Source organism: Pseudomonas sp. LF-5, assembly GCF_037626295.1.
GTDB lineage: Bacteria > Pseudomonadota > Gammaproteobacteria > Pseudomonadales > Pseudomonadaceae > Aquipseudomonas > Aquipseudomonas monsensis.
Window position 1 is genome coordinate 1,479,413 of sequence record NZ_JARKMT010000001.1, and the last position, 56,995, is coordinate 1,536,407.

The 56,995-nt window shown below is 60.5% G+C and carries 51 protein-coding genes and 1 pseudogene (1 of these 52 only partly in view); 31 read left to right on the forward strand and 21 right to left on the reverse strand.

What is annotated here, in order from left to right; translation table 11 throughout:
* Positions 1-748: the 5' portion of an iron-containing redox enzyme family protein gene (locus PseuLF5_RS06605; RefSeq protein WP_340133215.1), read on the reverse strand. The gene continues 629 nt to the left of window position 1, outside the view; 748 of the gene's 1,377 nt are visible here — the first part of the coding sequence; it begins with the start codon at positions 746-748; its stop codon lies off the left edge, out of view.
* 184 nt (positions 749-932) lie between these two features.
* A pseudogene (locus tag PseuLF5_RS06610) lies at positions 933-1,674 on the reverse strand (tellurite resistance TerB family protein).
* 259 nt (positions 1,675-1,933) lie between these two features.
* Here PseuLF5_RS06610 and pcsA point away from each other — a divergent pair.
* On the forward strand, positions 1,934-2,656 hold the full coding sequence (gene pcsA / locus PseuLF5_RS06615) for a phosphatidylcholine synthase (RefSeq protein ID WP_123467635.1): 723 nt from the start codon (positions 1,934-1,936) through the stop codon (positions 2,654-2,656).
* Positions 2,657-2,721: 65 nt separating this feature from the next.
* Here pcsA and PseuLF5_RS06620 read toward each other — a convergent pair whose 3' ends face one another.
* The 5 genes from PseuLF5_RS06620 to PseuLF5_RS06640 form a co-directional block, all read right to left on the reverse strand.
* Positions 2,722-3,534, reverse strand: a complete 813-nt coding sequence (locus PseuLF5_RS06620) for a class I SAM-dependent methyltransferase (protein ID WP_123467633.1) — start codon at positions 3,532-3,534, stop codon at positions 2,722-2,724.
* A 33-nt stretch (positions 3,535-3,567) separates the two neighbouring features.
* Positions 3,568-3,840: a DUF4242 domain-containing protein gene (locus PseuLF5_RS06625; RefSeq protein WP_123467631.1), complete on the reverse strand. Its 273-nt coding sequence runs from the start codon at positions 3,838-3,840 to the stop codon at positions 3,568-3,570.
* 166 nt (positions 3,841-4,006) lie between these two features.
* Positions 4,007-5,218: a cytochrome c biogenesis protein DipZ gene (locus PseuLF5_RS06630; RefSeq protein ID WP_340133216.1), complete on the reverse strand. Its 1,212-nt coding sequence runs from the start codon at positions 5,216-5,218 to the stop codon at positions 4,007-4,009.
* Positions 5,219-5,266: 48 nt separating this feature from the next.
* On the reverse strand, positions 5,267-5,512 hold the full coding sequence (locus tag PseuLF5_RS06635) for a hypothetical protein (RefSeq protein WP_123467627.1): 246 nt from the start codon (positions 5,510-5,512) through the stop codon (positions 5,267-5,269).
* A gap of 27 nt (positions 5,513-5,539) precedes the next feature.
* The gene (locus PseuLF5_RS06640; protein WP_123467625.1) at positions 5,540-5,803 is read right to left on the reverse strand and encodes a DUF2790 domain-containing protein; all 264 of its coding nucleotides are present in this window, start codon (positions 5,801-5,803) and stop codon (positions 5,540-5,542) included.
* 296 nt (positions 5,804-6,099) lie between these two features.
* Between PseuLF5_RS06640 and PseuLF5_RS06645 the strand changes: the two genes are divergently transcribed.
* Both PseuLF5_RS06645 and PseuLF5_RS06650 read left to right on the forward strand, forming a co-directional pair.
* Positions 6,100-6,840 carry a response regulator gene (locus tag PseuLF5_RS06645; protein WP_123467623.1) on the forward strand — a complete coding sequence of 247 codons (741 nt, stop codon included), beginning with the start codon at positions 6,100-6,102 and terminating at the stop codon, positions 6,838-6,840.
* Positions 6,837-8,138 (forward strand): sensor histidine kinase, encoded by a 1,302-nt coding sequence (locus PseuLF5_RS06650; RefSeq protein ID WP_340133217.1) that lies wholly within the window; start codon positions 6,837-6,839, stop codon positions 8,136-8,138. The genes PseuLF5_RS06645 and PseuLF5_RS06650 overlap by 4 nt, the downstream gene beginning before the upstream one ends.
* A 51-nt stretch (positions 8,139-8,189) precedes the next feature.
* On the opposite strand, the gene PseuLF5_RS06655 is transcribed toward PseuLF5_RS06650, so the two are convergent.
* The gene (locus PseuLF5_RS06655; protein ID WP_123467619.1) at positions 8,190-8,942 is read right to left on the reverse strand and encodes an HvfC family RiPP maturation protein; all 753 of its coding nucleotides are present in this window, start codon (positions 8,940-8,942) and stop codon (positions 8,190-8,192) included.
* Entirely contained in the window at positions 8,935-9,774 is an 840-nt protein-coding gene (locus PseuLF5_RS06660) for an HvfB family MNIO-type RiPP peptide maturase (RefSeq protein WP_340133218.1), read from the reverse strand. The genes PseuLF5_RS06655 and PseuLF5_RS06660 overlap by 8 nt, the downstream gene beginning before the upstream one ends.
* A 301-nt stretch (positions 9,775-10,075) precedes the next feature.
* On the opposite strand from PseuLF5_RS06660, the gene PseuLF5_RS06665 reads away from it, so the two are divergent.
* From PseuLF5_RS06665 to PseuLF5_RS06675, 3 genes are all read left to right on the forward strand, one after another.
* On the forward strand, positions 10,076-10,954 hold the full coding sequence (locus tag PseuLF5_RS06665) for a hypothetical protein (protein WP_222833196.1): 879 nt from the start codon (positions 10,076-10,078) through the stop codon (positions 10,952-10,954).
* Between the two features lie 185 nt (positions 10,955-11,139).
* The gene (locus tag PseuLF5_RS06670) at positions 11,140-12,186 is read left to right on the forward strand and encodes a class I SAM-dependent methyltransferase (RefSeq protein ID WP_123467613.1); all 1,047 of its coding nucleotides are present in this window, start codon (positions 11,140-11,142) and stop codon (positions 12,184-12,186) included.
* 215 nt (positions 12,187-12,401) lie between these two features.
* On the forward strand, positions 12,402-13,244 hold the full coding sequence (locus PseuLF5_RS06675; RefSeq protein WP_340133219.1) for an NAD-dependent protein deacetylase: 843 nt from the start codon (positions 12,402-12,404) through the stop codon (positions 13,242-13,244).
* A gap of 19 nt (positions 13,245-13,263) precedes the next feature.
* On the opposite strand, the gene PseuLF5_RS06680 is transcribed toward PseuLF5_RS06675, so the two are convergent.
* Positions 13,264-14,139, reverse strand: a complete 876-nt coding sequence (locus tag PseuLF5_RS06680) for a LysR family transcriptional regulator (protein ID WP_123467609.1) — start codon at positions 14,137-14,139, stop codon at positions 13,264-13,266.
* A gap of 174 nt (positions 14,140-14,313) precedes the next feature.
* Between PseuLF5_RS06680 and PseuLF5_RS06685 the strand changes: the two genes are divergently transcribed.
* Genes PseuLF5_RS06685 through PseuLF5_RS06695 form a run of 3 tightly spaced genes read left to right on the forward strand, consistent with a single transcriptional unit; the run spans position 14,314 to position 16,897 of the window.
* A complete protein-coding gene (locus PseuLF5_RS06685) occupies positions 14,314-15,012 on the forward strand; it encodes a CoA transferase subunit A (protein ID WP_103306907.1) in 699 nt (232 codons plus the stop codon).
* 26 nt (positions 15,013-15,038) lie between these two features.
* Positions 15,039-15,704 (forward strand): CoA transferase subunit B, encoded by a 666-nt coding sequence (locus PseuLF5_RS06690; protein WP_025111273.1) that lies wholly within the window; start codon positions 15,039-15,041, stop codon positions 15,702-15,704.
* An 11-nt stretch (positions 15,705-15,715) separates the two neighbouring features.
* Positions 15,716-16,897, forward strand: coding sequence for an acetyl-CoA C-acetyltransferase (locus tag PseuLF5_RS06695; RefSeq protein WP_186747384.1), 1,182 nt, complete (start codon positions 15,716-15,718; stop codon positions 16,895-16,897).
* Between the two features lie 248 nt (positions 16,898-17,145).
* Here PseuLF5_RS06695 and PseuLF5_RS06700 read toward each other — a convergent pair whose 3' ends face one another.
* A complete protein-coding gene (locus tag PseuLF5_RS06700) occupies positions 17,146-18,465 on the reverse strand; it encodes an Nramp family divalent metal transporter (protein WP_128613957.1) in 1,320 nt (439 codons plus the stop codon).
* Positions 18,466-18,544: 79 nt separating this feature from the next.
* Positions 18,545-19,081: a chalcone isomerase family protein gene (locus tag PseuLF5_RS06705; RefSeq protein ID WP_123467603.1), complete on the reverse strand. Its 537-nt coding sequence runs from the start codon at positions 19,079-19,081 to the stop codon at positions 18,545-18,547.
* Between the two features lie 147 nt (positions 19,082-19,228).
* Here PseuLF5_RS06705 and PseuLF5_RS06710 point away from each other — a divergent pair, with 147 nt between their 5' ends.
* Positions 19,229-20,011 carry a hypothetical protein gene (locus tag PseuLF5_RS06710; RefSeq protein WP_340133220.1) on the forward strand — a complete coding sequence of 261 codons (783 nt, stop codon included), beginning with the start codon at positions 19,229-19,231 and terminating at the stop codon, positions 20,009-20,011.
* 109 nt (positions 20,012-20,120) lie between these two features.
* Positions 20,121-20,684 carry a hypothetical protein gene (locus tag PseuLF5_RS06715; protein ID WP_186747375.1) on the forward strand — a complete coding sequence of 188 codons (564 nt, stop codon included), beginning with the start codon at positions 20,121-20,123 and terminating at the stop codon, positions 20,682-20,684.
* Here the strand turns inward: PseuLF5_RS06715 and PseuLF5_RS06720 are convergent.
* From PseuLF5_RS06720 to PseuLF5_RS06735, 4 genes are all read right to left on the reverse strand, one after another.
* The gene (locus PseuLF5_RS06720) at positions 20,674-21,390 is read right to left on the reverse strand and encodes an alpha/beta hydrolase (protein ID WP_340133221.1); all 717 of its coding nucleotides are present in this window, start codon (positions 21,388-21,390) and stop codon (positions 20,674-20,676) included. The genes PseuLF5_RS06715 and PseuLF5_RS06720 overlap by 11 nt on opposite strands.
* 169 nt (positions 21,391-21,559) lie before the next feature.
* Positions 21,560-22,672: a succinylglutamate desuccinylase/aspartoacylase family protein gene (locus PseuLF5_RS06725; protein WP_340133222.1), complete on the reverse strand. Its 1,113-nt coding sequence runs from the start codon at positions 22,670-22,672 to the stop codon at positions 21,560-21,562.
* 198 nt (positions 22,673-22,870) lie between these two features.
* Positions 22,871-23,650, reverse strand: a complete 780-nt coding sequence (locus PseuLF5_RS06730) for an ABC transporter substrate-binding protein (protein ID WP_123467594.1) — start codon at positions 23,648-23,650, stop codon at positions 22,871-22,873.
* A gap of 373 nt (positions 23,651-24,023) precedes the next feature.
* Positions 24,024-24,452, reverse strand: a complete 429-nt coding sequence (locus PseuLF5_RS06735) for a rhodanese-like domain-containing protein (protein ID WP_123467592.1) — start codon at positions 24,450-24,452, stop codon at positions 24,024-24,026.
* Positions 24,453-24,553: 101 nt separating this feature from the next.
* On the opposite strand from PseuLF5_RS06735, the gene ftrA reads away from it, so the two are divergent.
* The gene (gene ftrA, locus PseuLF5_RS06740) at positions 24,554-25,528 is read left to right on the forward strand and encodes a transcriptional regulator FtrA (protein WP_340133223.1); all 975 of its coding nucleotides are present in this window, start codon (positions 24,554-24,556) and stop codon (positions 25,526-25,528) included.
* A gap of 113 nt (positions 25,529-25,641) precedes the next feature.
* On the opposite strand, the gene cobF is transcribed toward ftrA, so the two are convergent.
* Both cobF and PseuLF5_RS06750 read right to left on the reverse strand, forming a co-directional pair.
* Complete coding sequence (gene cobF, locus PseuLF5_RS06745; RefSeq protein ID WP_340133224.1) at positions 25,642-26,397, reverse strand: precorrin-6A synthase (deacetylating); 756 nt, start codon at positions 26,395-26,397, stop codon at positions 25,642-25,644.
* Positions 26,397-27,149: a histidine phosphatase family protein gene (locus PseuLF5_RS06750; protein ID WP_340133225.1), complete on the reverse strand. Its 753-nt coding sequence runs from the start codon at positions 27,147-27,149 to the stop codon at positions 26,397-26,399. Before PseuLF5_RS06750 ends, cobF begins: the two co-directional genes overlap by 1 nt.
* A gap of 148 nt (positions 27,150-27,297) precedes the next feature.
* Here PseuLF5_RS06750 and PseuLF5_RS06755 point away from each other — a divergent pair, with 148 nt between their 5' ends.
* The 8 genes from PseuLF5_RS06755 to PseuLF5_RS06790 all read left to right on the forward strand — a co-directional run bounded on the left by PseuLF5_RS06755 (position 27,298) and on the right by PseuLF5_RS06790 (position 35,757).
* Complete coding sequence (locus tag PseuLF5_RS06755) at positions 27,298-28,152, forward strand: MurR/RpiR family transcriptional regulator (RefSeq protein ID WP_123467584.1); 855 nt, start codon at positions 27,298-27,300, stop codon at positions 28,150-28,152.
* 2 nt (positions 28,153-28,154) lie between these two features.
* Positions 28,155-28,799 carry an isochorismatase family cysteine hydrolase gene (locus PseuLF5_RS06760; protein ID WP_123467582.1) on the forward strand — a complete coding sequence of 215 codons (645 nt, stop codon included), beginning with the start codon at positions 28,155-28,157 and terminating at the stop codon, positions 28,797-28,799.
* On the forward strand, positions 28,796-30,127 hold the full coding sequence (locus tag PseuLF5_RS06765) for a glutamine synthetase (protein ID WP_340133226.1): 1,332 nt from the start codon (positions 28,796-28,798) through the stop codon (positions 30,125-30,127). Before PseuLF5_RS06760 ends, PseuLF5_RS06765 begins: the two co-directional genes overlap by 4 nt.
* Entirely contained in the window at positions 30,111-30,863 is a 753-nt protein-coding gene (locus PseuLF5_RS06770) for an N-formylglutamate amidohydrolase (protein ID WP_222833207.1), read from the forward strand. The genes PseuLF5_RS06765 and PseuLF5_RS06770 overlap by 17 nt, the downstream gene beginning before the upstream one ends.
* Positions 30,864-30,951: 88 nt before the next feature.
* A complete protein-coding gene (locus tag PseuLF5_RS06775) occupies positions 30,952-32,301 on the forward strand; it encodes an APC family permease (RefSeq protein ID WP_128615882.1) in 1,350 nt (449 codons plus the stop codon).
* Positions 32,302-32,419: 118 nt separating this feature from the next.
* Positions 32,420-33,436, forward strand: coding sequence for an arginine N-succinyltransferase (locus PseuLF5_RS06780; RefSeq protein ID WP_340133227.1), 1,017 nt, complete (start codon positions 32,420-32,422; stop codon positions 33,434-33,436).
* 61 nt (positions 33,437-33,497) lie between these two features.
* Positions 33,498-34,532: an arginine N-succinyltransferase gene (gene astA, locus PseuLF5_RS06785; protein WP_123467572.1), complete on the forward strand. Its 1,035-nt coding sequence runs from the start codon at positions 33,498-33,500 to the stop codon at positions 34,530-34,532.
* Positions 34,533-34,887: 355 nt separating this feature from the next.
* Entirely contained in the window at positions 34,888-35,757 is an 870-nt protein-coding gene (locus PseuLF5_RS06790) for an isocitrate lyase/PEP mutase family protein (RefSeq protein ID WP_123467570.1), read from the forward strand.
* Positions 35,758-35,890: 133 nt separating this feature from the next.
* On the opposite strand, the gene PseuLF5_RS06795 is transcribed toward PseuLF5_RS06790, so the two are convergent.
* From PseuLF5_RS06795 to PseuLF5_RS06805, 3 genes are all read right to left on the reverse strand, one after another.
* Entirely contained in the window at positions 35,891-36,193 is a 303-nt protein-coding gene (locus PseuLF5_RS06795; protein ID WP_123467568.1) for a hypothetical protein, read from the reverse strand.
* A 534-nt stretch (positions 36,194-36,727) separates the two neighbouring features.
* Complete coding sequence (locus PseuLF5_RS06800; RefSeq protein ID WP_340133228.1) at positions 36,728-37,960, reverse strand: M20/M25/M40 family metallo-hydrolase; 1,233 nt, start codon at positions 37,958-37,960, stop codon at positions 36,728-36,730.
* 156 nt (positions 37,961-38,116) lie between these two features.
* Positions 38,117-39,190 carry a diguanylate cyclase gene (locus PseuLF5_RS06805; RefSeq protein ID WP_340133229.1) on the reverse strand — a complete coding sequence of 358 codons (1,074 nt, stop codon included), beginning with the start codon at positions 39,188-39,190 and terminating at the stop codon, positions 38,117-38,119.
* A 189-nt stretch (positions 39,191-39,379) separates the two neighbouring features.
* Between PseuLF5_RS06805 and PseuLF5_RS06810 the strand changes: the two genes are divergently transcribed.
* The 11 genes from PseuLF5_RS06810 to PseuLF5_RS06860 all read left to right on the forward strand — a co-directional run bounded on the left by PseuLF5_RS06810 (position 39,380) and on the right by PseuLF5_RS06860 (position 56,325).
* Positions 39,380-40,834 carry a flavin-containing monooxygenase gene (locus tag PseuLF5_RS06810; RefSeq protein WP_340133230.1) on the forward strand — a complete coding sequence of 485 codons (1,455 nt, stop codon included), beginning with the start codon at positions 39,380-39,382 and terminating at the stop codon, positions 40,832-40,834.
* Between the two features lie 21 nt (positions 40,835-40,855).
* Entirely contained in the window at positions 40,856-41,782 is a 927-nt protein-coding gene (locus PseuLF5_RS06815; RefSeq protein ID WP_123467560.1) for an alpha/beta fold hydrolase, read from the forward strand.
* 189 nt (positions 41,783-41,971) lie between these two features.
* A complete protein-coding gene (gene glcD, locus PseuLF5_RS06820) occupies positions 41,972-43,471 on the forward strand; it encodes a glycolate oxidase subunit GlcD (protein ID WP_340133231.1) in 1,500 nt (499 codons plus the stop codon).
* A complete protein-coding gene (gene glcE / locus PseuLF5_RS06825) occupies positions 43,471-44,520 on the forward strand; it encodes a glycolate oxidase subunit GlcE (RefSeq protein ID WP_340133232.1) in 1,050 nt (349 codons plus the stop codon). The genes glcD and glcE overlap by 1 nt, the downstream gene beginning before the upstream one ends.
* 2 nt (positions 44,521-44,522) lie before the next feature.
* Positions 44,523-45,743, forward strand: coding sequence for a glycolate oxidase subunit GlcF (glcF, locus tag PseuLF5_RS06830; RefSeq protein WP_340133233.1), 1,221 nt, complete (start codon positions 44,523-44,525; stop codon positions 45,741-45,743).
* Between the two features lie 88 nt (positions 45,744-45,831).
* Entirely contained in the window at positions 45,832-47,220 is a 1,389-nt protein-coding gene (hglS, locus tag PseuLF5_RS06835; RefSeq protein ID WP_340133234.1) for a 2-oxoadipate dioxygenase/decarboxylase HglS, read from the forward strand.
* Positions 47,221-47,583: 363 nt separating this feature from the next.
* Complete coding sequence (locus tag PseuLF5_RS06840) at positions 47,584-48,099, forward strand: Hcp family type VI secretion system effector (protein ID WP_007949952.1); 516 nt, start codon at positions 47,584-47,586, stop codon at positions 48,097-48,099.
* Between the two features lie 131 nt (positions 48,100-48,230).
* Entirely contained in the window at positions 48,231-50,273 is a 2,043-nt protein-coding gene (gene tssI, locus PseuLF5_RS06845) for a type VI secretion system Vgr family protein (RefSeq protein ID WP_336348199.1), read from the forward strand.
* Positions 50,263-51,003: a DUF4123 domain-containing protein gene (locus PseuLF5_RS06850; protein WP_128616077.1), complete on the forward strand. Its 741-nt coding sequence runs from the start codon at positions 50,263-50,265 to the stop codon at positions 51,001-51,003. Before tssI ends, PseuLF5_RS06850 begins: the two co-directional genes overlap by 11 nt.
* Positions 51,000-55,925 (forward strand): RHS repeat-associated core domain-containing protein, encoded by a 4,926-nt coding sequence (locus PseuLF5_RS06855; RefSeq protein WP_340133235.1) that lies wholly within the window; start codon positions 51,000-51,002, stop codon positions 55,923-55,925. Before PseuLF5_RS06850 ends, PseuLF5_RS06855 begins: the two co-directional genes overlap by 4 nt.
* A gap of 10 nt (positions 55,926-55,935) precedes the next feature.
* Positions 55,936-56,325 carry an immunity 22 family protein gene (locus tag PseuLF5_RS06860; protein ID WP_340133236.1) on the forward strand — a complete coding sequence of 130 codons (390 nt, stop codon included), beginning with the start codon at positions 55,936-55,938 and terminating at the stop codon, positions 56,323-56,325.
* Positions 56,326-56,995 lie beyond the last annotated feature (670 nt).

The window sequence follows — 56,995 nt, forward strand, 5'->3', positions numbered from 1 at the left end:
CGAGCACAGCCTGCACGGCTTTTTGCGCATGCCCGGTGCTGGCGTTATCAATGGTCACGTGCAGGGTGAAATAGTACGGATTGATGCCCAGTTCGCTGAGTTCGTAACTGCTGATCAGCAGGTGCAGCGGCAATTGTTCGTAGCCGAGGTTGTAGCCAATCACCTCCGGCAGACAGTCCATGCCGCCAAGCCCCAGCGCCAGTTGCAGCGCGCCTTGCAGGTAGTATTCATCGGCGATGGCGGCGCTTTCCTGCAGGTCGTGATCGGCCAACAGTTTGCGGTAAATCACCACATGATTCTGCGCCGGATTGCCCTCGCCAAGTTCTTCCAGATAGGTGCTCAACAGCCCCGCGAAACGCGGATCGTGCCACTGCGGCAAAAGGCCGGACAGCCAGGCACCATCGACCAGTTTGGTCGGTGCGACGGCTTGCAGAAAGTACAGCGCCTGAGCCTTGTTGCTGAAGAACTGCCGCGGGCCGCCTGCCTGGCGTTGTTGCAGGTAGTCGGCGTATCGCCGGGCGACCTCGGTACAGTGCGCGGTCATCCACTCATGCCAGCGCCCAGGATCGCGTGGCAAGGTTTCAGCGATATCTGCGGCCTGTTGCAACTGCTCCTGCAAAAAAGCGTGAGCACGTTCCCGGGGATTTTCATCGCGCAGCAGCGCTTCATACAGCTGCCGCAGATTGCCGGCAGGATGGAGCGCTTGCGATTGTGCCGGCGCAGAAGGCAGGCGAGTCAGGACAGTCATGGCTAAATTCTCGGTCGATTGGCAGGACGCTGATTCACACGCCTCTACAGCAGCAGAGAGGTGACGCCTGCGAAAAATTCAATCGACGTGAAAATTGCCCGGACGGACGGAGTACCCGCCCCCTTGTTCTCCCCTGTGCAGGAGCTGCCGAAGGTTCAGACCGCGATCGGACGATCCTTGGCTTTCAGGCCGTGCCCTTGACCTGTTCTTCCAGATGCACCTGCAACTGCGGATCGATCTGCAAGGCCGCCGCCAGTTCATCCAGATAATTACGCTCGGCCGCTTGCTGGTCATCCACCAGCATTACGCTGGCCAGGTACATTTCGGCGGCAACCGCTGGATCACCTTGTGCCGATTGGGCAACTTCCGCTGGATCCAGCGGTTTGGCGAACTCGGCGTCGAGCCATTGCTGCAACTGCGGGTCCTCGGCGTGTTTGCCGATTTCGCAGCTGATCCGGTCTCTTTCCGCTTCATCAAATGCGTCCGTCAGCCTTGGCCGCCGCGATCAAGGCGCGCAGCACTGCATGGCTGTGTTCTTCAATGTCGGGGCCAGCCAGCAAGTTAGCTGTTTGCGGGGTTTGCTGCGGTGCCGCGCTGGCCTGGCTGCGTTGCCAGGCCTGATATGCCTGGAACGCCATCATCCCCAGCGACGCCAACGCAGCGTAATTGGTAGCGCCGGAACGGCTTTGCGTACCACCACCCCCGAGCATGCCCCCCAGCCCACCGCCACCGCCAAGCAGCCCGCCGAGCAAACCACCCAATCCGCTCAGCCCGCCGGGCGCCGCCGAACCGCCGCCACTGGCTTGACCGCCACCCAACAGACCACCCAGCAATCCACCCAGACCGCCACCGGCCGAAGCGCTTTCCTGTTGTCCCGCCGAGGCCTGGCCTCGCAGCAGTTGTTCGAGCAAATCGCTGGTGTTCATGACGTCATCCTCCGGCGTTGGTATTGGCCGCGTCTGGCAACGATAGACCGGTGCGGCCATTGCGCCAGCACCGTTTGGCCGACGCACCATCCGCTGAATCATTTCGCCCAACGCATTTTTTGGCGGCCAGCTAAGATTCATGGCAGGTGAACCTTATCCCGGCCAGACCGGTCGATAGCTGCAACCCCGACCCGGTTTGCCGGCGCCCTTCTGAACGAGGGTGATAACCGGCTTGCTTCACTTTCTGGAGAACGCCCCCGTGATATCGACTCTACACATCGCCAGGCTCAAAGCATGGGGCGCCCATGGTTTTACCGCGACCGGCGTGGTCACCGCCTTCCTCGCCACCCTCGCCCTGCTGGAAAACCAGCCGACCCACTGCCTGATGTGGCTGGGCGTGGCGCTGATCGTCGACGGCCTCGACGGTGCGCTGGCACGCAAGGTCAACGTGCAATCGGTACTGCCGAGTTTCGACGGCTCGATCCTCGACCTGGTGATCGACTACCTGACGTACGTTTTCATCCCGGCCCTGTTCATCTATCGCTACATTCCGTTGCCGGACTACACCTTGCTGCTGACCGTGTCGCTGATTCTGGTGTCATCACTGTTCTGTTTCTGCAACGTCAACATGAAGAGCAAGGACAACTATTTCGTCGGTTTCCCCGCGGCGTGGAACGTGGTGGCGCTGTGTCTGTACATCATCGGCCCGGGGCCGTGGATCACGTTCCTCACCGTGATCGGCCTGGCGCTGTTGACGGTGACGCGAATGAAGTTCCTGCACCCGTTCCGCGTGCGCCGGTTCATGCCAATCAACATTGCGGTGACGGCGATCTGGCTGCTGTGCAGCCTGTCGCTGGTGCTCAACCATCCGCTGATCAACCCGCTGGTGATGGGGTTGTGGTTGCTGATGTCGGCGTACTTCCTGGGCATCTGCATCTGGCGCACGGCGCTGGAGTGGTTTGATCGGGCCCAGTTGAAATAGGCCATCCGCCGCAACACATCTCCTCTGCAGGCTCGCGCCTGCAGAGGACGTTCGCTTTTGCGTGATCAGCGTTTGGTGATCACCACCTCCAGATACTCGCTCGGCACCACCAGCGATGCCTCCCCCGCTCGATTCGAGCGGTTGAGCAAATCCGCCAGATCACTCTCCAGTGCCTGACCGCTCTCTGGCGGGAGCGCCGCGAAGGCCTTGTGCACCGGCCCGTACCAATGACGAAAGATGTCGATGAAATGCAGCGCCGAGCGATAACGGAAATTGAAGGTGCGCCGGGTCACTTGCACGACAAAATCGTGATCGTTGAAATGCGTGTGCAGCCAGGCTTCGGTGCCCCAGTTTGCCGGCGGCTGGGCTACGGGCGGCGGTGGCAGATGGCGGCTGAGGGTCTTGAACATCTGGCCGACAAAACCTTCTGGGGTCCAGTTGGCCAGACCGATCCGTCCGCCCCGACGACAGACCCGCGCCAGTTCGGCGGCGGCCTGGGCCTGATCGGGTGCGAACATCACGCCGAAGGTCGACAGCACTGCGGCAAAACTGTCGTCGGCAAACGGCAAGGCTTCGGCATCGGCCACCTGAAAGGTCACGTCCAGATGTTCGGCCCGGGCGCGATCCTGGCCGCGTTCGAGCAAGGCCGCGACATAGTCGGTCGAGGTCACCAGACAGCCGCGCCGCGCCGCCGCCAGTGTGGCGTTGCCGTTGCCGGCGGCAACGTCCAGCACCTCCTCGTCGCAACGCAGGTCGCAGGCCTCGGCGAGGTTTTCGCCGACGATTTGCAAGGTGGTACCGATCACGGCGTAATCGCCGCTGGCCCAGGCGACTTTCTGGCGTTCTTTCAGGGCTGTCAGATCAATCGGGGTACTCATGGCGTCGAGCTCCACGGCAGGTTGAAGCCGACATCATTCGGCGGTCGTCGGATCGATGACCGTCATCACCCGCGCCACGCTGTTGGCCGGGAACCCACCCAGCCGGGCATGCTCGCGTACTTGCGCTTCATCGGGAGCGATGTACACGCAATAGACTTTGTCGGCGGTGACGTAGCTCTGCAGCCACTGCACTTGCGGCCCGAGTTCACGTAACGCCTGGCAGGATGTTTGCGACACGGCCTTGAGTTCTTCTTCCGACAGCTTTCCGGCTCCTGGAATCTCGCGTTCAATCACGAATTTCGGCATGGCAACCTCGCGTTCTTGTTATGTGGCAGGACCGGCAGTAGCCCTGCTCAATCACTATCGCGCCGAGTCCCGCCGGCGTCCCTGCCGGTCGTCCGGCGAAGCGGAATTAACCCGGCTTTGCCGATGAGTGGCGTGAATCTGTTAAGCCGTTGTAACAGCTCCTGCCTCAGGCTGCGGGGGCTTTGGCCTCTTCCAGCAACTGGCGGATCATCTGCTCCTGCGCCTCGTAGCGGCCTTCGCCGAAATGGCTGTAACGCACCTGCCCCTTGGCATCGATCAGGTAGTGCGCCGGCCAGTACTGATTATCGAAGTGACGCCAGATCGCGTAATCATTGTCGATTGCCACCGGGTAGGTGATGCCGAGCTTGCGCACCTGCGCCTTGACGTTGTCGATGATGCGCTCATAGCCGTATTCCGGGGTGTGCACGCCGATCACCACCAGGCCGTCCTTCTGGTACTTCTGCGCCCAGTCTTTGACGTAAGGCAAGGTGTGCTGGCAGTTGATGCAGTCGTAGGTCCAGAAATCCACCAGCACCACTTTGCCGCGCAGGGATTCGGCGCTCGGCTCCGGGGAGTTGAGCCATTGCACGGCGCCGGACAACGACGGCATCGCGCCCTTGCTGTCGTTCTGCATCGAGTCGGCGCGGACTTTGCTGACCAGGTAATCGACCACTTTCGGCACGTTTTCCAGCACGCTGTTTTCGACGCTGGCGACACCTTCGGAAGACGTCCCGGCCAGTAACGTCTTGTCTGCCCCGGTGGCAATCACCGCCGCCGCAGCCAGCACGGAAACACCTGCCCCGCGACGAAACCAGCCCGTGAACGGGATCGACGGTTTCAGCCGGTTGACCAGCCCGCGCCCGGCGAAAATCAAAGTGCCCAGCGCCAACGCACTGCCTGCGCCATACGCCAGCAACAACAGACTGGTGTGAGCATTGGCGCCTTGCAGCATCGCCCCGGTGAGGATCACGCCAAGGATCGGGCCGGCACACGGCGCCCACAGCAGTCCGGTGGCAACACCGAGCAGGATCGAGCCCGTCGACCCGGCCGTCTTGCGGTTGTCGGCATCAAGGCGATTGCCGAGCAGGACCAACGGCCGGGTCAGCCAGTCGCCGATGCGTGCCGAGATCAGCGCCAGGGCGAACGCGATCATCACGAGCAACGCCACCTGCCGCCCGGTGTTACTGGCCTGAATCACCCATTCGCTGCTGACCACGGCCAGGCTGGAGATCAGCGCAAAAGTCAGGGCCATGCCACCGAGGGTCAGCAGGATCGACGAGCGCCGGCGGTTGGCGCCGGCGAACAGGAACGGCACCACCGGCAAAATGCAGGGACTGAGGACGGTCAGCAGACCGCCTAGGAATGCAATGAGATACATGATGATCACCCTGTGTAAATGTGCGCCCTTGTGGAGGACTCAAGCGCTCTAGCTTTGCAGCCACAGGCCCTGCGGTGTGCGGCTTGCGCCGTTCTCGGCAAACATCTGGCCCTGCGGCGTGCGGCTGGCACCGTCGGCTGCGAGCGAGCTATCAATGCTCTGTCTGGCCATCGGCGTCAGCTGCAAGCAACTGCCGCCGTGGCAGCTATTCTGTTCAACCGACGCATCGGCATGGGCAGCGAAGCCGCTGAGGGAAAAGGCGATGGCGGTGAAAAAACGCGAGACGTTGTGCATGGTGACTCTCCAGAGAATTGGAATGACTCAGTTGTCGTTGTTGCAGCCGTCGGCGAACTTGCGGTAATCCAGCACCTGCGTGGCGCCGGTCGAGTCGAGATACGTCATGCGTGCATCGACGATGCCGCAGGTCACCGAGTCGTCCTGGGTCATTGAGATCACCTGGCGGATGTCCAGAGGCGTGCCGTAGGTGTAGGTTCGCGGGGTAACATCGGCTTCGGCACGGGCTGCAAAGGTGCAGATGTTGAGGGCGGCAAACAGGCCGGCGGCCATCGCGGTTTTACTGATCATGGGAGTTTCCTCAAGGCGTCAATGGGTTTGAGCCGAGGCCATCTGTGTGTGCCTCGATGGAGCCTATTTGAGGCTCGCGAGGTATCGCGGATGTGTCGGAAAACCGCGCGGATAAGTCGTTACGTATCTCTGCCGGTCGGGGATACACAACGATACAAAACCCGGGGAGGCGGCCGTTTTTGCCTCGCCGTGTATCCGTGCTCACGCTGGATACACTGCAATACAAAGGCCTGCAGGCAGGTCGTCGATGGCGCTATAAACTGCACGGCATTCCCCTTTGCTGGAGGTTTGAACCGATGGACCATGTCGATCACATTCTCATCGTCGACGACGACCGCGAGATCCGCGAACTGGTGGGCAACTACCTGAAAAAAAACGGTCTGCGCACCACCGTGGTCGCCGATGGCCGGCAGATGCGCAGCTTTCTCGAAACGAACACGGTCGACCTGATCGTGCTCGACATCATGATGCCCGGCGACGATGGCCTGCAGTTGTGCCGCGAACTGCGGGTGGGCAAACACAAGGCCACGCCGGTGCTGATGCTGACCGCGCGCAATGATGAAACCGACCGCATCATCGGCCTGGAAATGGGCGCGGACGATTACCTGACCAAACCCTTCGCCGCCCGTGAGTTGCTCGCGCGGATCAACGCCGTGCTGCGGCGCACACGGATGCTGCCGCCCAACCTGGTGGTGACCGAGGCCGGCCGCCTGCTGGCCTTCGGGCGCTGGCAACTGGACACGTCGGCGCGGCACCTGCTGGACAAGGACGGCACCATGGTCGCCCTCAGCGGCGCCGAATACCGCTTGCTGCGGGTATTTCTCGATCACCCGCAACGGGTACTCAGCCGTGATCAACTGCTCAACCTGACCCAGGGCCGTGACGCCGACCTGTTCGACCGTTCCATCGATTTGCTGGTCAGCCGTTTGCGTCAACGGCTGCTGGATGACGCGCGCGAACCGGCGTACATCAAGACCGTGCGCAGCGAAGGTTATGTATTCTCGCTGCCGGTCGAAATCCTCGGGGCGCCGGCATGAGCCTCAACCTGCATTGGCCGCGCACGCTGACTTCGCGAGTGTGGCTGATTTTTCTGATCGGCATGATCCTGGCCCAGGCGTTGTCATTCGGCGCGCAGTATTACGAGCGCTACCAGATGGCCAGGAACACCATGCTCGGCAATCTGCAGACCGACGTGTCAACCTCGATTGCGATCCTCGACCGCTTGCCCGCCGAGGAACGCCCGGCGTGGCTGTCGCGTCTGGCCCGGGCCAATTACGCCTATCTGCTCAATGCAGGTGAAGCGGGCGTGCCGATCAAGGCCGGCGACGTGCCGATTGCCGTCACCTCGATCACCGACGCCATCGGCGAACACTATCCATTGACCTTCACCGACATTCCCGGGCCGAAAAAACACTTTCAGGGGCATCTGCGCCTGAGCGATGGCAGCCCGGTAACCATAGATGTGCGGCCGTCGATGGTGCCGCTGTCGCCGTGGCTGCCGGCGGTGTTGCTCGGCCAACTGGCGCTGATGATCGCCTGCACCTGGCTGGCAGTGCGGATTGCAATCAGCCCCCTCACCCGCCTCGCCAACGCCGTGGAAACCCTCGACCCCAATGCCCATCCGATCAACCTCGACGAGCAAGGCCCTACCGAAGTGGTCTACGCGGCCCGCGCCTTCAACACGATGCAAGCCCGTATCGCCGCCTACCTGAGAGAGCGCATGCAATTGCTTGCCGCCATTTCCCACGACCTGCAAACGCCAATCACCCGGATGAAGCTGCGCGCCGAGTTCATGGACGACTCGGCGGAAAAGGACAAGCTGTGGAACGACCTTGGCGAGATGGAACACCTGGTGCGCGAAGGCGTGGCGTATGCGCGCAGCATCCATGGCTCAACTGAAGAAAGCCGCCGCACCAACATGGATTCGTTTCTCGAAAGCCTGGTGTTCGACTATCAGGACATGGGCAAGGACGTGCAACTGATCGGCAAGAGTGAAGTGGTCATCGACACCCGCCCACATGCGTTGCGCCGGGTATTGGTGAACCTGACCGACAACGCCCTGAAGTTCGCCGGCGCGGCTGAGGTATGGGTCGAAGCGAACAACGGCAGCCTGAGGCTGACCGTCATGGATCGCGGCCCGGGCATTGCCGAGGCCGAGCTGCAGCAGGTGATGGAACCGTTCTACCGCGTGGAAAACTCGCGCAACCGCGAAACCGGCGGCACCGGGCTGGGGCTGGCGATCGCGCAACAACTGGCGATGGCACTGGGTGGCTCGCTGAGCCTGAGCAACCGCGAGGGCGGCGGGCTGTGCGCGGAACTGAAGCTGCCGCTCTGACCTGTGGGAGCGGGCAAGCCCGCTCCCACAAGGCTTACGGAGTCTCTGGAATCACGAGGCCGGCCCCATTACGCGGTCTTCGTGCAACTGCTGCAACAATGCCAAACCACTGTCCATGAATGACGCATTGCCCAACTCGCCGGCCTCTTGCGCCAGACCGTGCAACTGCTCGCGCCCGGTCAACACAGGGTACTCACCGATCCGCTGCAACAACCGCCAGGCCAAGGGGCTCAACTCAGCAAACCTGACGCTGAAATCCGCAGTGCGGCGTACCAGCAACAGGGTCGGTTGGGCCGGGGCTACGGCGGGTTGAAGGTCCGGCGACAGCCGTTGCACCGGCCACACATACGCCAACGGCCAGGCCAGCGCCGATACCCGTAGTGGACGTTCCAGCAGCAAGCCTTGGTCTGTTGGTGGTAACGGCTCGGCGTCTGATTGCTGCAGTACCATCTCTACCCATTCGTAGTGCGCCAGTTCCAGCAGAAAGGGTGGCCACTCACCTTCACTCGTGACCTCGGGCTCGGCCGCGAGAAACCCGACAAACGCCTCGGCGATCTCAGCAAACTTCGGCGTTTGCGCGCGGCACTCGCGCAGAAAGCCGCGCACCAGTGCCCGCCAGCGGGTTTCGCCAATGATCCGGATCAGCACCGGAAACGTCGGGCTCAGCAGCGCCGAGACGTTGTTGAACACCAGATTCCGGTACACCGTGACCCGCGCCGGGTTCATGTTGGCCGGCAACGGCTGATGGTCGGGGTCACGTAAGTACGCGGTGAGCGCCTGCTGTTGCTGCATCAGGTTATCCATGACGAATCTCCCGATCCTGCAAGTGGCGAATAGTCTGCAACTCGGCCACCAGTTCGGAAAACACCGGGAAATTGAAATCCCGCTCAAGCAACGTTGGCTGGACACCGAACCGAGCATAGGCATCGCCCAGCAACGCCCAGACCGCCGGTTTCACCGAGGCACCATGGGTGTCGATTTTCAACGTGTCCGACTCATCGAAATGCCCGGCCACGTGCATGCCGACTACCCTGCCCGGCTCAACCCCGGCGAGAAACCGGTGTGGGTCGAAGCCGTGGTTGATCGAATTGACGTAGACGTTATTGACGTCCAGCAGCAGGTCGCAATCGGCCTCGCGCAGCACCGCGTTGGTGAACGTCACCTCGTCCATGTCCTGACGTGGCGCGGCATAGTAGGAGACATTTTCCACCGCCAGACGCCGCCCCAGAATGTCCTGAGACTGGCGGATCCGCGCGGCGACGTGATGCACCGCCTCTTCGGTGAATGGCAACGGCAGCAGATCGTAGAGATGACCGTCGTCGCTGCAGTAGCTCAGGTGTTCGCTGTACAACGGCACTTGATGGTGGTCAAGAAACGCCCGGACTTCTTCGAGAAAACCGACGTCGAGCGGCGCCGATCCGCCAAGTGACAACGATAAGCCGTGGCAAGCCAATGGATAACGCTCGGCCAGTTCGTGCAACGCCGCGCCGTGGGCACCGCCAACGCCGATCCAGTTTTCCGGGGCGACTTCGAGAAAGTCGAAAACACCGCTATGGGCAGCTTGCAGGTCTTTCAGCAAGCCTCGTCGCAGGCCGAGTCCGACTCGGGCAAGTGCAGATGGATGAGCAATATGCATGGGGCTGTCCCTCTGTTGGCGCATCAGCGTGATGGCGATCAAAAGGTCAACCTAAACAGTGTATGTATCGCGGTTGTTTCGACGACGAAGTCGAATGCACAGGTTATGTATCTGTGATCGCGCTGTATTGATTGAGATACAGATCATCGGTTTATCGAAGGCAATCCCGCGTCAAAATTAACAAAACAGAATAAAAATTTATTTTTTATACCTGTCAACTTTGACAGTTATGCGTGACTGGCACCGCCACTACACTGGCGTCTCATTCTTTCGTAACTCCCTCGAGAAAGGAATCCAGAGCATGAATAGCAAAATGTCCATCACGCAAGGAACAGTAGCCGCCACGGGCACGCTTACCGCCAAAAGCGCCGAAGAGGCGGATTTCCAGGCCAATAGCGGACTTTCAATTGAAAAACTGCCAACCCATTGGGAAATAAGCGCCACTCATATCAGCGGCAACAGCTATCGCTACATGACTTTTGTTATCCCTCTGAACCTCGGAGGCAATGGCGTCCCCATGAATTATTCGCTTGTTTCTGGCAGCGATAAAAATTTGGCGCACGCTCATTACTTTTCCCGAGACATCTTAGTGGTCTCGACCGAAGGATTATTGTCCATTCAATACTTCGAATCCGAGCAGCGAATGGTCGGTACGTTTAACTTCAAGGGCAATTTTGGAGGCAAGGAATATATCCTGAGCGAGGGCAAGTTCGACCTGCAGGACATTACCCGCACTTCGACGGCAGAACAGCTTCAGCAGCACGAGTTTTCTGCTGAACTTGAAGGAGGTATTTATCATGAGTTCAAGTCCGACGAGGTTGAAATCTCTTTTCAAGAAAACACGCAAACATTTGCAGTGGTCGCCAATCAGAGAGTCTGGGAATTAGACCCGCCAAAACCGCACCGCGTAACGCTGTTCATTGCAGCAGGGCTAAAAAAAGGTAAGTACACGTTTGAAACAGGTGATCCAAACATTCGAGCGGCCTATCTGGATTTGCTGGGGAGCGCTTACCTGGCGGTCGAAGGGACACTGGAGCTTAAGGAAGATCCATCCGTGGAGCGAATCGAAGCCACGCTGGAGTTCACCGGAAAAACGCTCTCGCTTCCTGAAAGAGTGGCCAAGCTGTCCAATGGCGTGTTGAGCCAGACGCCTGCATCCAAGAAGCGTACAAAAGCCTGAAAAACGATCGCTTCATGGCATTGGAGGGCTAGACTTGTTGCATAGCCCTCAAGAGTAAAATCTGGGCGATGAATCCAGCAGTGATTCATCGCTCAAACCCAAGACGACCACTGCCCGATGGCGCACGCCTCGACCCTCGATCCTTGACGCCGCCGGACTGTGATCCTGTTTCAGGAGCACACGTGATGGACGAGGCCCGACTCAACGAATTCATGGGAAAACTGATCAACGACATGGGCGGCGCGGCGATGCTGGCTAATGTCATCGTCGGCGAAGAACTCGGGTTGTACCGGGCGATGGCCGACAGTCAGCCGATCAGCCCCGAAGCACTCGCTGCGAAAACCACCTGTAACCCGCGTCTGGTCCGCGAATGGCTCAGCGCCCATGCCGCTTCAGGCTACATGGAGCATCACGACGGGCAATTCCGCCTGCCGGAAGAACATGCCCTGGCATTGGCCCTGGAAGACTCACCGGTGTACGTCGCCGGCGGTCTGGGCGTGGTGGCGTCGTTTTTCCATGACAAGGACAAACTGGTGAAAGCCATGCGCGGCAACGGCGCCTTGCCCTGGGGCGATCACCATCCGTGCATGTTCACCGGCACCGAACGGTTCTTTCGCCCCGGTTACAAGGGGCATTTGATCGCCGAATGGCTGCCGGCACTGGACGGTGTGGTGGCCAGGCTTGAGGCAGGCGCCAAGGTCGCCGACGTCGGCTGCGGCCACGGCGCCTCGACAGTGATCATGGCTCAGGCGTTTCCCAACTCGCGCTTCGTCGGTTTCGACAACCACACGCCCTCGATCACCGTGGCCACCCAGCGCGCCGAAGAAGGCGGTGTCAGCAGCCGGGCGAAGTTCTTCCAGGGCACGGCAAAAAATTACCCCGGCGACGACTATGACCTGATCTGCTATTTCGACTGTCTGCATGACATGGGCGACCCGGTCGGCGCCGCACGCCATGCCTACGACTCGCTGAAGGACGACGGCACGGTGCTGTTGGTCGAACCGTTCGCCAACGATACGCTGGATGACAACATCAACCCGGTCGGCCGACTGTTCTACGCGGCGTCGACCTTCATCTGCACACCGAATTCCCTGTCGCAAGAGGTCGGCCTCGGGCTCGGCGCACAAGCCGGGGAAATGCGCCTGCGCAAAGTGTTTGCCGAAGCCGGCTTCAAGCAGTTCCGGCGGGCCACGCAGACACCGTTCAATCTGATTCTGGAGGCGCGCAAATAGCCCGGAGACAAGCTATTGACCGTGTGGGAGAAATCTGTGGCGAGGGCGCTTGCGTGCGCTCGGCGGCGAAGCCGTCGGCGGTTTTGGGGCCGCTGCGCGCCCCGGCGGGAGCAAGCCCCCGCGTCACTGGAAAATCCGCGCCCCCCAGCCAGACGCCCTCGCGATGGAAGGTCAGTGCTAACCTGCAAGGCATCCATCTGCCCGGAGTGCTGACCATGCTCGACAGCCCGATCCGCGACCACCTCGACACCTTGCAACAGGCGATGGCCGACGGCGACTTTCTGGTGCTGACCGGCGCCGGCATCAGCACGCCGTCGGGGATTCCGGATTACCGCGACAGCGACGGCGTGCGCCGGGGGCGCCAGCCGATGATGTATCAGGAATTCCTCGCCGCCCCGGAATCACGCCGGCGCTATTGGGCACGGGCCATGCTCGGCTGGCCACGGGTGCGGCAGGCGCGGCCGAATGCAGCGCACGAGGCACTGGCCCGATTGCAGACGCATGGGCGGATCGGCGGGTTGATCACGCAGAACGTCGACACCCTGCACGATCAGGCCGGCAGTCAGGACGTGATCGAACTGCACGGCAGCCTGCACCGGGTGCTGTGCCTGGATTGTGGCCAGCGCAGTGAGCGCGATGCCATTCAGCGCTTGATGGAGATGCACAACCCGTATCTGGCCGGCGTCGATGCCGTGCAGGCGCCGGACGGCGATACCCTGCTCGACCCCGCGTTCGAAGCCCGGTTTCAGGTGCCGCACTGTCCACATTGCGCGGGCGAGCGGATGAAGCCGGATGTGGTGTTTTTTGGCGAGAACGTCGCGCAGCAAACCGCCGCGCGGGCGCTGACGGCGGCGGAACGCGCGGCCGGGATGTTGGTGGTGGGCTCGTCGTTGATGGCCTATTCGGCCTTTCGCCTGTGTCGGGTGATTGCCGATCGGGGCAAGCCGCTGATTGCGATCAACCTGGGCAAGACTCGCGCAGATGACCTGCTGTCATTGAAAATCCAAGCCTCATGCGAACAACTCCTGCCCCTGCTGACACAACGCCTGCTCACCTGACACACAAAATCCCGCGGTTTCAGTGCTCAGCCTTGAGGATATCGAACAGCGCCTGTGCCGCCGCCGACAGTTCATTTCCGGGTTCGGTCAACACGCCGATCGCCCGCTCCACCGAGTCATCCAGGGTCAGGCAACGGGCGCCCAGTTCTTGCATCTGCTCGGCACACAATGCCGGTACGGCACTGACACCAAGGCCACTGGCGACCATGCGCCCGACCGTCGCCAATTGATGGCTTTCGAACTCCACCGGTAATTTCAGGCCGCGCGCCTGCAAGTGTTCTTCGAGCATCACTCGTACTGTCGATGGCCGCTGCAAGGTGATGAACGGCTGCTGCAGCAAGGTTTGCCAGTCGATAGCGGTGCGCGCTGCCAATGGCGAATCCTGCGCCACCACGGCCACGAAGCGATCCCTGTACAACGGCGTGAAGGTCATCGAGGTGCTTTGCATCGGCTCGAACGCCACGCCCAGTTCCACTTGCCGATCGCGGACCATCTCCAGCACCTGCTCGTTGATCACGTCGTTGACCGTCACGTTGACGTTCGGATAGCGCGCACGAAACGTCTTGAGGATCGGCGGCAGCAGGTTGCCGGCGAACGACGGCATCGCCGCCAGCGTCACCCGTCCGCGTTGCAGGCTGAAGCGCTGACGCATTTCGTCTTCGGCGTTGTCCCAGTCGGCAATCAGCCGCCGGGCCAGCGGCAACAGGGATTCACCTTCCGCCGTCAGCGCCACGTTGCGCGTATTGCGGCTGAACAGGCGCCCGCCGAGGCCCTCCTCCAGCGCCTTGATGGTCAGGCTCAACGCCGATTGCGACAGGTGCAGGCGCTCGCAGGCCACCGCAAAACTCAGGCTCTGGGCCACGGCGAGAAAGGCACGGATCTGCTTGATGGTCATGTCGCTTCGCTCCAGTTGTAAGCTCCAGGCGTCAAGCTGCAAGCTATAACGCGACGAATTATTGAGTTTTATCTATCAATCAACCTTAAAAATCAACTTAACAAATATATCCGTCAGCGAGACACTCCAGTCATTCGGCTAGCCAGCCGCCCGCAAATAATAAAAGAGGTGCATATGGCAGGTTTCGACAAGCGCGTGAGTTCCTACGAGGAAGCCCTCGCCGGGCTGGAAGATGGCATGACCGTCATCGCCGGCGGCTTCGGTCTGTGCGGCATTCCGGAAAACCTGATCGCCGAGATCAAGCGCAAAGGCACCCGCGACCTGACTGTGGTTTCCAACAACTGCGGCGTCGACGGTTTCGGCCTCGGCGTGCTGTTGACCGATCGCCAGATCAGCAAAGTCATCGCCTCCTACGTCGGCGAAAACAAGCTGTTCGAAGAGCAACTGCTCAAGGGCGAGATCGAAGTCATCCTGACCCCGCAAGGCACCCTCGCCGAGAAAATGCGCGCCGGCGGCGCCGGCATTCCGGCCTTCTTCACCGCCACCGGCGTCGGCACCCCAGTGGCCGAAGGCAAGGAAGTGCGTGAATTCAAAGGTCGCAAGTACCTGATGGAAGAGTCCATCACCGGCGACTTCGCCATCGTCAAAGGCTGGAAAGCCGACCATTTCGGCAACGTCATCTACCGCCACACCGCGCAGAACTTCAACCCACTGGCGGCCACCGCCGGCAAGATCACCGTGGTTGAAGTCGAAGAAATCGTTGAACCCGGCGAGCTGGATCCGTCGCAGATCCACACCCCCGGCATCTACGTCGACCGGGTCATTTGCGGCACGTTCGAAAAACGCATCGAACAGCGCACCATCCGCAAATAACTGAAGCCCAGACGGAGAACAACAACATGGCACTTTCCCGCGAACAAATGGCTCAGCGCGTCGCCCGCGAAATGCAGGACGGCTATTACGTGAACCTTGGCATCGGCATTCCGACCCTGGTCGCCAACTACATTCCCGAAGGCATGGAAGTCATGCTGCAATCGGAAAACGGTCTGCTCGGCATGGGGCCTTTTCCAACCGAAGAAACCATTGATGCCGACATGATCAACGCCGGCAAACAGACCGTGACCGCACGTATCGGGGCGTCGATTTTCAACTCCGCCGAATCCTTCGCGATGATCCGCGGCGGGCATGTCGACCTGACCGTGCTGGGGGCGTTCGAAGTCGACGTCGAAGGCAACATCGCCTCGTGGATGATTCCCGGCAAGCTGGTCAAGGGCATGGGCGGCGCCATGGATCTGGTGGCCGGGGCCGACAACATCATCGTGATCATGACCCACGCGTCCAAGGACGGTGAATCCAAACTGCTGTCCAAATGCAGCCTGCCGCTGACCGGTGCCGGTTGCATCAAGCGCGTGCTGACCGACCTGGCTTATCTGGAAATCGAAAATGGCGCTTTTGTCCTCAAGGAACGCGCACCTGGCGTCAGCGTCGAGGAAATCGTCGCCAAAACCGCTGGTAAACTGATCGTCCCGGATCACGTACCGGAAATGCAGTTCGCTGCCCAGTGAGGAATTCGAAAATGCAAGACGTCGTAATTGTTGCCGCCACGCGCACCGCGATCGGCAGTTTCCAGGGCTCCCTGGCCAGCGTGTCCGCGGTGGATCTGGGCGCGGCGGTGATCCGCCAGTTGCTCGAACAAACCGGTCTGGACGGTGCCCAGGTCGATGAAGTGATCATGGGCCAGGTGCTGACTGCCGGCGCCGGCCAGAACCCGGCGCGTCAGGCCGCGATCAAGGCCGGCCTGCCCCACGCCGTACCGGCCATGACCCTGAACAAGGTCTGTGGCTCGGGCCTGAAGGCCCTGCACCTGGGCGCGCAAGCGATCCGTTGCGGTGACGCCGAAGTGATCATCGCCGGCGGTCAGGAGAACATGAGCCTGTCCAACTACGTACTGCCGGGCGCACGCACCGGTCTGCGCATGGGCCATGCGCAAATGGTCGACACCATGATCAGCGATGGCCTGTGGGATGCGTTCAACGATTACCACATGGGCATCACCGCGGAAAACCTGGTCGATAAATACCAGATCAGCCGCGAGCAACAGGACGCTTTCGCCGCAGCCTCGCAGCAGAAAGCCGCTGCCGCCATCGAGGCCGGCCGCTTTGTCGATGAAATCACCCCGATCCTGATTCCGCAGCGCAAAGGCGATCCTGTCGCGTTCAAGGTTGACGAACAACCACGCGGCGACACCACCGCCGAATCGCTGGCGAAACTGCGCCCGGCCTTCAAAAAGGACGGCAGCGTGACGGCCGGCAACGCCTCGTCGCTGAACGACGGCGCCGCTGCGGTGATCCTGATGAGCGCCGAGAAAGCCAAGGCCCTGGGCCTGCCGGTGCTGGCGAAAATTGCCGCCTATGCCAACGCAGGCGTTGATCCGGCGATCATGGGCATCGGTCCGGTCTCGGCTACCCGCCGCTGCCTCGACAAGGCGGGCTGGAACATCGGCCAGCTCGACCTGATCGAAGCCAACGAAGCCTTCGCTGCGCAATCGCTGGCGGTGGCCAAGGATCTGCAATGGGATCTGGACAAGGTCAACGTCAACGGCGGCGCCATCGCCCTCGGTCACCCGATCGGTGCCTCGGGCTGCCGGGTGCTGGTAACCCTGCTGCACGAAATGATCAAGCGTGATGCGAAAAAGGGTCTGGCGACCTTGTGCATCGGCGGTGGTCAGGGCGTGGCGCTGGCGCTGGAACGCGCTTAAACATCGAGTTCAACGGCGGGCGGTGGATCCACGACATCCGCTGCTCGCTGGCAACAAAAACCCGGTGCGACTGGCGTTGCACCGGGTCTTTTTTTGCCTGGATTTTATGTAGGTCTTGATGGCCCCATCGCTGGCAAGCCAGCTCCCACAGGGCCCCGGGGTGTACAAAAACATGAATCCACCCTCAATCACTGTGGGAGCTGGCTTGCCAGCGATGGGGCCATTTCAGTCACCACAAAAACACCTGTTCACACCGCCATCTGCAGAATCAACCACGCGTTCGCCCCACTGATCACCGCAAACAAGCCCCACGCCAGTATCCGGGTCGGCAGGCGATTCACAAACGGCCCCATCAGCTGTCGGTCGTTGGTCATGCGAATCAGCGGATACAGCGCAAACGGCAGTTGCAGGCTCAATACCACCTGACTCAACACCAGCAACTTGCCCACCGCGTTGTCCCCCATCAGCCACACGCCGATGAACGCCGGAATCAGCGCCAGCCCGCGGGTGATCAAACGGCGCTGCCAGCACGGAATTCGCAGGTTCAGGTAGCCTTCCATGATCACCTGCCCGGCGATGGTGCCGGTGAAGGTCGAACTCTGCCCCGAAGCGAGCAGTGCGACACCGAACAGCACGCTGGCCAATGCCCCGCCCACCAGTGGATCGAGCAAGTGATAGGCGTCCTGAATATCCACCACATCGGTATGTCCGGACTGGTGAAATGCCGCTGCCGCGAGAATCAGGATCGCCGCGTTGACCAACAGCGCCAGCGCCAGCGAGCCGATGGTGTCGATGCGTGCCAGCTTCACCGCGTCCTGCTTGCTCGCCAGGTCTTGGCCGATCATGCGTGTCTGTACGATCGAGGTGTGCAGGTAGAGGTTATGCGGCATCACCGTCGCGCCGAGAATGCCGATGGCCAGGTACAACGGTGCCGCATCGCTGATCGCCGCCAGTGACGGTTTGAAGCCTTGAAAGACGTCCGGCCAGTAAGGTTTGATCAGCACCAGTTCGACGAAAAAACACACGCCGATGGTTGCCACCAGCACCAGCATGATCGCTTCCAGGCGGCGAAAGCCCCGGTTTTGCAGGGCCAGCACCAGCAGCGTGTCGAACGCGGTCAGGGCAATGCCGAAGGTCAGCGAACAGCCCAGCAGCAAGTGAAACGCCAAGGCGCAGCCGAGCACTTCGGCCAGGTCGGTGGCAATGATCGAGATCTCCGCCAGCACCCATTGCAAGCGCGCGGTCGGCGTGCTGTAGCGCTCACGAGAAAGTTGCGCCAGGTCGCGGCCGGTGGCGATGCCGAGCCGCGAACACAGGCATTGCACGACCATGCCCGCCAGGCTCGCCAGCAACACCACAAACAACAGGCCATAGCCAAAGCGCGAACCGGCCTCGATGGCGGTTGCCCAGTTGCCCGGGTCCATGTAGCCGATCGACACCAGCAAACCGGGACCGGCGAAACGCAGCACGCGTTTGAAGAACGCGGCATTGGGATCCACCGCCACACTGCCGGCCACTTCCGGCGGGCAAAACGGCGCGGTGGCGATTTTGGGCAAACTGAATTTCACGCACACATCCAGAAACAAGTCGGAAAGACGCAGCTTAGACGTTTCAGCCGAAGCCTTGAAGGGCTGCGATCTTTTGCTCTTAACGACTCACACCGAGTAACTGTTGACGCAACTCGGGGCTGCGGGTCCGCGGATCCAGCCAGATATCGAAAAACGCCCGGGCAAACTGCGGATCATCAATCTCATGCTGCAACTGTTGCCCGACAAAAAACCGTGCGCCCTGTCCCGGCAGGTACACCCCGGTAATTCGTGTGCCGGCCTGCACATCGACGAACGACTGCTGCATCTGAATCTGCCAACTGGCCAGTTGCGCGGGACTGACGCTGCTGCCTGCCAGACGTTTGATCTCATCGACGCTGGCCTTGACCAGATCATCGCGGGAGATGGTGCGGCGATAGATCAGCTCCAGCGCGAAGGGCTGGCCGTCCGCCAGCGGCCGCGCGGCGCTCCACAAACGCGCGTTGTACACGTCGAAGCCCCACACGCTGAAATCGCCGGTGCCGATGATCTGCGCGCCGGGCACTGCGTCCTGCCAGTTGGCCCAGGTGGGCGTCAGCAATAACGCCCATAAACCGATGCCACAAAATCCACGCAGCACCTTGGGTGTTCTGTTCATTGCAATATCGACTCCGGCAAGCCCTGATAGACAGAGCATAGCCGGGGATCGCGCCTCGTACCCTGTATACATATTTTGCGCACATCTTCAGCAATCAATTGTCGACAATGCTAACGTAACGCCACTCACCCGGACGGAGACACCTGCGTGCTGATCCTCAAACTGCTGCTGATTCCCGGTTTTCTGCTGCTGATTTCTCTCGCAGGCAAACGCTGGGGGCCGAGCGTGGCCGGGTGGCTGTCGGGGTTGCCGGTGGTGGTCGGGCCGATCCTGTTTTTCCTCGCGATCGAACAAGGCCCGGCATTTGCCGCGCAGTCAGCGGTGGCCGCGTTGTCGGCGATGTTTGCGATGATTGCGTTCTGCATCACCTACGCTCAGGTCGCGCAACGGGCTAACTGGCCTTCGGCGCTGATGACTTCATTGGCGGTGTGGACCGTGATCGCGTGGGGGTTATCGCTGATTCCGGCGTCGCTGCCGTTCTCCGTGGCCGCCGCGGCGGTCGCATTGCTGTCCTCGCCCTACCTGTTTCCCAAGGTGCAACCGGTACTCAATGGCCCGGCGCCGAAGTCGGACAAATTGATCTGGCGGATGATCGCCGGTGCGGCGCTGACCTTGCTGGTGACGATGCTCGCCAGCACGGTCGGCGAACGCTGGAGCGGCCTGCTCGCGGTGTTCCCGGTGCTCGGCAGCGTGATGGCGGTGTTTTCCCAGCAGACCCGCGGGCCGGCATTCACCGCCACATTGTTGCGGGCGACGGCAACCGGCATGTATTCGTTTTCGGCGTTTTGCCTGGTGTCGGCGCTGACCTTGCCGAGCCTGGGCCTGAGTGGGTTTGCCGTGGGTGTCGCGGTGGCGGTAGCGATGCTCGGCGTGACCCGCAAGCTACTGGCTAAACCGGCCCCGTCCAGACAAGCGCACCCTCAAGCCTGAACCCGTCCCCTGTGGCGAGGGCGCGGGTGTTCAGACGGGCCGGGCTGGAGTGATAAGGCGCTGCGTGGGATGATCGCCCGCCTAGCGCGACCATCCACCGGAGATTCGAATGTCATTGCTCAGCAAGAAAGCCGTCGTCCTGTTGCTGGCGGCCGTCGCCGGCCTCGGCGCCATCAACGCTCAGGCAGCCAAGGCCAAGGAAAAAGCCGCCACCGAGAAAGTCTCGATGCTCGGCGGCAAGTTCACGTTCGTGTTGCCCAAGGGCTTCGTCGCCGATCCGCTGCCGGCCAGTCCGAGCGGGGCCGTCGGCACGATGTACACCAACGAAGCCACAAAAACCGTGGTCATCACCGCGGAAAACCGCATTCCCGAAGGCGTTAACGTCAAGGACAACGACGGTGAGTTCCTCGACGCCAGCGTGTCACGGTTCATTGAAGACCAAAGCAAGGCGCTGCCGGACTTCAACAAGCTCAGTGAAAAGAGCCTGACCCGCAAAGGCACCGGCCTTGGTGTGCGGCAGGTCGACAGCACCGCCACCCAGGGTGGCGGGCAGACGCTCAACACCACGTTGCTGGCCGGCTCCGGCACCAAAATGGCACTGGTGCAGGTGATCTCCCGTGCCAGTGACAAGAAAGGTCACGACGCCCTGGTCACCACCCTCCTCAAGGATTGAGCTGCTGCAACCAGCCATTCAGGTCCCGCAGTTCGGCCGCACTGATGCTGTGGCCGACGCCGGGATAGGCGTGAAATTGCGGTTTGTAGTCGAGCTTCTGCAGCAGCGCATTGGCCTCGGTGCCCTCGCGATACGGCACACGATCATCGGCGGTGCCGTGGCCAATGAAGATGTTCAGGGCCAGAGGGGGTTGCCCGGCCTTCAGTTCGCCCTTCAACACCGGCAATAAACGACCGCTCAACGCCGCAATACCACCGACCGCCAGCGGCGACCGCAACCCCACTTCGTAAGTCATCATCGCGCCCTGGCTGAAGCCGATCAGGTACACCTTGTCCGGGCTGGCGTGATATTTCTTCGCGGCCTGGGCGATAAAGTCGCGCAGTTTCCGGCCGCTGACCTTCAGATCATCGGTCTCGCCGTTGTAGGCACCTTCGCCCTTCTTGCGAAACCACTGGTAGCGACCTTCACCCAGCGCCATCGGCGCCTGCACCGACAGGTAGTTGTATTGCGCCGGCAACTGGAACTTCATGCCGATCAGGTCGGCTTCGTTACTGCCGTAACCGTGCAGGAAAATCACCAGCGGCCGCGACTCGGCGTCAGGGTGAACCTGTTCGAGGTAGTTGAGCGGCAGATCGGATTGCAGCGTGATTTGAGCCTGGACGGCGGAAGACGCCAGCAGGGTCAACAGGGCAAATACTTTCAACATAAAGCCTTCCTCACAACGTGTCGGTTCGGGGGGAGCCTGACACCCTGCGGTCAGGATCCAGATTTGGCGATGTTGCCGATGGCCCCTTCGCGAACAAGCCCGCTCCCACAGAGAAACGCATTTCAAGGTGGCAGCGCGCCTGCTCGCGAATGTAATCGCCGCAGATCTGTCAGTCGTTCGACAGCTTGCCCGTCCGGAACGGCACCCGACCCGCGACTTTCGCCTGCCAGATCCCCGGTTGGGTGTAACGCCCACGGTCGATGGCAAACAACACGCCGCTGGTGCCGGCGCACACGGTGGTCACGCGATCCTGCAGCGGATCGACCACTTCAAACAGTGCATCGCCCTGCTCGACCCACTCGCCCGCATTGCGCAGAAAACTCACCACACCATGGTGTGGCGCAAACAGGTATTCAGTGCCCTCGAACGGCAGGCCCTCGCAGCACGCGTCCGGCGCGGTCGGCCATTCGCCGCTGATAAAGCCCAGCTCGGCGAGAAAACCGAGAATCGCTTCGCAATTGGCCTGGGCCTGATCGACCCGGGTGTCGCCCATGCTGCCCAGCTCCAGGGTGGTGGCGAGGTTGGCCAGTGGAATCGCGGCCTGGGGAAATGCGCGCGCCAGGCGCAGCCACGGCGTCGAGCAGGACTCATCGAACGAACTGCCGCCGGAATCCTCACACAACAGCGCCACGCCAGCCTTCAGCCGTGCCGCCAGCGATTGCCACTGTGGCCAATGCTGCGGCAGCGCGTAAAGGTGGATCGCGGCGTCGAAATCGCAATGCAGATCAAGGGTGATGTCGGCATCGCAGGCGTGGCGCAGCAACAAGCGATGCAGGGCTTCCAGTTGCGAAGCCGGAGCCGGCAGCTCATCGAACAGCTGAAGCATGGTCTGGCGGATCAAGGCAATGTTGGCCTCGGCATCGCGGCCCAGACGCTCGCCGATCCGCGCCGCCACCGGTGCGCTGAGTTCGACGAAGGCGCGGTTGAAGTTCTTGCCGCTGCCCAGTTCGAAACGGCCCATGTGCGCACCTTGCAGATGCTGGTCCAGCCCGATCGGGTTGGCCACCGGCACCAGTTCGATCACGCCCTGCAAACGGCCTTGCTGTTCGAGCGCGTTCAGACGCTGCTTGAGTTCCCACGCGGTGCGCATACCCGGCAGTTCATCGGCGTGCAGGCTGGCCTGGATGTAGGCCTTGCGCGGGCCCGCGCCGTAACGGAACACACTGAGGGAGCGTTCGCTGCCCAGGTGGCTCCAGGGTAGAACATGGTCGATGCGTTGCATGGGATATCTCCTGAAAACCGGATCTCACAGATCCCCTGTAGGAGTGAGCCTGCTCGCGATAGCGGTGGATCAGACAACAGTGATGTTGAATGCTAAACCGCTATCGCGAGCAGGCTCACTCCTACAAGGTTCTCGCCACCATTAGAGCGTAAAAAAAGTGGCCGGCGCAGTGCGCGGGCCACTTTTTTCTACGGCGTATTAATGGCCGTACACGTCAAAGTCAAAGTACTTGTCCTGCACTTGCTTGTACTTGCCATTGGCGCGGATTTCGGTGATGGCCTTGTTGAACTGCTCGGCCAGGGCGGTATCGCCCTTGCGCACGGCAATGCCGGCGCCACCGCCGAAGTACTTGGCGTCTTCGTAGGTCGGGCCGACGAATTCGAAGCCTTTGCCGGCGTCGGTTTTCAGGAAGCCGTCACTCAGGTTGACCGAGTCGGCCAGCATCGCGTCGATACGGCCGGAGACCATGTCGAGGTTGGCCTCCTGTTGCGAGCCGTAACGCACCAGCTCGATGCCGGCCGGAACCAGCACTTCGGTGGCGTAACGGTCGTGGGTACTGGCACGCAGCACGCCGACTTTCTTGCCCTTGAGCTCGGTCAGCGGGTCCTTGACGCCGGAACCTTCCTTCATCACGAAGCGCGCCGGGGTGTGGTAGTACTTGATGGTGAAATCAACGTTTTTCTTGCGGTCGTCGGTGATGGTCATCGAGGACAGGATCGCGTCGATTTTCTTCACTTTCAGCGCCGGGATCAGGCCATCGAACTCTTGCTCGACCCAGGTGCATTTGACTTTCATCTGCTCACACAGCGCATCACCGATGTCCACGTCGAAACCGGTGAGTTTGCCGTCAGGGGTTTTCATCGAGAATGGCGGGTAACCGGCTTCGATACCGATGCGGATCGGCTTGGCGTCTTCGGCCACGGCGGTCAGGGACAACATCGACAGTGCCAGGGCACCGAACATCACTAGCTTCTTCATTTATAACTCCTGTGTGCGGAGGCTTTTATTGGCAGCTTCGATTCAGCGTTCGGTCATGGCCAATGGGCGGCAAAAACCGAAGTGGCCGGCAGTCTATGGCGCCGCGCACAGGGCAAATTGTTTTTAAGCGACAAATACTTACAGGAATTCGGCAAGGCGATTGACCGGGGTCAATCGCTGCGCCGTCGTGGTGCAAAGGCTGTAGGACAAGCCCTCGATCGGCCCACAAATCAACTGCAGGAGCCGCCGAAGGCTGCGATCTTTTAACGCTGGTTCGGGCGGCAGAACACCTTCGGCTGCATGCCCACGCAGAGCGTGGGAACGCTTGGCCCGTTCAACAGATCGCCGTCTTCGGCAACAGCTGCACGTGCTTTCAGCAGGCGCAGTTGACGGGACTCCCGGCGGCGTGCGGCAGGCTCAGTTCGAACCCTTCGTCCAGCCAGCCGGTGACGCCGCCGAGCATTTCCTTGACCGGGTAACCCAGCGCCGCCAGTTTCACCGCTGCCTTGTTGGCGCCGTTGCAGTGCGGGCCGGCGCAATACACCACAAACAAGGTGGTTTTCGCGTAGCCCTGCAACCCTTGTTCCGTCAGCAGACGTGTCGGAATGTTGATCGCACCCGGCACATGGCCGCGCTCGAACGCCAGCGGCCCACGTACATCAACCAGCACGAAGTCGATTTCCCCGGCTTCCTGGCTGCTGTACACGTCGGAGCAATCGGTTTCGAAAGTCAGACGGTTGCTGAAATGCATCAGGGCAATGGCCGAGGGGGCGGCAGGAATGTCGCGAACCAGGCTGGTCATAGGTGTTGCTCCTTTATCTGAACGGGTGTGAACAGACTTTATCGAGCCGGCGCCCGGCGCTACAGTGGCGCACAAGACACCCACCGGGAATTTTCCGCCAAATGCACACCTCACCAGGACTGGTCGCGATTCTGGCCTACGATGGCCTCTGTACCTTCGAATTCGGCATCGCCGTGGAGATCTTCGGCCTGGCCCGACCGGAGTTCGATTTCCCGTGGTACACGCATGCGATTGCCGCGGTCGATCAAGGCCCGATGCGCGCCATGGGCGGGATTCAGGTGTTGGCAGATGGTGGCCTGGAACTGCTGGCCGACGCGCGTACCATCATCATTCCCGGTTGGCGCGACCGTAACGCCGCCGTGCCGCCGGCGTTGATCGACGCTTTGCGTCAGGCCCACGCGCGGGGCGCCCGATTACTGTCGATCTGCTCCGGGGTGTTTGTGCTGGCGGCCAGCGGCCTGCTCGACGGTCACGGCGCCACGACTCACTGGCGCTACACCACGGAACTGGCTGAGCGGTTTCCGGCCATTGCAGTCGATCCGGACGTGCTGTACGTCGACGCCGGCCAGTTGATCACCTCGGCTGGCAGCGCTGCGGGCATCGACGCCTGCCTGCACCTGGTGGCGCGGGACTTCGGCACCCAGGTCGCCAACGCGGTGGCGCGGCGTCTGGTGATGTCGCCGCAACGCACCGGCGGTCAGGCGCAGTTCATTCCGGCCCCCGTCAGCGCGACGCCGCGCAACGATTTGTCACGGGTGATGCAGTGGGCCCGCGAGCGCTTGCACCAACCGCTGGAGGTGCGCGATCTGGCCAATGAGGCGGCGATGAGCGAGCGGACCTTTTTGCGGCGGTTCACCGAGGCCAGTGGTCAGTCGCCCAAGGCGTGGTTGCAGCATGAACGGCTGGCGCGGGCGCGAGAGTTGCTGGAGAGCACACCGCAGCACACCGAACAGATTGCCCAGCGCTGCGGGTATCGCTCGGTGGAAAGTTTTCGCGTGGCGTTTCGCAGCGTGGTGGGGGTGCCGCCGTCGGTGTATCGGGAGCGGTTCGGGCGTGGGGACAACGCAAATTCCTGAGGTGATCCCAGGGACTCCTTTGCGGGCAAACCCGCTCCCACAGGCTTTAGCGGTGATTGACTCCCTGTGGGATCGGGCTTGCTCGCCAAAAGGCCGGCAGAGGCGCCAATGGACTATGGCCGGCGCAGCAAATAGGTATCCATTATCCACCCATGCTCAGCCCGTGCCGCCTTGCGCACCCGCTCAATCTCATCCGCCACGTCTCCCAACTTGCCACTGATCAGAATCTCGTCCGGCGTGCCCAGGTACGCGCCCCAGTAAATCGACGTCGCGGGATCCGCCACCCGCCGATAGGCCTCTTCGCCATCGAGCATCACCACCAGACTCTCGGCCTCACTCACCTGCCCCGCCGCCAACCGCCGACCGGTGGTGATCTCCACGGAGCAACCGATCGAGTTCAACGGCACTTTGTGCTGCGCCGCCAGTGCCTGCACGCTGGTGATGCCGGGGATCACTTCGAACTCGAACGCACAGCGGCCCGAGGCCAGAATGGCTTGCAGGATGCGGATCGTGCTGTCGTACAACGCCGGATCGCCCCACACCAGGAAACCGCCACACTGGCCATCGGACAATTCGTCATTGATCAGCCGTTCGAAGGTCTGCTGCTTCAGCCGATTCAACTCATCGACACTGGCGATATAGTCGACCTCGCCGCGCTCGCGCTCCGGGCTGTGGGCTTCGGCAAAGCGATAGGCACGATCGGTGATGTAGCGCGTACAGATCTCTCGGCGCAGGTCGATCAGTTTGTCCTTGCTCTGGCCCTTGTCCATGAGGAAGAACACATCGACGCGGTTCAGCGCCTTCACCGCCTGCATCGTGATGTAGTCCGGATGACCGGCGCCGATGCCAATCACCAGTAGTCGTTTCATCAGAGCACTCCCTCAGGGTCTATGCCGGGCAAGCGTAGCCGCCATCGACCGTTGAACTGCAATTCGATCGACGCCAGCGGCTCGACATCAATTGCGTTGAACGCCGCGCCCTGCACAACCTGCATCAATGCCGCACGGACCACGAACGGATGGGTGACGGCGACCACATGGCCCGGCGCCAACTGTACTTGCATCAGCCATGCCGCCACTCGGGCGCCGAGTTGCGTAACGGACTCCCCCCCAGGCGGCACAACCTGTGGATCGCTGAGCCACGCGTGCAACGCTTCGCCCTCCTCGCGCTGCACATCCTTGATCGACTGGCCATGCCAATGGCCCCAATCGCAGTCACGCAACGCGTCCTCCACGTCGGCATCGGCACCAAACCACGCGGCCGTCTGGCGCGTGCGCAACTCGGGGCCGCAAAGCAAGCGGCGCGGCCGGGGGTAGCGGGCGGCCAGCGCGTCGGGCGCCAGCGCGATATTTTCAACGGGCTCGTTCGTAGGAAAACGCGCAAGTTTTTGTGCGACGGTTCGCGCATGGCAAATCAAAGTCAAACGGGTGGTCTGCACGGTGCATCGCTCGCTCAGGAGGCATGAAAAACAACGGCGCAACGCCGACGGGTCGGCAATTGTGCCGTAAACCGCGGGCTGCGGGACAACACAAAACGCGCCGGAGCGTGCTCGCAATGTTACAAAAGCGGCAATCTCTGACACCACCATGGGCAACGGACTACAAAGCCGGTCGACTTTCATGTAGGCCTTGTTACACGGGCATTTCGCACCCTTTTGGAGCCTGTTCAACATGGCGAAAAATTCACTAGACATGTAGCGTCAGTTACATAAATACTGTTTTAACGGATTGTGAAGCGAATTCGACACCCCCCATCCAGCAGGAGCCCGGATGCCCCCTCTTAGAGACCTGATCACTGACCCTGGCCTCGAACTGACGCCGTCAGAGCGCAAAGTCGTGCGCGCCTTGCTCGATCAGTATCCGCGCAACGGCCTGGGGCCAATGGCACGCCTGGCCGAACACGCCGGTGTCAGCGATCCGACTATCGTGCGTCTGGTCAAAAAACTCGGTTTTGGTGGTTACGCCGAATTCCAGGACGCGTTGCTCAGCGACATGGACCATCGCCTGCGCTCGCCGCGCACTCTGTTGCAGCCACGTGCGCAACAGCACAAGGACGATGCCTGGAGCCATTACCTGGGCGACAGCCATCGCCTGCTGGTCGAAACCCAATCGCTGACCCAGCCCGAAGACGTGCGCATCCTCAGCGACTGGCTGCTGGATACTCGTCATCAGGTGTACTGCTTTGGCGGGCGTTTCAGCAGCCTGATGGCCACCTACCTGCTCAATCACCTGCGCTTGCTGCGTCCCGGCTGTTTTGCCCTGGAAGACAACGCGCAATTGCCCGACCGACTGTTCGACCTGCAGCGTCAGGACGTGGTGCTGGTGTTCGACTATCGCCGTTATCAGACCCAGGCCCTGCGTGTCGCCAGCGCGGCGAAACACAATAACGCGCGGGTGGTGCTGTTCACCGATATCTACGCCTCGCCCCTGCGCGAACTGGCCGACCTGATCATCAGCGCCCCGGTGGAGTCGGCCTCGCCGTTCGACACCATGGTTCCGGCACTGGCGCAGGTCGAGGCGCTGATTGCCTGCCTGACCCTGCGCAGCCCGGATCTGGCCGATCGCCTGGAAGGCATCGACGCCCTGCGCAACGACTTCAACACCCACCTGCTGGAGGATAAATAAGGATGTTCAGCCTTCCCCACCGCTCGCCGCGGGATCTGCCGTTTGTCACCGATCACAGCGCATTGCTGCTGGTGGACATGCAGCGTGCCTGGCTCGAACCGCAGTACGACCCGCACCTGAACGGACCGGATGCCGAGTACTTCCTGACCCGCACCCACATGCAGGTGGTGCCCAACCAGCGCCGGTTGCTCAGCGCCTTTCGCGAAGCGCGGCAGAACGTGCTGCACACCATCATCGAGAGCCTGACCGCCGACGGCCGCGACCGCTCGCTGGACCACAAACTGTCAGACATGCACCTGCCCAAGGGCAGTGAGCAGGCGCGGATCATCGACGACCTGACCCCGGTGGAAAACGAGATCGTCTTGCCGAAAACCTCGTCCGGGGTGTTCAACTCGACCAACATCGACTACGTGCTGCGCAACCTCGAAACCCGGCACTTGATCATCGCCGGCATTGTCACCGACCAGTGCGTTGACATGGCCGTGCGCGACGCCGCCGACCGTGGCTATCTGGTGACCCTGGTCGAAGACGCCTGCGCCACCTACACCCCGGCGCGGCATGACGCCTGCCTGAATGCGATCAAGGGCTACTGCTGGATTACCGACACGCAAACCGTGCTCGGCCGGTTGCAGGAGATGCGCCCATGAGTGCACGCCTGACGCCGCTGCCGATGACCACCATCGTCACCACCGACCTGATCGGCATTACCCGGGGCCGCTCGTTTCCCACCGATGAGCTGGAGCATTATCAAGCCGCCGGCTGCGGCTGGGTGCCGGCCAACAGTGCGCTGACGCCGCAGGATGTCATCGCCTCGACCAACCCGTGGGGCGCCTATGGCGATCTGCGGCTGATTCCGGACCTGAACAGCCGCGTCACTGTCGGCAACGGCCCGGACGCCGATGCGCCAGCGCTGGACTTTATCCACGGTGATATCCGCGAAACCGATGGCCGCCCGTGGGGCGCCTGCCCGCGCACGTTGCTGCGTGACGAAATCGAACGATATCGCGACGTACTGGGCCTGCAGGTCAACGCCGCGTTCGAACACGAATTCAACCTGCACGCCGGGTTTGCCGAACACCTGGCGTTTTCCCTCGAAGCCCAGCGTCAGGGCGCCGAATTCGGCGGCTGGCTGCTCAGCGCGTTGCGCGCCGGTGGCGTCGAGCCAGAAATGTTCCTGCCCGAATACGGCAAGCATCAATACGAAATCACCTGCCGCCCGACCCTTGGCGTGGCGGCGGCAGACCGTGCGGTGAACGTGCGCGAAATCACCCGTGAGATCGCCCGGCAAATGGGCCTGGATCTGAGTTTCGCACCGAAAACTGCCGCCGATGCCGTGTGCAACGGCGTGCACCTGCACGTCAGCCTGCTCGATCTGGCGGGGCAGCCGCAGCTCTACGACGCGGGCACCAGCAACGGTTTGTCGAGCCTTGGCCAGCATTGGGCGGCGGGGATTCTGCATTATCTGCCGGCGCTGTGTGCGTTCACCGCTCCGACGCCGGTGTCCTACGAGCGTCTGCAGCCGCATCACTGGAGTGCGTCTTATGCCTGTCTGGGCCAGCAAAATCGTGAAGCGGCACTGCGCATCTGCCCGACCGTGACACTCGGCGGCAAACCCGTGGCCAACCAGTTCAACCTGGAATTCCGCGCCATGGACGCCACCGCCTCGCCGCACCTGGCGATGGCCGCGCTGCTGATCGCCGGACGGCTGGGCATCGAACAGCGCCTGGCGCTGAACGCCATCACCGATGAAATTCCCGATTCACTCAACGACGAGCAACGCAAGGCCCGGGGCATCGTTGCCCTGCCCGCCTCGCTGGCCCAGGCGCTGGATTGCCTGCGTGACAGTGCAGCCTTCAATGAATGGCTGCCCAAGCCCTTGCTCGACACCTACCACGCCCTTAAAACCGAGGAACTGGCGCTGACGGAACAGCTCTCGCCCGCTGACCTGTGTGAGCACTATGCACGCCTGTACTGAATCCACCGAGTCGGGGTTGTACACCCGCCCGGTCTACAACCTGAGCCGCGAAGATTCATCGCATCCGTTGATCCTGGTGTGCGAGCACGCCAGCCGCTACATCCCCGAGGCCCTGAACAATCTGGGCCTGGACGATGCCGCCGCCCGCGAGCACATCGCCTGGGACATCGGCGCACTGCAACTGGCAGAAGCACTGTCGGAAACACTCGGGGCGACACTGTTGAGCGCCAATTATTCACGGCTGCTGATTGATCTGAATCGTCCACGCCATGCGCCGGACAGCATTCCGGCGCAGAGCGAGATTTACCAGGTGCCGGGCAACCGCGAGCTGGACGAAGCCAGCCGCGAATACCGCCGCCAGACGCTGTTCAAACCGTTTCACGCGCGCTTGCAGACGTTGATCGACGCCCGCATCGCCAAAGGCCAGCCGGTACGGGTGGTGGGGATTCACAGTTTTACCCCGGTGTATTACGGCCAGCCACGACCGCTGGAAATCGGCGTGTTGTTCGGGCAGGCGAAAGCCTATGCGCAACGTGTGCTCGACGGCCTCGACGAACTTGCGCTGAAGGTCGCCGGCAATCAGCCGTATAAGATCGACCCGCTGGGCGACATGACTGTGCCGGTGCATGGCGATGCCCGAGGCCTGGATTCGGTGCTGATCGAGGTGCGCAACGATCTGCTGCGCAGCCCGCAAGCCGTGGCCTTGTGGGCCGAGCGCCTGGCGCCACTGCTGTAACGAATGTTGTAGAAACTGCAGATGCTGTAAATGACGGACCGACATAACAACTAAAAACGCTCGATAAGCTGACAAGGAGTTGCGCTTCATGGAAATAGAAGAGTTCGGCTACAAACAGGAGTTGAAACGTAGCCTGACACTGACCGACCTGGTGGTGTACGGGATGATCTTCATGATCCCCATCGCCCCGTTCGGCGTGTATGGCTACGTCAATGCCGAGGCGCCCGGGATGGTGCCGCTGGCCTACATCATCGGCATGGTGGCAATGCTGTTCACCGCGTTGAGCTACGGCAGCATGGCCAAGGCTTTTCCGATCGCCGGCTCGGTATATTCCTACGCACAGCGCGGCCTCAATCAACACGTCGGGTTCATTGCCGGCTGGCTGATGCTGCTCGATTACCTGCTGATTCCGCCACTGCTCTACGTCTATGCAGCAATGGCGCTCAATCACCTGTACCCCGACATTCCGAAAGTCGGCTTCATTCTGGCGTTCCTGGTCAGCGCCACCTTCGTCAACCTGCGCGGCATCACCTTCACCGCACGGATGAACATCATCTTCCTGCTGGCGCAACTGGTGGTGCTGGGGATTTTCTTGTTCTACGCCTGGAACGCCCTGCACCACGGCGGCGGCAACGGCGAGCTGACCCTGGCGCCGCTGTATCACCCGGAAACGTTCAACTTCGCCCTGCTGATGCAAGCGGTGTCGATTGCGGTGCTGTCGTTCCTCGGCTTCGATGCGATTTCCACCCTCGCGGAAGAAATCAAGGGCGATCCGGGCAAAAGCGTCGGCAAAGCGGCGCTGATCACATTGCTGGTGATGGGGGTGATTTTCGTCGCACAGACCTGGATCGCCACCGATCTGGCAGCAGGCATGGGCTTCAAGTCCGCCGACACCGCGTTCTATGAAATCGCCGAAATCGCCGCCGGCAGCTGGCTGGCGACCCTGACCGGGGTGGCGACCGCGCTGGCCTGGGGCGTCGCGGTGGCAATCACCTCGCAAGCCGCGGTCTCGCGCCTGCTGTTCGGCATGGCCCGCGACGGCAAGTTGCCGAAAGTGCTGGCCAAGGTGCACCCGACACACAACACGCCGTACCTGAGCATTTATCTGGTGGCGGTGCTGTCGCTGGTGATCTGCTACCTGTTCATCAACTCGGTCGACACCCTGACCTCGCTGGTCAACTTCGGCGCGCTAAGTGGCTTCATGCTGCTGCACCTGACGGTGATCAACTACTACTGGCGTCGGCAAAAGTCCGGTCAGGTCGTGCGTCACCTGATCTGTCCGGTGATCGGCTTCATCATCGTCGCGGCCATCATGTACAACATGGGCGTCGATGCGCAGAAACTCGGCCTGATCTGGATCGCTCTGGGCCTGGTGTACCTGTTCTTCCTCAACAAGCTCGGCGCCAGTACCGCGCTGCCTGACCCGAGCAACGGCTGACAAGAAAAAGAGCGGCGTCTGACAACAGATCAGGCGACCGCCGATTTAACGCGTGGACACCGACAGTGATAGTCAGGTTCGGCGAATTCGCCGGACCTTTTGATACAGGAGTACATCCATGCTGGTCTTACGCTCAGTGGAACCCGGCGACCTGCCGCAGTTGCAACAATTGGCGCGCGATAGCTTGGTCGGCGTCACGTCGCTGCCGGACGACAGTGAACGCCTGCGCGATAAAATCGCCGCGTCCTGCGCCTCGTTTGCCAGCGAGGCCACGGCACCGGGGCCGGAAAACTACTTCTTCGTGCTCGAAGACCTCGACAGTCAACGCCTGCTCGGCTGCTCGGAGATCCTCGCCACCGCCGGTTTCAAGGAACCCTTCTACAGTCTGCGCAACCGCCACTTCACCAGTGCCTCGCGGGAGTTGAACATCGAGCACGGTGTACCGGCGCTGTCGCTGTGCCACGACCTCAACGATCACACCCTGTTGCGCGGTTTTCATATCGACGCGGAACTGGTGCGCACGCCGTTTTCCGAGTTGCTGTCGCGAGCACGCCTGCTGTTCATCGCCGCCCACGCGCCGCGCTTCGCCGAAGCGGTGATCACCGAAATCGTCGGCTACAGCGACGAGAACGGCCACTCGCCGTTCTGGGATGCGCTGGGCAAACATTTTTTCGACCTGCCCTACGTCGAAGCGGAGCGCCTGTGCGGATTGCAAAGCCGCACGTTCCTCGCCGAACTGATGCCGCAATATCCGATCTACGTGCCGATGCTGCCGCCCGCCGCACAGCAATGCATTGGCCGCATTCACCCGGACGGCCAGGAAGCGTTCGACATTCTTGAGCGCGAAGGTTTTGAAACCAACAGCTACATCGACCTGTTCGATGCCGGCCCGACCCTGTATGCACGCACGGCGAACATCCAGTCGATCGCCCGCAGCCAGACGCTTGAAGTGCAGCAACAGGCGCACATTGATGCGCGCGGCGGTTACCTGCTGAGCAACGACTCGCTGCACGGCTACCGGGCGATTGTCGCCGAACTGGATTATCGCCCCGATCAACCGCTGGCCCTCACCCCGGCAATATGTGCGGCGCTGAATGTGACCGACGGCAGCCTGATCCGCCTGATTGCCCTGTGAACCGCGCCCGGTCTCGCACCCAACGACAGTGCCCGAGCAGGCGCGCAGAAGGAGTTACAGCATGATTGTCCGCCCGGTTAAAGTCAGCGACTTGCCAGCCTTGATGACACTGGTGCAACAGGCCGGCCCGGGGTTTACCACCCTGCCGGCCAACGAAGAGCGTCTGGCCCACCGGGTACGCTGGGCGCAACGGGCGTTTGCCGAACAGGTGGAACGTGCCGACGCCGACTACCTGTTCGTGCTCGAAGACGACGACCTGCGCGTGGTCGGTGTCAGCGCCTTGACCGGGGCCGTGGGCCTGCGCGAACCCTGGTACAACTATCGGGTCGGGCTGACAGTCAGTTCGGCCCCGGACCTGGGCATTCAGCGGCAGATTCCGACGCTGTTCCTCAACAACGAACTGACCGGCCAGTCGGAGCTGTGCTCCTTGTTTCTGGGGCATGACCACCGTCAGGGCAGCAATGGCCGCCTGCTGTCGTTGGGGCGCTTGTTGTTCGTTGCCGAGTTCCCGCACCTGTTCGGCGAAAAAATGATTGCCGAACTGCGCGGCAGCGCCGATGAACAGGGCTGTTCGCCGTTCTGGGACAGTCTGGGCCGGCACTTCTTCCAGATGGACTTCAGCCATGCCGACCACTTGTCGGGGCTGGGCAACAAGTCGTTCATTGCCGAACTGATGCCACGTCAGCCGTTGTACACCTGCCTGCTCACCGAACAGGCGCAAGCGGCCATCGGTCAGGCGCACCCCAACACCGAACCGGCACTGAAAATCCTCCAGGCCGAGGGGTTCGCCCATAAGGGCTATATCGACATTTTCGACGGTGGCCCGGTGATCGAAGCGCCAGTGCGCAGCATTCGCACCGTGCGCGACAGCCTGGAGCTGACCCTGAGCCTCGGCACCCCGGACGAGCAGGCGCCGCTGTGGCTGATCCACAACCGTCGCCTGGAAAACTGCCGCATCACCGTCGCGCGGGCCCGTCGGGTCGGCAGCAGCCTGGTGATCGACCGCCTCACCGCCAAACGCCTGCAACTGCAACCGGGCAATTCAGTGCGCGCAGTGATGCTGCCCAATCAACAGCAGCAGGCGGTCGCGGCCTGAATCGTCATCTGCCAGGAGATTCCCTGTGGCGAGGGAATTGATCCCGGTTCGACTGCACAGCATTAGCAGAATCTCGAAATACGACAGGTTTGAAGAAGGCAGGTGATTGGCTCAGGGGCCGCTTCGCCGCCCATCGGGGATAAATCCCCTCGCCACCGATCAATCAGGTATCCACAGGTAAATCCCCTCCTATAGCGTTGATCGCTGATGAATCCTTTCAGCGCAGAATCCCCCCTCCCAGGTCACCCTCGCAAATTCGTCATGATCCTTGACCCATTCGCGTGATAGCCTTTTCATCCTTCGGCGTTGACACATTTGCTCAAGCCTTCCATTCCTTTGTATTGGTGGAACTCGTATGACCCGGCTTTCCCATCAAGATTTGCGCCGTAGTTTCCGTCAGCTGCTGGCTTCCGACACCTGCTACCACACGGCTTCGGTGTTCGACCCGATGTCCGCCCGCATCGCCGCTGACCTAGGTTTTGAAGTGGGGATTCTTGGCGGTTCCGTGGCGTCGTTGCAGGTGCTGGGCGCTCCGGACTTTGCCCTGATCACCCTCAGCGAGTTCGCCGAACAGGCCACCCGCATCGGCCGCGTCGCCCAATTGCCGGTGATCGCCGACGCCGACCACGGCTACGGCAACGCCCTCAACGTGATGCGCACCATCGTCGAACTGGAACGCGCCGGCGTCGCCGCCCTGACCATCGAAGACACCCTGCTGCCCGCACAATTCGGGCGCAAATCCACCGACCTGATCACGGTCGCCGAAGGCGTCGGCAAAATCCGTGCGGCGCTGGAAGCCCGGGTCGATTCGGAAATGGCGATCATCGCCCGCACCAATGCCGGCATTCTGCCCAATCAGGAAATCATCAGCCGCACCAAGCAGTATCAGGCGGCGGGCGCCGACGGGATTTGCATGGTCGGGGTTCAGGATTTCGATCAGCTCGAGCAGATTGCCGAGCATTTGACCGTGCCGCTGATGCTGGTCACCTATGGCAACCCGGCGCTGCGCGACGACAAACGTCTGGCCGAGCTCGGTGTGCGCGTGACCATTGATGGGCATGGCGCTTACTTTGCGGCGATCAAGGCGACCTACGACAGCCTGCGCGAACAGCGGCAGATCTTCACCCAGGCATCAGACCTGAGCGCGACCGAGCTGACGCACACCTATACCCAGCCTGAGGAATACATTCTCTGGGCCAAGGAATACATGAGCGTCAAGGAGTGATGCACACGCTTTACCGGCCCTTTCGCAAGCAGGCTCGCTCACACATTTGATCGGTGTCGAACACGAATATTGTGTTCACCCAAGATCCACTGTGGGAGCGAGCCTGCTCGCGAAGGCGTCGGCCGCTACACCGCTAAACCGGCGTCTTGTAAGCCTCCTCCCGCTGCACCGCCCGCGCCTGAATCACATCCAGAATCGCACAGCCCTCGCGCATCAACAGATGCACCGCGCTGGTCACCCGCGTCAGATCACAATCGGAAATGCCCTTGAGATTAAGACTGGCAAAGGTGTCGGCCAGATCGCGCACGACCACAAACCGGTGCATCGCACAGGCGGCCATGTCGCTGAGTTCTGAGTGGGTGTTGAGGAAGAGCACCGGGGATTCGGCGTCGTAGGTGTCGATGGGGAGGAAGCGGGGCATTACTTGGTCGGTCATAGAGTTCACTCCAAAAGGGTCAGGTTCTGTATTCGACCGGCCAAGATCGTTGCAGAGTTTTCTGCGAGCCGGGACTATAAGAGCCGCGCTCAACAGCCGCAATGAGCGCTTCTGTCGGACTTTTCGGTATTTTTTGTACGCCGTTCGCGACTTCCATTTTTCCCACAAAAGCCCCTCACCCTAGCCCTCTCCCAGAGGGAGAGGGGACTGATTGGGGGATGCTTGGGAGCTACGCCGACTTGTGACACCGCGCTGAATCCGGTTTTGAATTCAAATGGATCTTTCAGGTCGCCGTGTTAATCACAAACAACACGGTCAATCCTCTCCCGGGGGAGAGGGAACTGATTGGGGGTTGCTCTGGATCTACGCCGACGTGAGAGACCGCATTGAATGCAAATTTGCATTCAACTTGATCTGCCGGTTGCCACATGGACCACAAACAACACGGTCAGTCCCCTCTCCCTCTGGGAGAGGGTTAGGGTGAGGGCAAATGCACCTGACACCCCTCCCGCATCAGTCACACCACAAACCCACTCACCGCGGCTTGGAGAGCTCCATGATCATCCGCGACAACAGATAAATCCGCGGCGCCACGCTCGCCACTTCGGCGTACTCCTCCGGCGTGTGAATGTTGCCGCCGACAATCCCGAAACCATCCAGTGTCGGCGTACCCACCCCGGCCGACAGGCTGGCATCCGCCGCGCCACCGCTGCCCTCCTCGGTCAGTTTGCGGCCGATCTCGCCGTAAATCCCCTGGGCCATCGCCATCAGGCGATCCGACTCGGGCGTCTGCGGCATTGGCGGCAAACCGCGCTGGAGTGAAGTCTTCACTTCGGTGTCAGCAATCAACTTGTCCTGCGACACCCGGGCCAGATCCTTCTCGATGCGGTCGAACTCTTCCGGCACCGCCGCGCGCACGTCAGCCTTGGCCGTGGCCTGATCCGGGATCACGTTGGTGCGGTCACCGGCCTTGAGCACGGTGAAGTTGATGGTGGTTTTCTTCTCCTCATCGCCGAGTTTGCCCAGTTGCAGAATCTGGTGCGCCGCCTCCATCGCCGCGTTACGCCCCAGTTCCGGGGCGACGCCGGCGTGCGCGGCTTTGCCCTTGACCTCAACCAGCGCCGTCGCGCTGCCCTTGCGCCATACCACCAGGCCATCCGCCGGACGCCCTGGCTCGAGATTGAGGGTCACGTCGTGTTCCTTGGCAGTTTTTTTGATCAGGTCGGTGGCGACGTCCGAGCCGGTTTCTTCGCTGGCATCGAGCAGGAAGGTGATTTGCGCGTAATCCTTGAAGTCGAGGTTCTTCAGCACCTTCAGCGCATAGATCCCGGCGACAATGCCGCCCTTGTCGTCCATCACCCCCGGCCCGTAGGCGCGACCGTCCTTGATGTGGAACGGCCGTTCGGCGGCGGAGCCTTCCTTGAACACCGTGTCCATGTGCGCCATCAGCAGGATTTTTGCCTTGCCGGTGCCCTTCAGGGTAGCGAGCACGTGACTGGATTTTTCCGGGGTGTTCGGCACCCGTTCGATCGTGGCGCCAAGCTTCTTCAGCTCATCGACGGCAATGTCGCTGACTTGCTTGAGCCCCGGCTCGTAGCCGGAGTCGATATTGACCAGACGTTCCAACAGCTTCAGGGCTTCGGGCTGGTATTGCTCGGCGTCGGCGAGCACCTGTTTGTGCGGTTCGGCGGACGCCACGGCGGCCGAGAGCGTGAGAGACAGGCCGAGGCTGGCAGCCAGCAGAGAGCGGGAAAATGAGCGCGTCATGAATCAATCCTTGTTTCGCGTCGGGGGTGGATTGAAACCGTACCCGACATTGACGCAAGGCTCTACACCCAATACGACGCTGACCTGGCCGACCGCACCCGAAACCTGTGGCCGCTAGCTGGCCTGCCAGCGTCTACAGGATCAGTCGCAAGCGGCTCAGACCGAGTCGAGCTGCGGTTGCTTCGGCAGGCTCTCGCAATTGCAGATCACCCGATTGCGGCCACTGGCCTTGGCTTCATACAAGGCCTGATCGGCATCATTGAGCCACCGCGTCGCGTCGGCATGCGCGGGATCGTACGCCGCCAGGCCGATACTCAAACTGACCTTCAACGCCGGGTTCTGCTCATAGCCAAGAACGGCAAAGCGCTCGCGCAGCGCCTCCATGGCTTGCGCCGCGTTGAACAGCGGCAGCTCCGGAAGAATCACGCAGAACTCGTCCCCGCCGTAGCGCCCGGCGACATCGGTGGCGCGCAGGTTCTGCTTGAGCATCTTGCTCAACTGGCGCAGCACGATGTCACCGGCGACATGCCCGTAGGTGTCGTTGATCGCCTTGAAATGGTCGATGTCGATCAGCGCGATCGCCGCGCCCTGTTTCTGCCGCTTGCAACGCTGAAAAGCGATCTCCAGTTGATCCTTCCAGGCGCCGTGATTGAGCAGTCCGGTGAGGCTGTCAGTACGACTCAGCGCGAGCAACTCACGTTTATGCAGGCCGAGGGTGTAGGCCTGGCGAAAACAGATCCAGCCCAGTGCCAACGGGTACAGCAGCAATAACGGGAAACACGCGTACATCTGCGCGGGTGAGGTTTGCGGAATGAATGCCGGCGCGAAAACCACCAGGCTGACGGCGACCCCGAGCAACTGCGCCGCGGAGCCCGCCAATAGAAAGCGTGAACCTCCGATAGCGACGTTGTTCATCGCCATCATCGAAATGGTCGTTGCCGTGGGCAGCGGATTGAAATGCATGGCAGCGACCCAGAAGCCGCCAAGAAAGGCGTCGATCAACAGGTTGCGGTGTTCGGCGTGGAAAGGCACCTCGGCGCGGCGCGCCCATTGAAAGGCCAGATGCGGCCAGATCAGGCCATTGAACAGCATCAACGCCCAGACCCACAGCGGCGGATCGAGGGCTTGCATCGCCACGGACACGCAGAGAAGCCCAAGCAACAGCCCGAGGATTCGCGACGTGTAAAGCCTCCTGGCCAATGAAAGTCCCTTTCCTCCCGTTTTTCCCATAAGGGCCTCGACCACTCGACGGAACCTGCACACCGTAGGACGGATGTGTTGGGAGTCTATCAGGGCAACGTTAAATAGCCATCACCGGCCAGCGGGCTGAATAGAGCGACATTACCGCTGCGCACAGTGCAAATATTTGGCTATACATGAAAGGAGGAAAACGAAAAAACAACTATAAGAAGGAGCCCCATGCACACCTACCACGTGTTGATCATCGGCAGCGGTTTCGGCGGCCAGTGCGCGGCGGTCAACCTGCTCAAGGCCGGGATCGACGATTTTCGCCTGCTGGAGCGCCGGGACTTCTTCGGCGGCACCTGGTGTCAGAACACCTACCCCGGCGCCGCGGTGGACGTGCCATCGCCGCTGTATTCGCTGTCGTTCGCCTCTTACCGCTGGTCGCAGATGTTCGCCGAACAGGCCGAGCTGCACCGCTACACCGAGCACGTGATCGACCGGTTCGGCCTGCGTGAGCGGGTGGAGTTGCAAGCCAATGTCGAGCGTGTCGAATGGGACGACGAGCAAAAACGCTGGGCCGTTCATACCGGCGCCAAGGGCACGTTCCATGCGCAATTCCTCATCAATGCGACCGGCCCGCTGAGCCAACCGGTGATCCCACATATCCCCGGCCAGGAGCGCTTTCAGGGCAAGACCTTTCACACCAATAATTGGGATCATGACTACGACTATCGCGGTAAACGCGTGGCCATCGTCGGCAGCGGCGCCAGCGCGGTGCAGGTGATTCCGGCGATTGCCCCCGACGTCGCGCAACTGCACGTGTTCCAGCGCACGCCGCATTGGGTACTGCCTCGCGCCGATCGTCTGTTCGGGCCGCTGCAACGCTGGCTGCTGGGTGTGAAACCGGCCTACAAGCTGTTGCGCTGGTTGATTTACTGGCAGTTCGAAACGCGGGTGATCGCGTTCAAATATTCGAGACCGGCCATCCGCATGGTCCAGTGTCAGGCCTTGCGTCTGCTGGAACGCCAGGTGCGCGACCCGGCGCTGCGGAAAAAGCTCACACCGGACTTCACCATCGGCTGCAAACGCGTGCTGCTTTCCAACACCTATTACCCGGCGTTGACCCGGCCCAACGTGACGCTGCACACCCGCGAACAAAGCATCACTTCGCTCGACGAGCGCGGCATCAACACGCAGGACGGCCAGCACATCGAGGTCGATCTGATCATCTGGTCGACCGGTTACGACGCCACCGACGGGGTGATTTCCTACCCGGTCAGCGGAAAAAACGCCGTGCAACTCAGAGATGTCTGGGCCCAATACCCACGCGCCTACCTCGGCACCAGCCTGCCCGACTTTCCCAACCTGTTTATCGTCACCGGGCCGAACACCGGCATCGGCCACACCTCGGCGCTGTTCATCATCGAGTCGCAGATGAACTACATCCTCGACTGCATCCGCACCGTGCAAGCCAAAGGCCTGCGCAGCATCGAAGTGCGCCCGGAAGCGGAACGTACCTACACTGAGATGATCCACCGGGAAATGGAACGCACGGTGTGGAAGTCCGGTGGCTGCCACAGTTGGTATCAAAGCAAGAGCGGTCATGTGATCGCAATGTTTCCCGGCTTCAGTTTCAGCTATCACCGCTTGACCCGGGCGCTGAAACCGGCCGACCACATTCTGTCCTGAACACGTAAAAGGAAGACGTCGATGCTTTTGCTGTTTGTCGCCCTAGCGGTTTTCGTGGCCTGGAGCTGGTTGAGTTATCCGGCGGTCGGTCATTGGCTGTATGACCTGAACATGGCCGTCGAGGCCAAACTGTACAAGCTGCACAAGATCGAAGTGCCGATCGCCGAGATGACCGTTTCGACCTGGCAAGGCGGGCCCTATGAAGCGGCCAGCGCCATCCTCATGCTGCACGGCTATAGCGCCGACAAGAATCTGTGGTTGCGCTTCTCCCGGCACTTCGTGCGCCAGTATCGGGTGATCATTCCGGATCTGGCCGGCCACGGTGAAACCGGCTTCAAGGCTGGCGGCGGCTATGACATCGCGGTGCAGGCCAAGCGCATGATCCAACTGCTCGATGTCTGCGGCGTGGAGAAAGTCCATGTAATCGGCAACTCGATGGGCGGTTACATCGCGGCGTGGCTGGCGGCAACTTACCCGGACCGGATCGCCTCGCTGGCGTTGATCGACCCGGCCGGCGTCACGGCCCCGGAGGCCAGCGACATGGAGCGCCATCTGGCCCGTGGGCACAACCCGTTCCTGATCAATTCCCGGGAGGACTTCCAGCGTTTCTACGCGATGACCATGGCGTCGCCGCCGTGGGTGCCGAAGCTGGTGCTGGATGCCATTGCTCAGCGCTACGAACAGCAACGCGATGAACTGGAGGAGATCTTCCGCGATTTCCGCGCCAGTGAACCGATGGAGCCGAAACTGGCTGACATCAAATGTCCGTCTCTGCTGCTCTGGGGGCGCAAGGACCGGCTGATCGACGTCAGCAGTGTGCCGGTGTGGAGCAAGGGCATCGCCAATCTGCGCGTGGAGGTGTGGGATCACGTCGGGCATATGCCGATGGTCGAACAACCGGGGAACACCGCGCGGTTGTATCGGGAATTCCTCGGCAACCAACGATGATCAGCAGGCCCCATCCGCCCCCTGTAGTGAAGGAACGTGCTCCCGCCGGGCTGCGCAGCAGGCCCACAGTTGACGGCGGGTTGCACCCGACAGTCTGTGTTGGCTGGATCAGGCCCGTTTTGCGCCCCAGCGCGAGCAAACGACTTCGCCACAGGGGTGCCCCTCTCTTACAAAGGTTGCGGGACTGAGATGAACATTCTGTATGACGAGCGCCTCGACGGGCCCTTGCCCGAGGTGAACAAGGCCAGGGTTCTCGAAGCCTTGCAACGCGCCGTGCCCGATCTCGACATTCTCTGGCGCGACGACGAACTCAAGCCCTACGAATGCGATGGCCTCTCGGCTTACCGCACCACGCCGATGCTGGTCGCCCTGCCCCGGCGTCTCGATCAGGTGCAGAGCCTGCTCAAACTCTGTCATCAGCACCAGGTCCCGGTGGTCGCTCGCGGCGCCGGCACCGGATTGTCCGGCGGCGCCCTGCCGCTGGAAAAAGGCCTGTTGCTGGTGATGGCACGCTTCAACAACATCCTGCACATCGACCCCGCCGCACGTACCGCACGGGTTCAGCCCGGTGTGCGCAATCTGGCGATCTCCCAGGCTGCGGCACCGTTCGGCCTGTATTACGCGCCGGACCCGTCTTCGCAAATCGCCTGTTCCATCGGTGGCAACGTCGCTGAAAACGCCGGCGGCGTGCATTGCCTGAAATACGGTCTGACCGTGCACAACCTGCTGAAAATCGAAGTGCTGACCATCGAAGGCGAGCGCCTGACACTGGGCAGCGACGCCCTCGATTCAGCGGGTTTCGATTTGCTGGCGCTATTCACCGGCTCTGAAGGTTTACTGGGCATCATCACCGAAGTCACGGTCAAATTGCTGCCAAAGCCTCAGGTTGCCAAGGTGCTGCTGGCCAGTTTCGACTCGGTCGACAAGGCCGGCCGTGCGGTGGCCGACATCATCGCGGCGGGGATCATTCCTGGCGGTCTGGAGATGATGGACAACCTGGCGATTCGTGCCGCCGAGGACTTCATCCACGCCGGTTATCCGGTCGATGCCGAAGCCATTCTGTTGTGCGAACTCGACGGCGTCGAAGCCGATGTCCACGACGATTGTCAGCGGGTGCGCGACGTCATGACCGAGGCCGGCGCCATCGAAGTGCGCCAGGCCCGTGACGAGGCCGAGCGCGTGCGCTTCTGGGCCGGGCGCAAGAACGCCTTCCCCGCCATCGGTCGCCTGTCACCGGACTATTACTGCATGGACGGCACCATTCCGCGCCGCGAATTGCCCGGCGTTCTGCAAGGGATCGCGCGCCTCGGCGAAGAATATGGCTTGCGCGTGGCCAACGTGTTCCATGCTGGCGACGGCAACATGCATCCGCTGATTCTGTTCGATGCCAACCAGCCGGGGGAACTGCACCGCGCCGAAGCCCTGGGCGGGAAAATTCTCGAACTGTGCGTACAGGTCGGCGGCAGCATCACGGGTGAACACGGCGTCGGCCGCGAAAAAATCAATCAGATGTGCGCACAGTTCAACAGCGACGAACTGAGCCTGTTCCACGCCGTAAAAGCCGCGTTCGATCCACAAGGCCTGCTCAATCCCGGCAAAAACATTCCGACCCTGCATCGCTGTGCCGAATTCGGAGCGATGCATATTCACGCCGGGCAACTGCCCTTCCCCGAACTGGAGCGCTTCTGATGGCTGACTGCGATGCCGCCAATGCGTTGCTCGAGCAGGTCAACGAGGCCCGGGCCAACGCCACGCCGCTGAAAATTCAGGGTGCTAACAGCAAAGCCTTTCTCGGGCGCGAAGTGGCCGGTGAAGTGCTCGACACCCGCGCCCATCGCGGCATCGTGCGTTATGAGCCGACCGAACTGGTGGTCAGCGTGCGCGCCGGTACGCCGTTGTCGGAACTGCTCGCAGCACTGGAAGCGGCCGGGCAGATGTTGCCCTGTGAACCTCCGGCGTTCGGCGAAGGCGCGACGGTCGGCGGCATGATCGCCACCGGGTTGTCCGGGCCGCGACGCCCCTGGTCCGGCTCGGTGCGGGATTTTGTCCTCGGCACCCGGGTGATCACCGGCCTCGGCCAGCACCTGCGCTTTGGCGGCGAAGTGATGAAAAACGTCGCCGGTTATGACCTGTCACGCCTGATGGCCGGCAGTTTCGGTTGCCTTGGCGTGCTCACCGAAGTCTCGCTGAAAGTCCTGCCCAAACCGCGCCAGTGCTTGAGCATCCGCCTCGATATCGACTGCGCGCGGGCGCTGGCCAATCTGGCCGAATGGGGCCAGCAACCGCTGCCGATCAGCGCCGCCTGCCACGATGGCGAGAGTCTTTATCTGCGTCTTGAAGGCGGCGAAGGTTCGGTGACGGCGGCGCATCAACGCCTCGGTGGCGAGCCACTGGATTCGGTGTTCTGGTGCGATCTGAATGAACAACGCCTGGCGTTTTTCAACGAAGGCCTGCCGCTGTGGCGCGTGTCCTTGCCGAACAACCTCGGCCCGCTGGAGCTGCCCGGCGAGCAACTGATCGACTGGGCCGGGGCGCAACGCTGGCTGAAATCCGACGTCGAGCACATTCATGTCCTCGCCCAGGCACTCGGCGGCCACGCGACGTGCTTCAGCCACGGCGCCAGCGAGTCGCCTTTCCAGCCATTGGCCCCGACACTGCTGCGCTATCACCGGCAACTCAAGGCGCAACTCGACCCGCAAGGGCTGTTCAACCCTGGCCGGATGTACGCGGAGTTCTAGCCATGCAAACCACCCTCAGCGAACAATCCCGACAGCTGCCCCGCGCCGCCGAGGCGGAAAAAATCCTCCGCACCTGCGTGCATTGTGGCTTTTGCAACGCCACATGCCCGACGTATCAATTGCTTGGCGATGAACTCGACGGCCCGCGCGGGCGCATCTACCTGATCAAGCAGGTACTCGAAGGCGCACCGGCCACCGCACAGACGCAACTGCATCTGGACCGCTGCCTGTCGTGCAGCAATTGCGAAACCACCTGTCCGTCCGGTGTCGACTACCACAACCTGCTCGACATCGGTCGCGCGGTGGTCGATCAGGCGGTGCCGCGCCCGGCTGCACAGCGGCTGCTGCGCGAGGGCCTGCGCGCACTGGCACCGAATCCGCGACTGTTCAAAGGCCTGCTACAGGTTGGCAGCACTTTTCGGCCGCTGCTGCCGCGGATCTTTGAAAGCAAGCTGCCGCAGCATCTGCCAACGTCCGGGGTGCGCCCCGCCCCACGGCATGCACGCCGGGTGTTGTTGCTCGAGGGTTGCGTACAGCCGGGGCTGTCGCCAAACACCAATGACGCCACCGCGCGGGTGCTCGACCGGCTCGGCATCAGCGTCACCCCTGTGGTCGAGGCAGGCTGTTGCGGCGCCCTCGACTATCACCTCGACGCCCAGGCCAAAGGCCTCGACCGTGCTCGGCAGAACATCGACGCCTGGTGGCCGCACCTGCAACCCGGCGTCGAAGCCATCGTGCAGACCGCCAGCGGTTGCGGCGCCTTCATCAAGGATTACGGGCATTTGCTGGAAAACGATCCGGCGTACGCGGACAAGGCGCGACTGATCAGCGAACGCACCCTGGATCTGGTGCAGATCCTTGCCGGTGAACCGCTGGAACAGGCCTGTGCCGCCAGCGAACGACGGATCGCCGTGCATTGTCCGTGCACCTTGCAGCACGCACTGAAACTCGGCGGCGCGGTGGAAGCACTGCTGACGCGCCTCGGCTTCAACCTCACTGCCGTGCCGGACGGTCATTTGTGCTGCGGTTCGGCAGGCACCTATTCGCTGACGCAACCGACAATCGCCCGACAACTGCGCGACAACCGGCTCAACGCATTGGAAAGCGGCCGCCCGCAGTTGATCGTCACCTCCAACATCGGTTGCCAGAGCCATCTGGCCAGCGCCGGTCGTACACCGGTAATGCACTGGATCGAACTGGTGGATCAGTCGTTGGCAGAATGAAGTTCGTAGGATTCTTCGTTTGCTCGCGTGCGAGAAGGCTGCGATCTTTTCCCTCATCCATTCCGTGACCGTGGCAGGAATTTTTTTCATGACCGTGCAGCCGTTCATCAGCCCCGACCTGATCCGCCAACGCTTCTCCAAAGCGATGTCCGACATGTACCGCAAAGAAGTGCCGCTGTACGGCGCGCTGATGGAACTGGTGGAGCAGACCAATCGCGATGTGCTTGCACGTCAGCCGGACATCGCCCGGCAGCTCAACATTAGCGGTGAAATCGAACGGCTGGACATGGAGCGCCATGGCGCCATTCGCGTCGGCACCGCCAGCGAACTGGCCACCCTCGCCCGCCTGTTTGCGGTGATGGGCATGCAACCGGTGGGTTATTACGACCTGACGCCAGCGGGGGTGCCCGTGCATTCCACGGCGTTTCGTGCGGTGCATGAAGAGGCGCTGCAGGTCAGTCCGTTTCGGGTATTTACCTCGTTGTTGCGCCTGGAGTTGATTGAGGATCCTGCGTTGCGCGCCTTCGCCGAATCGGTGCTGGCCAAGCGTTCGATCTTCACGGCGGCGGCCTTGCAGCTGATCGAGCTTGCGGAAACCGCCGGTGGCTTGAACGCAACGCAGGCCGAGGAATTTGTCCTGCAGGCTTTGGAGACTTTTCGCTGGCACCACAGTGCCACCGTCAGCGCCGCGCAGTACCAGACGCTGAGCGCCCAGCACCGCTTGATCGCCGACGTGGTGGCGTTCAAAGGTCCGCACATCAATCACCTGACGCCGCGCACCCTGGACATCGACATCGTCCAGGCACAAATGCCGGCGCATGGCATCACGCCCAAAGCGGTGATCGAAGGTCCGCCACGGCGGCAGTGCCCGATCCTGCTGCGCCAGACCAGTTTCAAGGCGCTGGATGAGCCGATCGCCTTCACCGACCAGCCTGAAACCCGTGGCAGCCACAGCGCGCGCTTCGGCGAAATCGAACAGCGTGGCGCGGCGCTGACACCCAAGGGGCGTGCACTGTACGACCGCTTGTTGAATGCCGCCCGCGATGAACTGGGTGACTTCCCCAACGAAGGCAATGCCGCACGCTACAACGCGCTGATGACCCGGCACTTTGCCGAATTTCCTGACAGCGTCGCGGGCATGCGTGAACAGGGGCTGGCGTACTTTCGTTATTTCCCGACGGCAAAAGGCCTGGCGGCGAGCGGGCTGGGCGAGGTTTCACTGGAGGATTTGCTGCGCGAGGACTATGTGAAAGCGGAGCCGCTGGTGTACGAAGATTTCTTGCCGGTGAGCGCAGCGGGGATTTTTCAGTCGAACCTCGGTGATGCCGCGCAGGCACACTACGGCGAACACTCCAATCGCCAGGCTTTCGAACAGGCGCTGGGGCGTTCGACCCTTGATGAGTTGGGATTGTATGCCGAGACGCAGCAGCGTTCGCTCGAGGATTGCGAGAAAGCGCTGGCTGTGAAGCTGATCTGAGTACCCGGAAAAATCTTGTGGTGAGAGGGTTTATCCCTTCGCGCCAGAGCGATTCAGCGTAACCCTAACTGCGCAAGAAGTTGCGCACTGACGGGTGATTTTTCGCGGTCGATCTCGCTACAGCCCTTGATCTACAAGGGCTGTGGACGAGTGCGCAAGAAGTTGCGCAGTACTGCGCAACTTCTTGCGCACTTTTGCGCCCCTCCGCTCGTAGAATGCCTCCAAAATCGCCGACCAAAGCGTTTTCACCCAGAGCCTCCGGGGGTCTCGCAAAACCTGGCACGCTCCTTGATAACACTCAGGCACCCACCGGGCGATTTCGCCTCCCGGGCACCTTAAATTATTCCGCAAGGAGAGCACCCCATGGCAACACCAGCGTACATGTCGGTTACCGGCGAAAAACAAGGCCTGATCACTGCCGGCGCTTTCACCGCCGACTCCGTTGGCAACACCTACCAGGAAGGCCACGAAGACCAGGTTATGGTTCAGGCTTTCACCCACGACGTGATCATCCCGCGTGACCCACAATCCGGTCAGCCAACCGGTCAGCGCGTTCACAAGCCAGTTGTGATCACCAAGGTCTACGACAAGGCTTCGCCTCTGCTGCAAGCCGCTCTGACCTCCGGCGAGCGCATGAGCGAAATCGTTATCCAGTGGTACCGTACTTCTGCTCAAGGTACTCAAGAGCACTACTACACCACCAAACTGGAAGACGCGATCATCGTCGCCATCAACAACAAAATGCACAACTGCCAGGATCCAGGCAACGCGCACTTCACCCACCTGGAAGAAGTGCAGTTCACCTACCGTAAAATCACCTGGACCCACGAAGTATCCGGTACTTCGGGTTCCGATGACTGGCGTGCTCCAGTCGTTTAATTACGGCTGATCGTTACAAGCATCGACCAGCCCTGCTGGTCGATGTTGTTTACGCCCCTCCAGAATTTCGCGTACGTTGAGCCGCTTTGCGGTCGTCGACGAGCGCCGCTGTACAGCACGAGGAACAAGGGATGTTCGCGCCGGCCAATGAAACCCACTTTGCCCTGACCATCGAAGGGCTCTCTGCCGATTTTCAGGTATTTACCCTGACCGGCCGGGAAGCCATCAGCCAGCCTTTTGTGTTCGAGGTGGAACTGGTCAGTGAGCAGCCGTCGCTGGACCTCGAAACCCTGCTGCACAAACCGGCCTTCCTGCAACTGTCGCCCGATGGCAGCGGCATCCACGGCCAGATCTATCGCGCCGCCCAGGGCGATTCCGGCAAACGCCTGACCCGTTATTCGGTGACCCTGCGCCCGCAACTCTCGTACCTGGCGCATCGCGTCAACCAGCGCATCTTCCAGAACCTCAGCGTGCCGAAAATCATCGGCATGGTCCTCGAAGAGCACGGCATTCAAAGCAACGCCTACGAATTCAAGACCGGTTCGATCTATCCCGAGCGCATCTACTGCGTGCAATACGATGAATCGGACCTGCATTTCATCCAGCGCCTGTGCGAGGAAGAAGGTATTCACTACCACTTCCAGCACAGCGCCACGGCGCACAAGCTCGTCTTCGGCGATGACCAGACGGTGTTCCCGAAACTCAAGCCTGTGGCCTACCAGCAAGACTCCGGCATGGTCGCCAGCAACCCGGTGATCAAGCGTTTCGACCTGCGCCTGGAAACCCGTACCAGCCGCACCACCCGCCGCGACTACGACTTCGAAAAACCACGCATCACCCTCGAAAGCGAAAACCGCGGCGACGCCCTGCCCGACCTCGAAGACTACGACTATCCCGGTCGTTTCATCGACCGCGAGCGCGGCAAGCACTTGGCCAAACGCGCCCTCGAACGTCACCGCAGCGACTTTCAGCTCGCCGAAGGCAAGAGCGATCAGCCACTGCTGGTCAGCGGCCATTTCCTCGCCCTGACCGAGCACCCGAAGGCCAAGTGGAACGACCTGTGGCTGCTCACCGAAGTCTTGCATGAAGGTAAGCAACCGCAAGTGCTCGAAGAGTCGGTGACCAGCGACACCACGGCATTGAAAGACGATTTCCATCAGGGCTATCGCAACCGTTTTCAGGCCACCCCGTGGGACGTGCCCAACCGCCCACCGCTGCGCCACCCGAAACCGCGCATCCTCGGCAGCCAGAGCGCCGTGGTCACCGGCCCCAAAGGCGAAGAGATCCATTGCGACCAGTACGGCCGTGTCAAAGTCCAGTTCCACTGGGACCGCGAAGGCCAGGCCGACGACAAGACCAGTTGCTGGCTGCGCGTCTCCAGCGCCTGGGCCGGCGCCCAGTACGGCGGCATCGCCATCCCGCGCATCGGCATGGAAGTGCTGGTCACCTTCCTTGAAGGCGACCCCGATCAACCGCTGATCAGCGGCTGCCTGTACCACAAGGAAAACACCGTCCCGTACGCCCTGCCGGCAAACAAGACCCGCAGCACCTTCAAGACCCTCAGCTCGATGGGCGGAGGCGGCTACAACGAACTGCGCATCGAAGACAAAAAAGGTCAGGAGCAGATCTACCTGCACGCCCAGCGCGACTGGGACGAGAACATCGAGCACGACCAGAAAATCCGCGTCGGCAACGAACGCCACGACACCGTCGAAAAAAACAGCTACACGGAATTTAAGGCCGAAGAACACCACACCGTCTACGCCGACCGCAAAGTCGAAGCCCGCGCCAACGACCACCTCACCGTAGGCGTGAATCAGCACATCAAGATCGGCACCGGCCAGTTCATCGACGCGGGCCAGGAAATCCACCTCAGCAGCGGCATGAAAGTGGTTATGGAAGCCGGCAGCGAACTGACCCTGATCGGCGGCGGCAGCTTCATCAAGATCGACGCCGGCGGCGTGACCATGAGCGGCCCGGTGATCAACATGAACTCCGGCGGCAGCCCCGGCAGCGGCACCGGCGCCGCCCCGCTGATGCCCGGCATACTCAAACAAGCCGACGCCGACAAGGCCGGCCAAGTCCTGACCCCGGCCCAGATCAACACCCTCAAACGCAACGCGCCGTTCTGCGAAGAATGCGAAAAATGCAAGGCAGGTGCCTGTGCCATCTGATCGAATTACGCCCAAGGATTGGCTGGCGCAACAGCCGTTGCAGACTGGCGAGCGCTTGTATCTGGTCATCAGCGCGGCGAGCGATGCCGAGCCGCTCAAGCCCTTCTATCAGCAAGATGCCGCACCACAACTGCAGCCTATTTGGAGTGGAACGCCTTACGCCGATTGGCTTCCCGTAATGCCGTATCTCGCCGAGATCAGCCCCAATGCCAGTTTTTTGCAATGGATTACTGAAACCGATGCACTGGATTGGGGTTGGCTAGCGGTATCCACCAGCGCGCCGGAAACGGTGCTGGAGCATTTGCGCAGCCTGACCCAGGTAAAAATGCCAGACGCTACTGAAGTGTTTTTCAGGTTCTGGGATGGTCGACATTTTCATCCGATCATCGAAGGGTTAGGTGCTACGGCAGGTGAGTTACTGCCGGTTTTCCAACGCTACCTGATTAACGGACAGACGCTCGAAGTAGGCAGAAGAGCAGTACCTCCCGCAAAAGAGTGGCCCTGGTGGGATATTCCCCAAACGCTATTGGATGCTCTCGCGAAGAAGGACCACACCACCGTCGTCGAGAACCTGATGCAGTGGCTATCAGAAGATTGCCCAGAATTGTACTTCGAATTCCCCGAAGCCAACTTGCGCAGAAAGGTTGAGCGCTTCGTGCGCCAGAACCCAAACACAGAAGATATGGCAGAGCGTCTCGCCGCAGAGCTGACAAAGGAAGTCACGTCATGAATACCCCGATTGGTACCCTGGTCCTGCGTGTGCTGGACGCCAAAGCGCCTGACGTGAACCTGATCCTCAAAGACTTCAAAAACTGCCTGAGTGATTACAAGGAATGGGCGGACGGTTTCTGGACTGGCTGGGCGCTGGACGTCGACCAGACCTTCAAGGTCGGCAACGAAGTCAGCATCACCGAACGGAAAACCGAAACAGGTGCGGTAAAGACCTATGCCACTTGCCCGTTGGTAGGTGACTTCACGCTGATTCATATGTTCGAGTCGGCGCGCTTCGTGCCGATTGGCAACACTCCAGTCAAACTGGAACCGGTCACCAAAGGTACCTTTTACGACGACGTTACCGGTCCGGTAATCGAAACCATGATCGGCCCGAGCGGTATCAAAGTGATCGAGGGGGCCAAGAAGGGCCAGACCTATCGCATTACGTTTTTCCCCAACGTATCCCAGAATGACGTCAAAGCGCTCTATAACTCCTATCAAGGCGTTATCAGCAAGCTTGATGGCTGGTTGCAGAGCGAATGGTCAAGCAAGTTTCAGCCGCAATGGGCCAGTTACTCTGCAGCCGATCGCGCCGGACGTTCGGTGATTTTGCTCAAACGCGCCCTGGAGGGGTTTGAAAAGGCTCTGTTGCAGCTGTGGGATGACATCAAAAGCTTGTTCGAGCTACTCGCCAATCCGAGGAAAAATTACGAAAAGCTGAAAAAGTACCTGTCGGACGTCGAGATCGACAAACTCTATGCAGCCTCCAAGGAGTCGATTGCTTCAGGGCTGTTGATCCTCAGCGACGAGCCGCTGATGTTCATCTACGTCTCCGCCATTGTTGCTTGGGTCGGCATGCTACCGCCGCAGGTTGTTGTCGACGTGATGACTGCCATCGCCTCGGAATTCCTGATCAACGTACTGGTGGGCATCTGCCTGACAGGTGGCGCCGGACTGGCCGTGAGAGCGGGCACCAAAGTCCTCTCCACCGTCAAATCCGGAGAAGCCATCAAGTATCTTGAAGACCTCGCGTCTACCTTGATGACACTCAGCAACAAACACGCCCTGCCCGCCCATGCGGAAGTGTCGAAACCAATCATCGCTAGCGCCAAGAATGTGCCGATGAAGCCTGCCAAAACCGCAGCGCTGAAAATCGATGAAGCTACCACTGAAGCGCCAAAAGCTGGCTCGCGCAAGGCTGAACCCAAGAGCCAACTAGAGGGACTGTCTCCCACAAAACAACTGCCTAAAACTGCAGATACTCCGAAACAGGAAGTCAAAGACGCCTCTTCGTTCCCAAGGGACAAGAAAAAGAACCAGTCCACTCTGCAACCCAAAGAAAAAGTCGACGACGTTCCTGATCAGTCCAAGACACCCGATGACAAAAGCGCCACTTGCGCGAAGAAGACCTGCACCAACGGCTGCCCGGTCTCGATGGTCACCGGTGAAGAGCTGCTAACCATTACCGACGGTGAACTCGGTGGCCTGCTGCCATTCAGTTGGACTCGACTCTACCGAACCAGCGCGGCTGAAATCGACTGCGGTCTAGGCTATGGCTGGAGCCACGCCCTCGCTCAACGGGTGGCCATCAATGGCGACGAGGTCGTGTGGACCGATCACGAAAACCGGGTCACCACATTTCCCCTGCCCAGCGTACAACGCCCGGCAATCACCAATAGCCTTTCGGAAGCCGCTATCTTCATTGGCGAAGATCCCTCCGAACTCATACTGACTCAGGCCGGCGAAAAGCCGCTGTTCTATCACTTCCGTTTCAACAGTAAAGGCGCGACGCTGATCGCCATCAGCGACAACTACGATAATCGCCTGCAGATCACCCGTGACATCCATGGTCGAATCAAGCGCGTGGATAACGGTGCTGGTCGTGCGCTGCTTGTCCGGTACGACCGCAAGCACATTGTCGCCATCGACTATCAGCAATTCATTCCGGCGGACAATCTCGAAGACGCCTGGAACACCGTTCAGACGCTGACCACCTATGAATACGATGGTCACCATCGGTTGATCAAAGCCACAAACGCTCTGGGAGAGTCCGAGCGTTATGCCTACAACGAGCAGAACGTCATTCTTGAGCGGCAACTCGCCGGGGGCGCAAGCTTTTACTGGGAGTGGGAAAAGGAAGGCAAGTCTGCACGTTGCATCCATCACTGGGCCAGTTTCTCTCAGATGGATGCGCACTATGCGTGGGATGACAAAGGCAGCGTCACCGTTACCAACGCCGATGGCAGCGAAGAGGTTTATACCCACGATGACAAGGCTCGACTCGTCGCCAAAGTTGATCCGGACGGTGCAGAACATCTAAAGGCCTATGACGACAAAGGCCGACTGATCGCCGAAAAAGACCCGATGGGGGCGGTCACGGAATATCAGTACAACGAAGCTGGTCGATTGGTCGCGGTGATCCCACCGGAAGACGCACCGACCACCTACGAGTACTACAACGGGTTTGTCCGTGTGGTAAATCGTGGTAACGCCAAATGGATCTACTGGCGTAACGACCAGGGTGACATCACTGAACAAGTCGACCCGGATGGCAACTCTACGCATTACGCCTATGATCGCCAAGGACGCCTGCTGGAGATCCGCCATCCCGACGGCAGCCGCCACCAACTGGGGTGGAACAACCTCGGCCAATTGCTGGAGGAGCGCCTGCCGGACGGCGGTCAGCGCAAGTACCGCTACGATGCGCTCGGTCGCCAGATCACACGTCAGGCTGAAACGGGTGCAATCACCCACTACCAGTGGGATGCGGCTAACCGTCTGGCACAGATCACCCTGCCCGGCGGCGCTACCCGTGCGTTCACCTACAACCCATACGGCCGCGTCACTGCAGAACGCGACGAACTGGGGCGCGTAACCCGTTACGAGTATGCCGATAACCTGCATCTAGTCAGCCGTCGCATCAACCCGGACGGCAGCCAACTGCGCTATCGCTACGATAATTCGCGTCTGCTGCTCACCGACATCGAAAACGAACGCGGCGAACACTATCAGCTGGATTACTACTCGAACGGGCTGATCCAACAGGAAACCGGTTTCGACGGACGCCGCACTGCCTACGAGTACGACCTCAACGGCAAGCTGCTGAAAAAAACCGAATTCGGCGACGATGGCAGTGAGTTGGTGACCGAGTATCAGCGCGATGCCTCTGGTCGCCTGCTGGTCAAAACCCTGCCCGACGGCGAGGAAATTCACTACAGCTACGATGCACTTGGCCGTCTGGTCAACGTGGACGATGGTCATTGGCCGCTTGCTTATGAATATGATGTGCAGGATCGGCTGATCAACGAGCATCAGGGCTGGGGCACCACGCGTTACGAATACGACAGCGTCGGTCAGCTCAATCACTGCCGCCTGCCGGATGGCAGCACACTCGATTATCGCCACCAACCCGGCGGGCATCTGAGCAACATCGACCTCAACGGCACACGCCTGACTTCCCACCAATTCAGTGCCGGTCGTGAACAGCAACGCCAGCAAGGCCTGTTGCTCAGCCAATACCAGTACGACGAACAAGGCCGCCTGCAAGCACACACAGTCGGTCAGCGTGATAAAAACCTGTTCCAGCGTCGCTACAACTACGACGCCAACGGCAACCTCGCCGGTATCGATGACAGCCGCAAAGGCAACCGCAGCTACCACTACGACCCGCTCGACCGTCTGATCAGCGTGCGCGGCGCCACACCGGAAAGCTTCGCCCATGATCCGGCCGGTAACCTGCTGGGTCAAAACAACGAAGGCACAGCCAACCTCGCCAACGTCAAAGGTAACCGCCTGCTGATGCAGGGTGACCGGCACTACGACTACGACGCCTATGGCAATCTAATTCGCGAGCGGCGCGGCGCTAACCAGAAACTCGTCACTGAATACCGTTATGACTGCCAACATCGTCTGATTGGCGTAAGTCTGCCGGGGGGCAGTACGGCGTCGTACAAATACGATGCCTTCGGCCGCCGTATCGAAAAAACCGTTGACGGCCAAACCACTGAATTCCTGTGGCAAGGCGAACGTCTGATCGCCGAAAGCGGTGACAACCGCTATCGCACCTACATCTACGAACCCGGCAGCTTCCGACCTTTGGCGATGCTCGAAGGCGAGGGCCCACTAAAGGCCACTCCGTTCTACTACCAACTCGACCACCTAGGCACACCGCAGGAACTCACCGACTACAGCGGCGAGATAATGTGGTCGGCGAAATACCGTGCCTATGGCAACCTTGCGGCACTGGATGTCAGCGAAATCGACAACCCCCTGCGCTTCCAGGGTCAGTACTTCGACGCCGAGACAGGGTTACATTACAACCGGCATCGCTACTACAATCCAAACACAGCACGGTATCTGACGCCGGATCCGATCAAGCTTGCGGGCGGGTTGAATAACTACAGGTATGTACCCAACCCTACAGGCTGGGTTGACCCATTAGGCTTGGACACTACCCCTGTAATATGTCCAGGGGGTCCAAACTGCACTCCTCCTGTCAAAACATTGGATGAATTGGTACCTGGAGGCAGCGTACCCAGTGTTAAAGATGGAGCTTTCAACAAGTGGTTCAACGAGCTAACACCGGATGAATTCGACACAGTTTGGTCCAATGAATCTTACAAGAACGCCATTAAAGATCGACTGAGGCACCCGGGAGGAATGCATGAATGGCACATGGTTTCGAGAGCTGACACATTCAAGCGTTGGGGCGTAAGTGCTGAGCAGATCTATGAGCTACGGACCGCGATTGCTGAAGTGAAATTTGTGAACCCTACTGGCCATCATGGGGGCAAAGGGTCCACAAAAGCACATAATGAAATACTTAAAATAATTGACAATTCAAAAGATTACGGCGAGTTCCGACAGGGCCTCAATGAGTGGGCGGGTCGGAGGTTAGAAGGTGGAGTTGACTCTCTCCCATCCGGCCTTAAAAATTGAGGAGAAAAAGATGAGTAATAAAAAAACAGTATCAATTTGGACTGCAAACGCCGACTGGCAGCAATCCACTCTTCGGGAAATAGTGACGCCTGCCTATTCTGACGATGGAGAATCTCTAGGATCGGAATTCAGCAATGCATTTTCTCTGGGCTTTATTGACGACGACTTTATTGAAGCTGATATCGTAGAGCCAACTAAAAATTTGGAAAAAGCAATCGAAGATTTTTCTTATGACTCCGATATCATCGCTGAGATAAAAAAGAAAAACCTCTCTACTTTATCTGAAAAAATAAACACTGTTATTGCAGTTTATGATTGTGCTTATAAAGGAAAAACCACAGCTTCCATATTACGAGGCATCGAATTTACATATCGAGGTCAGTTTAAATATCAAGATTAGGACACATGAGACGTAACCGATAAAGATTGAAACTTTTACGTCCCTAAGTGCCCATCGGATGACGTTTACCAGTCAACCCTAAATGCTCGTGACTAGCCTCGTCGATGTCAAAGACAAGCACCTGACGACACCCTTACTATATGGGTAATTGCACTGATCAGCCATTTGCACAAGACCTAACCTAACTACAACGTGTAGAGAATGGCTATTCAAAGCCATTCTCTGGCTACTTACGATCAATAGGAGTCCTTCCCGGAGTCCAGTTCCGGGTCTGCATGAGAAACCCGCCGCGCTTACCAATTGGATTCTTGGTATCTCACACTTTCTCAACCTACTCACCGAGAGCAGCTGATTCTTGAGCAAAAGGTGACAGATTGATTTTCCCGTTCAATTCAAATACGCGTAAAAATAAATCCATCCCTTTTTGCTGTCTCGGATGATCCAAATGATTTGACTAAGGCGTTGGGAGTACAACCTAAGGTCTCGCAGACGGAACACGGAACACAAGGTACCCATTGCAATTTCCGATGTAAAATTTATGAATCCTGCTGATCAGCATCAGACAAAAGGGGACATATTTATTTTCGACACACTGAAAATAAATCCGTCCCCTTTTCTCGGTTTCTTTTTTTCATCTTTAATCTGCCCTCTAGAAACACTACTCCTTCTC

What these genes read in the sequence shown, in the direction of transcription:
- PseuLF5_RS06630 (WP_340133216.1), bottom strand. Translation starts at nt 5,218, where the DNA reads ATGTATCTCATTGCATTCCTAGGCGGTCTGCTGACCGTCCTCAGTCCC.
- PseuLF5_RS06840 (WP_007949952.1), top strand. Translation starts at nt 47,584, where the DNA reads ATGGCAACACCAGCGTACATGTCGGTTACCGGCGAAAAACAAGGCCTG.
- astA (WP_123467572.1), top strand. Translation starts at nt 33,498, where the DNA reads ATGATTGTCCGCCCGGTTAAAGTCAGCGACTTGCCAGCCTTGATGACA.
- PseuLF5_RS06810 (WP_340133230.1), top strand. Translation starts at nt 39,380, where the DNA reads ATGCACACCTACCACGTGTTGATCATCGGCAGCGGTTTCGGCGGCCAG.
- PseuLF5_RS06855 (WP_340133235.1), top strand. Translation starts at nt 51,000, where the DNA reads ATGAATACCCCGATTGGTACCCTGGTCCTGCGTGTGCTGGACGCCAAA.
- ftrA (WP_340133223.1), top strand. Translation starts at nt 24,554, where the DNA reads ATGCACACCTCACCAGGACTGGTCGCGATTCTGGCCTACGATGGCCTC.
- PseuLF5_RS06765 (WP_340133226.1), top strand. Translation starts at nt 28,796, where the DNA reads ATGAGTGCACGCCTGACGCCGCTGCCGATGACCACCATCGTCACCACC.
- PseuLF5_RS06860 (WP_340133236.1), top strand. Translation starts at nt 55,936, where the DNA reads ATGAGTAATAAAAAAACAGTATCAATTTGGACTGCAAACGCCGACTGG.
- PseuLF5_RS06730 (WP_123467594.1), bottom strand. Translation starts at nt 23,650, where the DNA reads ATGAAGAAGCTAGTGATGTTCGGTGCCCTGGCACTGTCGATGTTGTCC.
- PseuLF5_RS06660 (WP_340133218.1), bottom strand. Translation starts at nt 9,774, where the DNA reads ATGCATATTGCTCATCCATCTGCACTTGCCCGAGTCGGACTCGGCCTG.
- PseuLF5_RS06650 (WP_340133217.1), top strand. Translation starts at nt 6,837, where the DNA reads ATGAGCCTCAACCTGCATTGGCCGCGCACGCTGACTTCGCGAGTGTGG.
- PseuLF5_RS06715 (WP_186747375.1), top strand. Translation starts at nt 20,121, where the DNA reads ATGTCATTGCTCAGCAAGAAAGCCGTCGTCCTGTTGCTGGCGGCCGTC.
- PseuLF5_RS06705 (WP_123467603.1), bottom strand. Translation starts at nt 19,081, where the DNA reads ATGAACAGAACACCCAAGGTGCTGCGTGGATTTTGTGGCATCGGTTTA.
- PseuLF5_RS06640 (WP_123467625.1), bottom strand. Translation starts at nt 5,803, where the DNA reads ATGATCAGTAAAACCGCGATGGCCGCCGGCCTGTTTGCCGCCCTCAAC.
- PseuLF5_RS06800 (WP_340133228.1), bottom strand. Translation starts at nt 37,960, where the DNA reads ATGACGCGCTCATTTTCCCGCTCTCTGCTGGCTGCCAGCCTCGGCCTG.
- PseuLF5_RS06760 (WP_123467582.1), top strand. Translation starts at nt 28,155, where the DNA reads ATGTTCAGCCTTCCCCACCGCTCGCCGCGGGATCTGCCGTTTGTCACC.
- PseuLF5_RS06735 (WP_123467592.1), bottom strand. Translation starts at nt 24,452, where the DNA reads ATGACCAGCCTGGTTCGCGACATTCCTGCCGCCCCCTCGGCCATTGCC.
- PseuLF5_RS06645 (WP_123467623.1), top strand. Translation starts at nt 6,100, where the DNA reads ATGGACCATGTCGATCACATTCTCATCGTCGACGACGACCGCGAGATC.
- PseuLF5_RS06675 (WP_340133219.1), top strand. Translation starts at nt 12,402, where the DNA reads ATGCTCGACAGCCCGATCCGCGACCACCTCGACACCTTGCAACAGGCG.
- PseuLF5_RS06690 (WP_025111273.1), top strand. Translation starts at nt 15,039, where the DNA reads ATGGCACTTTCCCGCGAACAAATGGCTCAGCGCGTCGCCCGCGAAATG.
- glcD (WP_340133231.1), top strand. Translation starts at nt 41,972, where the DNA reads ATGAACATTCTGTATGACGAGCGCCTCGACGGGCCCTTGCCCGAGGTG.
- PseuLF5_RS06695 (WP_186747384.1), top strand. Translation starts at nt 15,716, where the DNA reads ATGCAAGACGTCGTAATTGTTGCCGCCACGCGCACCGCGATCGGCAGT.
- hglS (WP_340133234.1), top strand. Translation starts at nt 45,832, where the DNA reads ATGACCGTGCAGCCGTTCATCAGCCCCGACCTGATCCGCCAACGCTTC.
- PseuLF5_RS06790 (WP_123467570.1), top strand. Translation starts at nt 34,888, where the DNA reads ATGACCCGGCTTTCCCATCAAGATTTGCGCCGTAGTTTCCGTCAGCTG.
- PseuLF5_RS06815 (WP_123467560.1), top strand. Translation starts at nt 40,856, where the DNA reads ATGCTTTTGCTGTTTGTCGCCCTAGCGGTTTTCGTGGCCTGGAGCTGG.
- PseuLF5_RS06780 (WP_340133227.1), top strand. Translation starts at nt 32,420, where the DNA reads ATGCTGGTCTTACGCTCAGTGGAACCCGGCGACCTGCCGCAGTTGCAA.
- PseuLF5_RS06670 (WP_123467613.1), top strand. Translation starts at nt 11,140, where the DNA reads ATGGACGAGGCCCGACTCAACGAATTCATGGGAAAACTGATCAACGAC.
- PseuLF5_RS06625 (WP_123467631.1), bottom strand. Translation starts at nt 3,840, where the DNA reads ATGCCGAAATTCGTGATTGAACGCGAGATTCCAGGAGCCGGAAAGCTG.
- PseuLF5_RS06755 (WP_123467584.1), top strand. Translation starts at nt 27,298, where the DNA reads ATGCCCCCTCTTAGAGACCTGATCACTGACCCTGGCCTCGAACTGACG.
- PseuLF5_RS06750 (WP_340133225.1), bottom strand. Translation starts at nt 27,149, where the DNA reads ATGAAAGTCGACCGGCTTTGTAGTCCGTTGCCCATGGTGGTGTCAGAG.
- PseuLF5_RS06770 (WP_222833207.1), top strand. Translation starts at nt 30,111, where the DNA reads ATGCACGCCTGTACTGAATCCACCGAGTCGGGGTTGTACACCCGCCCG.
- glcE (WP_340133232.1), top strand. Translation starts at nt 43,471, where the DNA reads ATGGCTGACTGCGATGCCGCCAATGCGTTGCTCGAGCAGGTCAACGAG.
- PseuLF5_RS06680 (WP_123467609.1), bottom strand. Translation starts at nt 14,139, where the DNA reads ATGACCATCAAGCAGATCCGTGCCTTTCTCGCCGTGGCCCAGAGCCTG.
- PseuLF5_RS06795 (WP_123467568.1), bottom strand. Translation starts at nt 36,193, where the DNA reads ATGACCGACCAAGTAATGCCCCGCTTCCTCCCCATCGACACCTACGAC.
- glcF (WP_340133233.1), top strand. Translation starts at nt 44,523, where the DNA reads ATGCAAACCACCCTCAGCGAACAATCCCGACAGCTGCCCCGCGCCGCC.
- PseuLF5_RS06665 (WP_222833196.1), top strand. Translation starts at nt 10,076, where the DNA reads ATGAATAGCAAAATGTCCATCACGCAAGGAACAGTAGCCGCCACGGGC.
- PseuLF5_RS06725 (WP_340133222.1), bottom strand. Translation starts at nt 22,672, where the DNA reads ATGCAACGCATCGACCATGTTCTACCCTGGAGCCACCTGGGCAGCGAA.
- PseuLF5_RS06775 (WP_128615882.1), top strand. Translation starts at nt 30,952, where the DNA reads ATGGAAATAGAAGAGTTCGGCTACAAACAGGAGTTGAAACGTAGCCTG.
- PseuLF5_RS06685 (WP_103306907.1), top strand. Translation starts at nt 14,314, where the DNA reads ATGGCAGGTTTCGACAAGCGCGTGAGTTCCTACGAGGAAGCCCTCGCC.
- PseuLF5_RS06720 (WP_340133221.1), bottom strand. Translation starts at nt 21,390, where the DNA reads ATGTTGAAAGTATTTGCCCTGTTGACCCTGCTGGCGTCTTCCGCCGTC.
- tssI (WP_336348199.1), top strand. Translation starts at nt 48,231, where the DNA reads ATGTTCGCGCCGGCCAATGAAACCCACTTTGCCCTGACCATCGAAGGG.
- cobF (WP_340133224.1), bottom strand. Translation starts at nt 26,397, where the DNA reads ATGAAACGACTACTGGTGATTGGCATCGGCGCCGGTCATCCGGACTAC.
- PseuLF5_RS06635 (WP_123467627.1), bottom strand. Translation starts at nt 5,512, where the DNA reads ATGCACAACGTCTCGCGTTTTTTCACCGCCATCGCCTTTTCCCTCAGC.
- PseuLF5_RS06620 (WP_123467633.1), bottom strand. Translation starts at nt 3,534, where the DNA reads ATGAGTACCCCGATTGATCTGACAGCCCTGAAAGAACGCCAGAAAGTC.
- PseuLF5_RS06805 (WP_340133229.1), bottom strand. Translation starts at nt 39,190, where the DNA reads ATGGGAAAAACGGGAGGAAAGGGACTTTCATTGGCCAGGAGGCTTTAC.
- PseuLF5_RS06655 (WP_123467619.1), bottom strand. Translation starts at nt 8,942, where the DNA reads ATGGATAACCTGATGCAGCAACAGCAGGCGCTCACCGCGTACTTACGT.